The 53,872-nt window shown below is 74.0% G+C and carries 58 protein-coding genes (1 of these 58 cut by a window edge); 21 read left to right on the forward strand and 37 right to left on the reverse strand.

The window, feature by feature from the left end:
- The 4 genes from IH44_RS0103145 to IH44_RS0103160 form a co-directional block, all read right to left on the reverse strand.
- The coding region (locus IH44_RS0103145) for an RNA repair domain-containing protein (RefSeq protein WP_030457813.1) at nt 1-2,352 on the reverse strand (2,352 nt) is incomplete at its 3' end.
- Nucleotides 2,352-4,046 (reverse strand): RNA ligase family protein, encoded by a 1,695-nt coding sequence (locus IH44_RS0103150; RefSeq protein ID WP_030457814.1) that lies wholly within the window; start codon nt 4,044-4,046, stop codon nt 2,352-2,354. The genes IH44_RS0103145 and IH44_RS0103150, both read right to left, overlap by 1 nt.
- A 54-nt stretch (nt 4,047-4,100) precedes the next feature.
- Nucleotides 4,101-5,003: a menaquinone biosynthesis prenyltransferase MqnP gene (mqnP, locus tag IH44_RS0103155; protein WP_030457815.1), complete on the reverse strand. Its 903-nt coding sequence runs from the start codon at nt 5,001-5,003 to the stop codon at nt 4,101-4,103.
- Nucleotides 5,003-6,460, reverse strand: coding sequence for a menaquinone biosynthesis decarboxylase (locus IH44_RS0103160; RefSeq protein WP_030457816.1), 1,458 nt, complete (start codon nt 6,458-6,460; stop codon nt 5,003-5,005). The genes mqnP and IH44_RS0103160 overlap by 1 nt, the downstream gene beginning before the upstream one ends.
- A 93-nt stretch (nt 6,461-6,553) precedes the next feature.
- Here IH44_RS0103160 and IH44_RS0103165 point away from each other — a divergent pair, with 93 nt between their 5' ends.
- The 3 genes from IH44_RS0103165 (at nt 6,554) to IH44_RS0103175 (ending at nt 9,157) form a co-directional block, all read left to right on the forward strand.
- Nucleotides 6,554-6,955 carry a PLD nuclease N-terminal domain-containing protein gene (locus IH44_RS0103165; RefSeq protein WP_369794890.1) on the forward strand — a complete coding sequence of 134 codons (402 nt, stop codon included), beginning with the start codon at nt 6,554-6,556 and terminating at the stop codon, nt 6,953-6,955.
- 351 nt (nt 6,956-7,306) lie between these two features.
- Nucleotides 7,307-8,899 (forward strand): acyl-CoA carboxylase subunit beta, encoded by a 1,593-nt coding sequence (locus IH44_RS0103170; protein WP_030457818.1) that lies wholly within the window; start codon nt 7,307-7,309, stop codon nt 8,897-8,899.
- Between the two features lie 57 nt (nt 8,900-8,956).
- Nucleotides 8,957-9,157 (forward strand): acyl-CoA carboxylase epsilon subunit, encoded by a 201-nt coding sequence (locus tag IH44_RS0103175; RefSeq protein ID WP_030457819.1) that lies wholly within the window; start codon nt 8,957-8,959, stop codon nt 9,155-9,157.
- 65 nt (nt 9,158-9,222) lie between these two features.
- Here IH44_RS0103175 and IH44_RS0103180 read toward each other — a convergent pair whose 3' ends face one another.
- From IH44_RS0103180 to hemL, 7 genes are all read right to left on the reverse strand, one after another.
- Nucleotides 9,223-9,627: a hypothetical protein gene (locus tag IH44_RS0103180; RefSeq protein ID WP_030457820.1), complete on the reverse strand. Its 405-nt coding sequence runs from the start codon at nt 9,625-9,627 to the stop codon at nt 9,223-9,225.
- 55 nt (nt 9,628-9,682) lie between these two features.
- On the reverse strand, nt 9,683-10,804 hold the full coding sequence (gene ccsB, locus IH44_RS0103185; RefSeq protein ID WP_030457821.1) for a c-type cytochrome biogenesis protein CcsB: 1,122 nt from the start codon (nt 10,802-10,804) through the stop codon (nt 9,683-9,685).
- A 3-nt stretch (nt 10,805-10,807) separates the two neighbouring features.
- The gene (locus IH44_RS0103190) at nt 10,808-12,577 is read right to left on the reverse strand and encodes a cytochrome c biogenesis protein ResB (RefSeq protein ID WP_030457822.1); all 1,770 of its coding nucleotides are present in this window, start codon (nt 12,575-12,577) and stop codon (nt 10,808-10,810) included.
- 2 nt (nt 12,578-12,579) lie between these two features.
- Nucleotides 12,580-13,359, reverse strand: coding sequence for a cytochrome c biogenesis CcdA family protein (locus IH44_RS0103195; protein ID WP_030457823.1), 780 nt, complete (start codon nt 13,357-13,359; stop codon nt 12,580-12,582).
- The gene (locus IH44_RS0103200; protein WP_030457824.1) at nt 13,356-13,946 is read right to left on the reverse strand and encodes a TlpA disulfide reductase family protein; all 591 of its coding nucleotides are present in this window, start codon (nt 13,944-13,946) and stop codon (nt 13,356-13,358) included. Before IH44_RS0103200 ends, IH44_RS0103195 begins: the two co-directional genes overlap by 4 nt.
- A 150-nt stretch (nt 13,947-14,096) precedes the next feature.
- On the reverse strand, nt 14,097-14,747 hold the full coding sequence (locus tag IH44_RS0103205) for a histidine phosphatase family protein (protein ID WP_051816524.1): 651 nt from the start codon (nt 14,745-14,747) through the stop codon (nt 14,097-14,099).
- A gap of 95 nt (nt 14,748-14,842) precedes the next feature.
- Entirely contained in the window at nt 14,843-16,186 is a 1,344-nt protein-coding gene (gene hemL / locus IH44_RS0103210; RefSeq protein WP_030457826.1) for a glutamate-1-semialdehyde 2,1-aminomutase, read from the reverse strand.
- A gap of 366 nt (nt 16,187-16,552) precedes the next feature.
- Here hemL and IH44_RS0103215 point away from each other — a divergent pair, with 366 nt between their 5' ends.
- Nucleotides 16,553-17,041: a hypothetical protein gene (locus IH44_RS0103215; RefSeq protein WP_030457827.1), complete on the forward strand. Its 489-nt coding sequence runs from the start codon at nt 16,553-16,555 to the stop codon at nt 17,039-17,041.
- Nucleotides 17,042-17,053: 12 nt separating this feature from the next.
- Here IH44_RS0103215 and IH44_RS0103220 read toward each other — a convergent pair whose 3' ends face one another.
- The gene (locus tag IH44_RS0103220) at nt 17,054-17,722 is read right to left on the reverse strand and encodes a response regulator transcription factor (RefSeq protein WP_030457828.1); all 669 of its coding nucleotides are present in this window, start codon (nt 17,720-17,722) and stop codon (nt 17,054-17,056) included.
- A gap of 101 nt (nt 17,723-17,823) precedes the next feature.
- Between IH44_RS0103220 and IH44_RS0103225 the strand changes: the two genes are divergently transcribed.
- The gene (locus IH44_RS0103225; protein ID WP_051816497.1) at nt 17,824-19,221 is read left to right on the forward strand and encodes a DUF2079 domain-containing protein; all 1,398 of its coding nucleotides are present in this window, start codon (nt 17,824-17,826) and stop codon (nt 19,219-19,221) included.
- Here the strand turns inward: IH44_RS0103225 and IH44_RS0103230 are convergent.
- From IH44_RS0103230 to IH44_RS0103235, 3 genes are read right to left on the reverse strand one after another with little or no spacing between them, the layout of a single operon-like run.
- Nucleotides 19,164-20,435, reverse strand: a complete 1,272-nt coding sequence (locus IH44_RS0103230) for a cell wall metabolism sensor histidine kinase WalK (protein WP_051816498.1) — start codon at nt 20,433-20,435, stop codon at nt 19,164-19,166. The two genes, IH44_RS0103225 and IH44_RS0103230, sit on opposite strands and share 58 nt — an antisense overlap.
- A complete protein-coding gene (locus IH44_RS47110; protein ID WP_198544937.1) occupies nt 20,363-20,722 on the reverse strand; it encodes a hypothetical protein in 360 nt (119 codons plus the stop codon). The genes IH44_RS0103230 and IH44_RS47110 overlap by 73 nt, the downstream gene beginning before the upstream one ends.
- A gap of 31 nt (nt 20,723-20,753) precedes the next feature.
- Complete coding sequence (locus tag IH44_RS0103235) at nt 20,754-21,638, reverse strand: LysR family transcriptional regulator (protein ID WP_232794799.1); 885 nt, start codon at nt 21,636-21,638, stop codon at nt 20,754-20,756.
- 71 nt (nt 21,639-21,709) lie between these two features.
- Between IH44_RS0103235 and IH44_RS0103240 the strand changes: the two genes are divergently transcribed.
- Both IH44_RS0103240 and IH44_RS0103245 read left to right on the forward strand, forming a co-directional pair.
- Complete coding sequence (locus IH44_RS0103240) at nt 21,710-22,489, forward strand: NAD(P)-dependent oxidoreductase (RefSeq protein WP_030457832.1); 780 nt, start codon at nt 21,710-21,712, stop codon at nt 22,487-22,489.
- Nucleotides 22,490-22,641: 152 nt separating this feature from the next.
- Nucleotides 22,642-23,187 carry a YbhB/YbcL family Raf kinase inhibitor-like protein gene (locus IH44_RS0103245; protein WP_030457833.1) on the forward strand — a complete coding sequence of 182 codons (546 nt, stop codon included), beginning with the start codon at nt 22,642-22,644 and terminating at the stop codon, nt 23,185-23,187.
- Between the two features lie 18 nt (nt 23,188-23,205).
- On the opposite strand, the gene IH44_RS0103250 is transcribed toward IH44_RS0103245, so the two are convergent.
- Nucleotides 23,206-25,017 (reverse strand): alkyl/aryl-sulfatase, encoded by a 1,812-nt coding sequence (locus tag IH44_RS0103250; RefSeq protein WP_030457834.1) that lies wholly within the window; start codon nt 25,015-25,017, stop codon nt 23,206-23,208.
- Between the two features lie 208 nt (nt 25,018-25,225).
- Complete coding sequence (locus IH44_RS0103255) at nt 25,226-25,984, reverse strand: GntR family transcriptional regulator (RefSeq protein WP_030457835.1); 759 nt, start codon at nt 25,982-25,984, stop codon at nt 25,226-25,228.
- A gap of 169 nt (nt 25,985-26,153) precedes the next feature.
- Between IH44_RS0103255 and IH44_RS0103260 the strand changes: the two genes are divergently transcribed.
- On the forward strand, nt 26,154-26,642 hold the full coding sequence (locus IH44_RS0103260) for an ATP-binding protein (protein WP_051816499.1): 489 nt from the start codon (nt 26,154-26,156) through the stop codon (nt 26,640-26,642).
- Nucleotides 26,643-26,666: 24 nt separating this feature from the next.
- Here IH44_RS0103260 and IH44_RS0103265 read toward each other — a convergent pair whose 3' ends face one another.
- Entirely contained in the window at nt 26,667-27,590 is a 924-nt protein-coding gene (locus tag IH44_RS0103265; RefSeq protein WP_198544939.1) for an N-acetylglucosamine kinase, read from the reverse strand.
- Between the two features lie 173 nt (nt 27,591-27,763).
- Here IH44_RS0103265 and IH44_RS0103270 point away from each other — a divergent pair, with 173 nt between their 5' ends.
- Nucleotides 27,764-28,222, forward strand: a complete 459-nt coding sequence (locus tag IH44_RS0103270) for a DUF4291 family protein (RefSeq protein WP_081966699.1) — start codon at nt 27,764-27,766, stop codon at nt 28,220-28,222.
- A 7-nt stretch (nt 28,223-28,229) separates the two neighbouring features.
- Here IH44_RS0103270 and IH44_RS0103275 read toward each other — a convergent pair whose 3' ends face one another.
- Together IH44_RS0103275 and IH44_RS0103280 are read right to left on the reverse strand one after the other, a co-directional pair.
- Nucleotides 28,230-29,885 (reverse strand): RICIN domain-containing protein, encoded by a 1,656-nt coding sequence (locus IH44_RS0103275; RefSeq protein ID WP_081966700.1) that lies wholly within the window; start codon nt 29,883-29,885, stop codon nt 28,230-28,232.
- 286 nt (nt 29,886-30,171) lie between these two features.
- Entirely contained in the window at nt 30,172-30,411 is a 240-nt protein-coding gene (locus IH44_RS0103280; protein ID WP_030457840.1) for a chaplin, read from the reverse strand.
- Between the two features lie 461 nt (nt 30,412-30,872).
- Between IH44_RS0103280 and IH44_RS0103285 the strand changes: the two genes are divergently transcribed.
- The 3 genes from IH44_RS0103285 (at nt 30,873) to IH44_RS0103295 (ending at nt 31,992) form a co-directional block, all read left to right on the forward strand.
- Nucleotides 30,873-31,115 (forward strand): chaplin, encoded by a 243-nt coding sequence (locus IH44_RS0103285; RefSeq protein WP_030457841.1) that lies wholly within the window; start codon nt 30,873-30,875, stop codon nt 31,113-31,115.
- Nucleotides 31,116-31,203: 88 nt separating this feature from the next.
- Nucleotides 31,204-31,497, forward strand: coding sequence for a chaplin (locus tag IH44_RS0103290; protein WP_030457842.1), 294 nt, complete (start codon nt 31,204-31,206; stop codon nt 31,495-31,497).
- 111 nt (nt 31,498-31,608) lie between these two features.
- Complete coding sequence (locus tag IH44_RS0103295; protein ID WP_051816501.1) at nt 31,609-31,992, forward strand: hypothetical protein; 384 nt, start codon at nt 31,609-31,611, stop codon at nt 31,990-31,992.
- Between the two features lie 70 nt (nt 31,993-32,062).
- Here the strand turns inward: IH44_RS0103295 and IH44_RS0103305 are convergent, their stop codons facing one another.
- Nucleotides 32,063-32,770 (reverse strand): hypothetical protein, encoded by a 708-nt coding sequence (locus tag IH44_RS0103305; protein WP_030457844.1) that lies wholly within the window; start codon nt 32,768-32,770, stop codon nt 32,063-32,065.
- Nucleotides 32,771-33,047: 277 nt separating this feature from the next.
- On the opposite strand from IH44_RS0103305, the gene IH44_RS0103310 reads away from it, so the two are divergent.
- From IH44_RS0103310 to IH44_RS0103325, 4 genes are all read left to right on the forward strand, one after another.
- Nucleotides 33,048-33,392 carry a hypothetical protein gene (locus tag IH44_RS0103310; protein ID WP_030457845.1) on the forward strand — a complete coding sequence of 115 codons (345 nt, stop codon included), beginning with the start codon at nt 33,048-33,050 and terminating at the stop codon, nt 33,390-33,392.
- Between the two features lie 147 nt (nt 33,393-33,539).
- Nucleotides 33,540-33,884 (forward strand): hypothetical protein, encoded by a 345-nt coding sequence (locus tag IH44_RS40520; RefSeq protein ID WP_035953754.1) that lies wholly within the window; start codon nt 33,540-33,542, stop codon nt 33,882-33,884.
- A gap of 197 nt (nt 33,885-34,081) precedes the next feature.
- Entirely contained in the window at nt 34,082-34,339 is a 258-nt protein-coding gene (locus IH44_RS0103320; RefSeq protein ID WP_030457847.1) for a hypothetical protein, read from the forward strand.
- A 122-nt stretch (nt 34,340-34,461) separates the two neighbouring features.
- Nucleotides 34,462-35,274, forward strand: coding sequence for a hypothetical protein (locus IH44_RS0103325; protein ID WP_081966701.1), 813 nt, complete (start codon nt 34,462-34,464; stop codon nt 35,272-35,274).
- A 40-nt stretch (nt 35,275-35,314) separates the two neighbouring features.
- On the opposite strand, the gene hemB is transcribed toward IH44_RS0103325, so the two are convergent.
- From hemB to IH44_RS0103360, 7 genes are all read right to left on the reverse strand, one after another.
- A complete protein-coding gene (gene hemB, locus IH44_RS0103330; protein WP_030457849.1) occupies nt 35,315-36,295 on the reverse strand; it encodes a porphobilinogen synthase in 981 nt (326 codons plus the stop codon).
- Between the two features lie 68 nt (nt 36,296-36,363).
- Entirely contained in the window at nt 36,364-37,983 is a 1,620-nt protein-coding gene (locus IH44_RS0103335) for a uroporphyrinogen-III synthase (RefSeq protein ID WP_030457850.1), read from the reverse strand.
- The gene (gene hemC / locus IH44_RS0103340) at nt 37,980-38,954 is read right to left on the reverse strand and encodes a hydroxymethylbilane synthase (RefSeq protein WP_030457851.1); all 975 of its coding nucleotides are present in this window, start codon (nt 38,952-38,954) and stop codon (nt 37,980-37,982) included. The genes IH44_RS0103335 and hemC overlap by 4 nt, the downstream gene beginning before the upstream one ends.
- A gap of 41 nt (nt 38,955-38,995) precedes the next feature.
- Complete coding sequence (locus tag IH44_RS0103345; RefSeq protein WP_030457852.1) at nt 38,996-40,402, reverse strand: glutamyl-tRNA reductase; 1,407 nt, start codon at nt 40,400-40,402, stop codon at nt 38,996-38,998.
- Between the two features lie 31 nt (nt 40,403-40,433).
- Nucleotides 40,434-41,294: a redox-sensing transcriptional repressor Rex gene (locus IH44_RS0103350; RefSeq protein WP_051816525.1), complete on the reverse strand. Its 861-nt coding sequence runs from the start codon at nt 41,292-41,294 to the stop codon at nt 40,434-40,436.
- A 107-nt stretch (nt 41,295-41,401) separates the two neighbouring features.
- The gene (locus IH44_RS0103355) at nt 41,402-42,085 is read right to left on the reverse strand and encodes a 3'-5' exonuclease (RefSeq protein ID WP_030457854.1); all 684 of its coding nucleotides are present in this window, start codon (nt 42,083-42,085) and stop codon (nt 41,402-41,404) included.
- Nucleotides 42,086-42,221: 136 nt separating this feature from the next.
- Nucleotides 42,222-42,494: a glutaredoxin family protein gene (locus IH44_RS0103360; RefSeq protein WP_030457855.1), complete on the reverse strand. Its 273-nt coding sequence runs from the start codon at nt 42,492-42,494 to the stop codon at nt 42,222-42,224.
- Nucleotides 42,495-42,577: 83 nt separating this feature from the next.
- On the opposite strand from IH44_RS0103360, the gene IH44_RS0103365 reads away from it, so the two are divergent.
- The 3 genes from IH44_RS0103365 (at nt 42,578) to IH44_RS0103375 (ending at nt 46,330) form a co-directional block, all read left to right on the forward strand.
- A complete protein-coding gene (locus tag IH44_RS0103365) occupies nt 42,578-43,501 on the forward strand; it encodes an HAD family phosphatase (RefSeq protein ID WP_030457856.1) in 924 nt (307 codons plus the stop codon).
- A 447-nt stretch (nt 43,502-43,948) separates the two neighbouring features.
- Nucleotides 43,949-44,815: an ECF subfamily RNA polymerase sigma factor, BldN family gene (locus tag IH44_RS0103370; protein ID WP_051816502.1), complete on the forward strand. Its 867-nt coding sequence runs from the start codon at nt 43,949-43,951 to the stop codon at nt 44,813-44,815.
- A 315-nt stretch (nt 44,816-45,130) separates the two neighbouring features.
- Entirely contained in the window at nt 45,131-46,330 is a 1,200-nt protein-coding gene (locus IH44_RS0103375) for a DUF5667 domain-containing protein (RefSeq protein WP_035953757.1), read from the forward strand.
- Between the two features lie 70 nt (nt 46,331-46,400).
- On the opposite strand, the gene IH44_RS0103380 is transcribed toward IH44_RS0103375, so the two are convergent.
- The 6 genes from IH44_RS0103380 to IH44_RS0103400 form a co-directional block, all read right to left on the reverse strand.
- The gene (locus tag IH44_RS0103380) at nt 46,401-47,405 is read right to left on the reverse strand and encodes a lysophospholipid acyltransferase family protein (protein WP_030457859.1); all 1,005 of its coding nucleotides are present in this window, start codon (nt 47,403-47,405) and stop codon (nt 46,401-46,403) included.
- On the reverse strand, nt 47,402-48,460 hold the full coding sequence (locus IH44_RS0103385) for an NAD-dependent epimerase/dehydratase family protein (protein ID WP_030457860.1): 1,059 nt from the start codon (nt 48,458-48,460) through the stop codon (nt 47,402-47,404). Before IH44_RS0103385 ends, IH44_RS0103380 begins: the two co-directional genes overlap by 4 nt.
- Nucleotides 48,461-48,661: 201 nt before the next feature.
- Nucleotides 48,662-48,760 carry a 30S ribosomal protein bS22 gene (locus IH44_RS43870; protein ID WP_003948845.1) on the reverse strand — a complete coding sequence of 33 codons (99 nt, stop codon included), beginning with the start codon at nt 48,758-48,760 and terminating at the stop codon, nt 48,662-48,664.
- A gap of 122 nt (nt 48,761-48,882) precedes the next feature.
- Nucleotides 48,883-49,092 (reverse strand): helix-turn-helix domain-containing protein, encoded by a 210-nt coding sequence (locus IH44_RS0103390; protein ID WP_014136488.1) that lies wholly within the window; start codon nt 49,090-49,092, stop codon nt 48,883-48,885.
- 118 nt (nt 49,093-49,210) lie between these two features.
- Complete coding sequence (locus tag IH44_RS0103395) at nt 49,211-50,050, reverse strand: phosphatase (protein WP_030457861.1); 840 nt, start codon at nt 50,048-50,050, stop codon at nt 49,211-49,213.
- A complete protein-coding gene (locus IH44_RS0103400) occupies nt 50,047-51,234 on the reverse strand; it encodes an acetoin utilization protein AcuC (RefSeq protein ID WP_030457862.1) in 1,188 nt (395 codons plus the stop codon). Before IH44_RS0103400 ends, IH44_RS0103395 begins: the two co-directional genes overlap by 4 nt.
- A gap of 181 nt (nt 51,235-51,415) precedes the next feature.
- On the opposite strand from IH44_RS0103400, the gene IH44_RS43580 reads away from it, so the two are divergent.
- Nucleotides 51,416-51,709, forward strand: coding sequence for a type II toxin-antitoxin system prevent-host-death family antitoxin (locus IH44_RS43580; RefSeq protein ID WP_063759543.1), 294 nt, complete (start codon nt 51,416-51,418; stop codon nt 51,707-51,709).
- Here the strand turns inward: IH44_RS43580 and IH44_RS0103410 are convergent.
- Nucleotides 51,669-52,004 (reverse strand): helix-turn-helix transcriptional regulator, encoded by a 336-nt coding sequence (locus IH44_RS0103410; RefSeq protein ID WP_030457864.1) that lies wholly within the window; start codon nt 52,002-52,004, stop codon nt 51,669-51,671. The two genes, IH44_RS43580 and IH44_RS0103410, sit on opposite strands and share 41 nt — an antisense overlap.
- An 86-nt stretch (nt 52,005-52,090) precedes the next feature.
- On the opposite strand from IH44_RS0103410, the gene IH44_RS0103415 reads away from it, so the two are divergent.
- A complete protein-coding gene (locus IH44_RS0103415) occupies nt 52,091-52,441 on the forward strand; it encodes a VOC family protein (RefSeq protein WP_030457865.1) in 351 nt (116 codons plus the stop codon).
- On the opposite strand, the gene IH44_RS0103420 is transcribed toward IH44_RS0103415, so the two are convergent.
- On the reverse strand, nt 52,438-53,652 hold the full coding sequence (locus IH44_RS0103420; RefSeq protein WP_030457866.1) for an MFS transporter: 1,215 nt from the start codon (nt 53,650-53,652) through the stop codon (nt 52,438-52,440). The two genes, IH44_RS0103415 and IH44_RS0103420, sit on opposite strands and share 4 nt — an antisense overlap.
- A 95-nt stretch (nt 53,653-53,747) precedes the next feature.
- Nucleotides 53,748-53,872 carry the final stretch of an HAD family phosphatase gene (locus IH44_RS0103425; RefSeq protein ID WP_030457867.1) on the reverse strand. Its footprint extends 541 nt past the window's final position, so 125 of the gene's 666 nt are visible here — the last part of the coding sequence; the start codon falls outside the window, past its right edge — the gene reads right to left on this strand; its stop codon occupies nt 53,748-53,750.

Consider the following 53,872-nt stretch of genomic DNA (forward strand, 5'->3'; position numbering starts at 1 on the left):
GTCGCGGGTGCCGGGGCCGACCTGGGTGGTGCAGCTGCGGACGGGGGCGGTGGGGGTGAGGACGGTGACGGGGTCGGGCTGCGGGGTGGTGGGGCCGCCGTGCAGGGTGACGGGGTGGCGCCAGTCGTGTGCGGCCCAGGTCTCGGCGAAGTGGTGGAACAGTTCGGCCGGGTCCTCGGTGCCGGCCTCGGCGACGGTCCGGGCGGCGAGCACCGTCCAGGCGAGGGACGGGAGTTGGCCGAAGGGCGCGGAGACCAGGCCGCGGGCGGAGGCCCAGCTCTTGACCCGGCAGGTGAGGGCGGCGAAGGCGGCGTGGCGGGGGCCGACGGCGGCCAGGACGGCGTCGGCGTCGGTGACGGCGCTGTACGCGATCGCGGAGTCCTCGGCGGGGGCGAGCACCAGGTCGACGGCGAGGCCGGCGACGTCCAGCCGCAGGCCGGGGACGCGGGCGCCGTGGACTTCCCGGATGTTCCGGGCCTCGGGCAGCGCCTCGGCCAGCTTCCCTGCCAGCAGCGCGGGTCGGACGGCTCCGGGCAGGACGGTGACCAGGTCGAGGTCGGCGCCGTCGAGGTGGCAGCCCATCCGGCGGGAGCCGGCCAGGTGGGTCTCGCCGGGCAGCGCGGCGGCGATCCGGTCGGTCAACTCGCCGATGTCCAAGGCAGGTTCGGTACGGGCAACCGGGGCGGCCGGTTCGGGCAGCTCGCGGATCTCGCCGGTGCCGAGCGCGACGGTCGCGCGCGGCAGCATCGGCCCGTCGCCGCGCCGGGAGAGCACGACGAGTTCGCCGACCGTGGCGGTGCTGGTGCCGAGGGCGGCCTCGGCGTCGGCGGCGTCGTGCGGTTCGTAGGCCAGGCCGACGGTGAGGTGCGGGTGGTAGCCCTCGCCGTGGGTGGTGGAGCGGGGGAAGCGGCGGGCCAGGGCGTGCCGGAGGGCGGCCCAGGGCGCGGCGGCGCCGACGGCGGGGTCGAGCCAGAGCGTGGCGGTGAGCCGGTGGGTGAAGGTGTGGACGCCGGACAGGGTGGTGCGGAACGGGGCGGTTTCGGCGGCGGCTTCGGCCAGCAGCGGGAGGGCCCGGTCGAAGTGGTGCTCGGCGACGAAGCCGTGGAGCAGGTTGACGTGCGGCGGCCAGCGGTCGTACTGCGGGTCGGTGCGGGACCGCAACTCCTGGATGGCGGGCCGGAGTTCGGCGGGCGGGAGCCAGGTGACGGCGGTCCGGACGGTCGGCGGGGCGTCGAGCGCCTCGACGCCGGGGGTGTCGGTGAGGCCGACGACGGCGACGAGGCCGTAGTGGTCGGAGGGGTGCAGGCCGGTGGGGTCGGGGCGGTCGCCGAGCAGGTGGGCGGTGGCGGTGCGGGCCCGGCCGGGGCGGAGCAGGATCCGGTCGAGGCGGCCGGCCCGGCCGGTGCGGGAGCCGACGGCGGCGAGCGGGTTGGCGGTCGGGTCGAAGGTGGGGGTGCGGTCCTCGGGGCCGTACTGCTCGGTCCAGGCGTCGCGCAGGCCGAGTGCGGTGCACGGCTCCCAGCCGCTGTCGTTGAAGTCGCCGAGGACCAGGAGTTCGCCGTCTACGGCCGCGAACCCCTGGGCCAGTTCGGCGAGTTCGGCGGTGCGGCGGGCCGGTCCGTCGGCCGAGTGGTCGCTGCTGAGGTGGACGGCGGCGACGGTGAGCGGTCCGGCGGCGGTGGGCACGGTGATCGCGGTGACGGCCTTGTGCGGCCCCAGTGCGTGCCGGCCGGCCTCCAGGACGGGCAGCCGGGAGAGCAGCAGCAGCCCGTGGCCGTCGATCTCGCGGCCGAACGGGTCGGCGCCGAGGGTGTACTGCCCGCGCACCCAGTCCTGGTTCAACAGGAGCTTGACCAGGGCGGGTTCGACCTCCTGGAGGGCGATCAGGTCGGCGTCGGCGGCTTCGAGTTCGGCGAGCAGCAGCGGGCGGCGGCGGGCGGTGTGGATCCGGTCGGCGTCGTAGCGGTCCCACAGGGTGTTCCAGGTGACGACCTTCAACTCCCCTGCGGGCAGCGCCGGTTCGGCCTCGGCGGGCCGCCAGCCGCGGTCGGGGTGCCAGGCGTGCGGGGTGCTCGGGGTGAAGAACGGCGCGGGCAGGCCGCGCGGGCGCCGGCGCCGTCCGGCGGTGGTGGTGTCGAGCAGGTCGGTGCCGCTCTCGCGGTCCCAGACCACCTGCCCGTCGGCCTCGACCTGCCGGACCCGGTGCCAGGGCACGTCCCCGGCGGCGGTGAAGGTCTCCAGCGGGACGCGTTTGATCCGGTCGTCGCGCTGCCGGACGCCGAGCGTGAACCGGGCCGGGTCGAACCGGTCGTCCCAGCGGATGCGTTGGCAGACCTGCTCGATCGGACGCATCAGTCCTCCTCGTCCAGGGATCCCGCGCCGTCCGCCACGGTGCCGTCGGCGTCGAGGTAGCGGGTGCGGTGGGCCTGCCCGGGGTAGGGCGGGTTCCAGCGGTGCAGTTGGGCGGTGAGCACCTCGGCGGGGACGGGGTGCGGGCGGACGGCGTTGCGGCGGAGCAGTTCGGCCTCGTCGACGACGGTGACCACCTGGGTGAGCAGCGCGCCGCGGCGTTCGGCGACGGCGTGCACGTGGGCGCGCTGGTGGCGGTTGAGCGAGGTGGCGTCCCAGACCGCGGTGCCGCCGTCGGCGAGGGCGGCCTCCAGCGCGGTGAGACCCTCTCGCAGGAGTTCGGGGTTGTCACGCTGTTCGGTGCGGGAGCCGCGGGCGGCCCGCAGGTCGTCCAGCGAGATCCGGGTGCCGGGCAGGGTCGCCGCGTGGGTGGACTTGCCGCTGCCGGAGGGGCCGCACAGGTGGGTCAGCCGGGGGAAGCGGCCGTCCCGCCAGGTCCAGGTGGCGGCGACGGCCTCCTCGACGGTGGAGATCCGGCCGAGTCCGTACGCCTCGCGGGCGTGCGCCCAGCACCGGTCCCGGACGTCCGGGTCGAGGCCGGTCAGGGCCTCGCGCAGGCCGGTGCGCAGCCAGCCGAGCGGGTCGGGGCCGAGCAGCCCGGCCTCCTCGGCGTGCAGGGCGGACCAGGCGACCTCCTGCTCGGCGGCGGGCAGCGCGGCGGCGGCGACGGCGTGCAGCACGCCGAGGTCGGCGGCGGCGGTGAGGCCGGTCAGTCCGGCCCGCCGCTCCTCGTCGGGGAAAGGCTGCCCGAGTCGCGGGTGGAGGCCGACCAGGTCGGCGACCCGGCGGGCCTGCCGGAGGCCGAGCGGCCCGGCCAGCCGGGGCATCAGCTCGGCGCGGCGGGCGGTGCGCAGCCCGTGCGCGAGCACGCCGGCGAGCCGGGCGTCGCCGGTGCGGCCGAGCGCGTCCAACCGGGCGGTGACGTCGTCGAGTTCGGGGTGCAGCGGGAGGCCGAGCGCGGCGCCGAGCCCGGCGGCGTCCGGTTCGCCGCCCGAACGGACGTGCCAGAGCGCGGAGTTCGGCCCGAGGCCGTTCTCCACCACGGCGGCGTGCATCCAGTGCGTGTCGGTCCGGACGTGGTGCGGCCGGACCCACTTGGCGACCCGCCGTCCGAACTCGGCGCGGTCGAACCCGGCGACGGTGCGAACGACGTAGCCCTCCTGGCGCTCGGGGTCGAGCCTGAGCGCGCGGATCGCCCGCTCCTCGTACCGGCCGCGCCAGAGCACCCGGGGCGCCGGGACGCCGAGGCGGCGCAGGAAGCGGACGGTGGCGTCCCAGTCGAGGCAGCGGTCCTCGGCCGTCCAGACTGAGAAGCCGTAGAACCAGCTGTCCAGGTCGGTGTAGGCCAGCGAGTGCCGGGCGAACAGGTTCTCGCCGCAGATCCGCCAGCCCGCCGGGACGCCCGCGCCGATCCGCCCCTGGAGGCCCTTCACCCAGGCCCGGGACGGGTGGTGCCCGGAGTCCAGCGAGCGGGCGTGCAGCCCGTCCGCGTACAGCGTGGTGTTCTCGCCGTCGAGCTTCTCGGTGACGACCACCTCGGCGCCGGCCAGGCCGGAGAGGTCGCCGCTGCGGAGGTCGTCGGCCGCCGCCCCCGGCGACCACGGGAGGTGCGGGGTCCGCGGGTAGGGGACGCGCATGCCCGCCACCCTAGGGACGGGCGGCGGGCACGGGCCAGCGGATTAGCGCGGCCGTCAGACCGTCAGACCGCGGCTGATCAGGTCGATCAGGGCGAAGGCGAACAGCGAGATGCCCACGAACCCGTTGGTGGAGAAGAACGCCCGGTTCAGCCGGGACAGGTCGTTCGGCTTGACGATGGTGTGCTCGTAGACGAACGCCCCGGCCACCACGGCGAGCCCGCACCAGAAGAACGCGCCCGCGTCGGTCAGCACCGCGTACCAGGCGAGCAGCGCGGTGGTGATCGCGTGGCAGACCCGGGCGCCGGTGATCGCGGCCGGGACGCCGAAGCGGGCGGGCACCGAGCGGACACCCGTGCCGCGGTCGGCGGCGACGTCCTGGCAGGCGTAGATCAGGTCGAAGCCGCCGATCCAGATGCCGACCGCGAGGCCGAGCACCACCGCGTCCCAGGACCAGGTGCCGGTGACGGCCAGCCAGGCGCCGATCGGGCCCATCGCCTGGGCCAGGCCGAGGATGGCCTGCGGGAAGTCGGTGAACCGCTTGCCGTAGGGGTAGACCACCATCGGGACGACGGCGACCGGGGCCAGCAGCAGGCAGAGGGTGTTGAGCAGCGCGGCCGAGCCGAGGAAGACCACCAGGGCGATCGCCGAGCCGACGTACGCGGTGCGCACCGAGACGGCGCCGGTGACGAGTTCGCGGCCGGCGGTGCGCGGGTTCCGGGCGTCGATCTCGCGGTCGATGATCCGGTTGGCGGCCATCGCGAAGGTCCGCAGGCCGACCATGCAGACGGTGACCAGCAGCAGTTCGCGCCAGTGCACGGACTTGTCGGCGAGGAACATCGCGGTGAGCGCGGCGGTGTAGGCGAAGGGCAGCGCGAACACCGAGTGCTCGATGGCGACCAGGCGCAGGAAGGCCCGGGTCCGGCTCGGCGGGGCCTCGAACGCGTCGGCGGTGGTCATCAGAGTCCGTACTCCTTCCAGCGGCGGGTGACCCGGGCGGCGGTCTCCGGGTCGGAGGCGACCATCTCGGGCCAGCCGCCGTCGCGGGTGTAGCCCTCCTCGGGGAGCTTGCGGGTGGCGTCGATGCCCGCCTTGCCGCCCCAGAACTGCTGGTAGGAGGCGTGGTCGAGGTGGTCGACCGGGCCCTCGACGACCGAGAGGTCCCGGCTGTAGTCGACGTTGCCCAGGGCCCGCCAGGCGACCTCCTGGTAGTCGTGCACGTCGCAGTCGGCGTCCACCACGACGATCAGCTTGGTCAGCGACATCATGTGGGCGCCCCAGATGGCGTGCATGACCTTCTGGGCGTGCTTGGGGTACTTCTTGTCGATCGAGACGATCACGCAGTTGTGGAAGCCGCCGGCCTCGGGCAGGTCGTAGTCGACGATGTCCGGGATGATCACCTTGAGCAGCGGCAGGAAGAAGCGCTCGGTGAACTTGCCGAGCGGCCCGTCCTCGGTCGGCGGGCGGCCGACCACGATGGACTGCAGGATCGGGCGGCGGCGCATCGTGACGCAGTCGATGGTCAGCGCCGGGAACGGCTCCTGCGGGGTGTAGAAGCCGGTGTGGTCGCCGAACGGGCCCTCGGGCAGCAGTTCGCCGGGCTCCAGCCAGCCCTCCAGCACCACCTCGGCGTCCGCCGGGACCTGCAGCGGGACGGTCTTGCAGTCGACCATCCGGACCCGCTCCCCCGCGACGAAGCCCGCGAACAGGTACTCGTCGATGTCGCCGGGCAGCGGCGCGGTGGCGGCGTAGGTGACGGCGGGCGGGCAGCCGAAGGCGATCGCCACCGGCAGCTTCTCGCCGCGCTTGGCAGCGACCGCGGCGTGGTTGCGGCTGTCCTTGTGGATCTGCCAGTGCATGCCGATGGTGCGCTTGTCGTGCCGCTGCAGCCGGTACAGGCCGAGGTTGCGGACGCCGGAGTCCGGGTCCTTGGTGTGGGTGAGGCCGAGGTTGAAGAAGGAGCCGCCGTCCAGCGGCCAGGTGAACAGCGCGGGCAGCTGCTCCAGGTCGACGTCCTCGCCGGTGAGCACCACCTCGTGGACGGGCGCGTCGCCGGACTTCACGTTCCGCGGCGGGACGTGCGCCATCGTGGCGAGCTTGCCGAACGCCTCCCGGAACCCGGTGAAGCCCTGCGGCAGTTCGGGCTTGAGCAGGCCGCCGATCTTCTCGGCGATGTCGTCGGGCGACTTCAGGCCGAGCGCCTTGGACAGCCGCCGCTCGGTGCCGAAGACGTTCATGGCCAGCGGCATCGCCGAGCCCTTGACGTTCTCGAAGAGCAGCGCGGGGCCCTTGGCCTTCTGCACCCGGTCGACGATCTCGCCGACCTCCAGGTGGGGGTCGACCTCGACCTTGATCCGTTTGAGGTCGCCTTCCCGCTCCAGTGCCCGGAGGAAGGAACGGAGATCGTCGTATGCCATACCTGTCAGTATCCGATACGGGCTACCCTGAGCCCGCCAAGGGTCCTGTCCGAACCTGCTCCGGAGTTCTGCGCTGTGCTGAGAGTCGTGCCCGTGGTCGCGCTGCTGGCCCTGTGGGTGTGGGCGTTCATCGACTGCCTGACCACCCCCGAGGACGAGGTCCGCCACCTGCCGAAGGTGGTGTGGGTGATCATCGTGCTGTTCTTCCCGCTGGTCGGCTCGATCGCCTGGCTGGTGGCCGGGCGCGACCGCACCGGGGCCCGCCGCCGGCAGGTGGCCTGGCCGTCCGGTCCGACCGCCGGGTACCCGGAGTACGAGCGCCCGCGGCGGCCGCTCGCGCCGGACGACGACCCGGAGTTCCTGGCCTCGCTGAAGCGCGGCAACGAGCGGCACGAGGACATGCTCAAGCAGTGGGAGGCGGACCTGCGCCGCCGCGAGGAGGAGCTGCGCCGGGGCGAGGACCGCCCCGAGGAGGGCGACCGCCCCAAGGGCTGATCCCGCCTTTTGGCGCATCCCTACCATCCGGACCTGCTCCGGAGCCCGAGCACCCGGCCGCCGGCCGCCGTGCGCCCCTGTCGGCGCGCGGCGGACCGGCGGCCTCCTTGCTGCCCCGATCTTGCCGCTGACCTGCCAATTCGACCCTCCGGCCGCCCCCGGCCCGACCCCGGCCCGACCACCCGTCCGGACCGACCCGGCAGGAGGCCCGTGCGCCCCCTTCTGTCGAGGCTGTACAGCGATCGGGTCCCGACCTTGTACGGATTCGACGCCGAAAGGCGGGTGCACTGACTCGTACTGTCGTAACAGAAGAGGTGTTCGCTGACCCACGCGAGCTTGGAGTGGTTCGAAATGACGGTCCTGCACGATGCGCCGGTCGGCGGCGAGGCTCCGGCCGACGCCCGTAGTCGGGTCGCCGAACTGCACGAGCTGCGCGAGCAGGTCCGCCGCGGCCCCAGCGAGAAGGCCACCGAGGCCCAGCACGCGAAGGGCAAGCTGACCGCCCGGGAGCGGATCGAGCTGCTGCTGGACGAGGGCTCGTTCCACGAGGTGGAGCCGCTGCGCCGGCACCGCGCGCAGGGCTTCGGCCTGGAGGCGAAGAAGCCGCACACCGACGGCGTGGTCGTCGGCTGGGGCACCGTCCACGGCCGCACCGTCTTCACCTACGCGCACGACTTCCGGATCTTCGGCGGCGCGCTGGGCGAGGCCCACGCGCAGAAGATCCACAAGATCATGGACATGGCCATCGCGGCCGGTGCGCCGCTGGTCTCGCTGAACGACGGCGCCGGCGCCCGGATCCAGGAGGGCGTCACCGCGCTGGCCGGCTACGGCGGCATCTTCCAGCGCAACACCCGGGCCTCCGGCGTGATCCCGCAGATCTCGGTGATGCTCGGCCCGTGCGCGGGCGGCGCGGCCTACAGCCCGGCGCTCACCGACTTCGTGTTCATGGTCCGCGAGACCTCGCAGATGTTCATCACCGGCCCGGACGTCGTCCAGGCCGTCACCGGCGAGAAGATCACCCAGAACGGCCTCGGCGGCGCCGACGTGCACTCCTCGGTGTCGGGCGTGTCGCACTTCGTCTACGACGACGAGCAGTCCTGCATCGAAGAGGTCCGCTACCTGCTCTCGCTGCTGCCGCAGAACAACCGCGAGATGCCGCCGTCCGTCCCCAACGACGACCCGGTCGAGCGCCGCAACGACTCGCTGCTGGACCTCGTCCCGGCCGACGGCAACCGCCCCTACGACATGCGCAAGGTGATCGAGGAGATCGTCGACCACGGCGAGTACCTCGAGGTGCACGAGCGCTGGGCCACCAACGTGATCTGCGCGCTGGCCCGGATCGACGGCCACGTGGTGGGCCTGATCGCCAACCAGCCGCAGTCGCTGGCCGGCGTGCTGGACATCAACGCCAGCGAGAAGTCCGCCCGCTTCGTGCAGATGTGCGACGCCTTCAACATCCCGCTGGTCACCATGCTCGACGTGCCCGGCTTCCTGCCCGGCGTCGACCAGGAGCACGACGGCATCATCCGGCACGGCGCCAAGCTGCTGTACGCGTACTGCAACGCCACCGTGCCGCGGATCCAGCTGATCCTGCGCAAGGCGTACGGCGGCGCGTACATCGTGATGGACTCCCGCTCGATCGGCGCGGACCTGTCGTTCGCCTGGCCGACCAACGAGATCGCCGTGATGGGCGCCGAGGGCGCCGCCAACGTGATCTTCCGCCGCGACATCAACGGCGCGGAGGACCCCGAGGCGATGCGCGCGCAGAAGATCAAGGAATACAAGAGCGAGCTGATGCACCCGTACTACGCGGCCGAGCGCGGCCTCGTAGACGACGTCATCGACCCCGCCGAGACCCGCGAGGTGCTGGCCGCCTCGCTCGCCATGCTCCGCACCAAGCACGCCGACCTGCCCAGCCGGAAGCACGGCAACCCGCCGATGTAACCGGCGGTCGAACGCGCCGAAACCTTTCAGACTCAAGCTTGGGGGAGAACAGGAACCATGAGCGAACCTCTCGTCCGCATCGTCCGCGGCTCGCTGAACGCCGAGGAACTGGCCGCGCTGACCGCGGTCCTCGCCGCCCGGGCCGCGGTGGCCGCCGCCACCGCCGCCGCCCCGGCCGTCGAGCCGATCGCCACCTGGTCGCGGATCGAGCGCCGCCCGGCCTACTTCTCCCCCGTCAGCTGGCAGCAGGCGGCGTAACGGACGACGAGGGGCCCGGGGCCCGGCGGGACGCACCCGCCGGGCCCCGGGCCCCTCGTCGTCGCTCAGGCGGCCGCCAGCGCCGCCGGACGGCCGGCGTGCATGGTGGTGAGGTTGGCCGCCAGCCGCTGCGGGTCCTGGGCCAGCCAGAGCCGGACGGCGGCCCCCAGCATGATGCAGGAGGAGCCGAGCCGGACGCCCGTGGAGTGGGCGATCCGCGCGGCGGCGATGGTGAGCAGGTCGGCCAGCTCGGTGGGGAGCCAGACGGTGAGCGCGCAGGGCGCCGGCGTGGTGATGGCGGCGAGCAGCCGGTAGGCGTCCGCCGCGCAGTGGAGTGTGGGCAGGACGTCCAGCAGCCCGTCGGCGACGACCTCGGACACGTCGCTGTGATGGCCCTGGGCGAGCCGTCGCAGCAGCGTGCGTTCCGCTGCGGTGATTCGGACGGTCATGATGACCTCGTCGCACTCCATGGTGCGGCCCTCCTCGCGGCTTTGTGGTGCGTGGGTGTGGGGTGGTGGAGGGGCGTCAGATGCCGGCGTAGGAGTGCTTGCCGGTGACGAAGATGTTGACGCCGTAGAAGTTGAACAGCCAGCAGGCGAAGGCGAGCAGGGCCAGGTAGGCGGCCTTGCGGCCGCGCCAGCCGGCGGTGGCCCGGGCGTGCAGGTAGGCGGCGTAGGCGACCCAGGTGATGAAGGACCAGGTCTCCTTCGGGTCCCACTCCCAGTACTTGCCCCAGGCGGCCTCGGCCCAGATCGCGCCCGCGATGATGGTGAACGTCCAGAGCGGGAAGACGATCGCGTTGATCCGGTAGGAGAGCTTGTCCAGGGTGCCGGAGGCGGGCAGGCGCTCCATCAGGTTGGCGGCGCGGACGGTGAGGCCGGCCGCGACCCGGTGCTCGTAGCGGTCCTTGAGCAGGTAGGCGCCGGTGGCGACGAACGCCGCGAAGAAGGCGCCGCCGCAGATGGTGGCGGTCGAGACGTGGATGCCCAGCCAGTAGGAGTGCAGGGCGGGGACGAGCTGCTCGGAGTCGGTGTAGAGCACCGAGACGGCCACGCCCAGGATGAGCAGCGCGACCACCGTGACCGGCAGGCCGAGCCAGCGGACGTTCTTCTTGGTGGCGAGCAGGATGACGTACGCGGCGACCATCATCAGGGCGAAGGCGCACGAGAACTCGTACATGTTGCCCCACGGCCAGCGCATCACCGACAGGCCGCGGGTGACCACGCTGGCGGCGTGCAGCAGCAGGCCGAGGACGGTCAGCGAGACCGCCATCCGGCCGACCAGGTCGGCCTTCTCGCTGGTGCCGGCCGGGCCGGCGCCGTCGGCCGGGCCCTCGTCGCCGCGGCCGCTGGTGACCGTGGTGGCGCCGGCGTCGGCCAGCGCGGTGCGGGTGAGGGTGGTGGTGCCACCGCCCTGGGCGGCGACGGTGACGGTGACCTTGCGGACGCCCTTGGCCGCGGCCGCGGAGTCGGCGACCGACTCGGCCAGGGTGCTCTGCTGCGCGGAGCGGACGGCGACGCCGCCCTTGGCGCCGAACGTCCACTCGAAGATCTGGGCGAACATGGCCAGGGTGTAGACCGTCATCGCCGAGTAGATGAGGTAGTTGGAGAAGTTGGCCAACTGGGTGTCGACCTGCGCGAGCAGCACCGTCTACTCCTTGGTTTCCGGGGCGGTGGGAACGGCAGCGGCCGGGGAGTCGGCTGCGGCGGGTGCGTCGTCTTCGGGGCTCTCGGAACCTGGCGGCTCCTCGGTGGCCGGGGGCTCCTCCGCGGCCGGGGGCTCCTCCGCGGCTGGGGCGTCGTCCTGCAGGTCGACGGCGATCTCGGCGAGTTCCTCGGCGGTGCGGGCGGACTCGCTGCGGCCCAGGCCGGCGATCTCGACCAGGGTGCGGCCGTCGGCCCCGGCGGTGGCCCGGACCCAGATCCGGCGGCGCTGGACGAACAGCGAGCCGATCAGGCCGAGGATCGCGGCGACCGCGCCGAGCAGCGCGACCGCGTTGCCGGGGCGGTGCGAGACGGTGAAGTTGGCCCACTGCTGGTAGCCGTCGAAGGTCAGGGTGCCGTAGCCGTCGGGCAGTTCCCAGCCCTCGCCGACCTTGAGGATCGCGGTGGCGGGCGCGTCGTTGACCTTGAGCTGGGTCATCGCCTTGTCGTCGAGCTCGTACACGTTCTGCGGCAGGCCGCTGTCGGTGCGCAGGTCGCCGGCGTAGACGTTGAGCACCAGGCGGGGGTCGGCGGCGGCCGGGAAGACCGAGATCGGGCCGGTGCCGGTGAAGTCGGCCGCCGCGGTGGGCAGGAAGAAGCCCTTGAAGGCGAGCTGGGTCTTGTTGCCCTGGGCGTCGGTGCCGTAGTCGTTGACCTTGATCACGCCGGGCGAGGTGACGTTGCTGTCCCGGGGCAGGAACGGCGTCGGGCCGCGGTAGACGACCTCGTTCTTCGCGTTGCGGACGGTGACCACCGGGGCGAAGCCGTGCGCGGTCAGGAAGACCTTGGAACCGCCCACCTCCAGCGGGTGGTTGACCTCGATCCGGGCGTTCTTCTGCTTGCCGGAGTCGGCGCCGTCCCAGTAGCGGACGTTGGCGACGAACTCCTTGGCGGTGCCGGCCGCCGGGCCCTGGGTCTGGTACTCGGCGGTGAAGCCGTCCAGCTTGAAGCCGAAGGCGTCCAGGTCGTCGACGCCGTAGAACGCCGAGCCGGTGAAGTCGTCGAGCTGGGTGGTGGTGTTGGAGTAGCCCTGGCCCTCCAGCACGATCTTGGTGCCGGAGCCGCTGAACAGGCTGGCCCAGGCGAAGCCGGCCAGCAGGGCGAACAGCGCGAAGTGGAACAGCAGGTTGCCGACCTCGCGCAGGTAGCCCTTCTCGGCGGCCACCGAGCCGGAGCCGGCCGCGGCCCGGAAGCCGCGCTTCTTCAGCAGCCGGTGCGCGGCCGCGTTGACCGCCTCCGGGGCGGCCCCGGTGTGCCAGGCCGCGTAGACCGGCATCCGGGTCAGGTTGCGCGGGGCGGCCGGCGGCTGCGCGCGCAGCACGCCGACGAACTGCCAGGTGCGGGGCAGGATGCAGCCGGCCAGCGAGACGAACAGCAGGATGTAGATCGCGGAGAACCACACCGAGCTGTACACGTCGAAGAGTTGGAGCTTCTCGAAGAGCGGCGCCACGCCCTTGTGGGCGTTCTTCCACTCCGCGACCTTGAACGCGTTGGTGTTCTGCGGCACCAGCGAGCCGGGGATGGCCGCCAGCGAGAGCAGGAACAGCAGCAGCAGGGCGACCCGCATCGAGGTCAGCTGGCGCCAGAACCAGCGCAGCCAGCCGAGCACGCCCATGCCGGCCGGCACCGAGTCGTTCTCCTCCGGCGCGCTGCTGAGCCGCTCGGCGTCCGGCTCCGCGGCGTCGGCCGGCTTGGGGCTGGTCTTGGTGTCGCTCACGGTCAGATTCCGATCGAGAAGTTCTGGGCGAGGTACTGGAGCTGGTTGACCAGCGCGTCCCACACCCCCGTCACCAGGGCCAGGCCGACCGCGACGAGCATGCCGCCGCCGATCCGCATCACCCACTGGTAGTGCTGCTTGACCCAGCCGAAGGCGCCCAGCGCCTTGCGGAACGCCAGGGCGGCCAGGACGAACGGTACGCCGAGGCCGAGGCAGTACACCGTCATCAGCAGTGCGCCGCGCCCCGCGTCGGCCTCGTTGGTGGAGAGCGTGTTGATCGCCGCCATGGTCGGGCCGAGGCAGGGGGTCCAGCCGACGCCGAAGACCAGGCCGAGCAGCGGGGCGCCGTACACGCCGACCGCGGGGCGGCGGTGGGTGCGCAGTTCGCGCGTCGAGAAGCCGGGCAGCAGGCCCATGAAGGCCAGGCCCATCAGCACCGTAACGACGCCCATGACCACCGAGACGATCCGCTTGTGGTCCGCCAGGGACTTCCCGACGTAGCCGAACAGCGCGCCCTCGGAGATGAAGACGGCCGCGAACCCGGCCACGAACAGGGCCGAGCCGAGCAGCATCCGGCCGCGCCGGGTGCCCTTGGCGTCGGAGAGGTCGGCGGCGGAGAAGCCGGTGACGTAGCTGAGGTAGCCGGGCACCAGCGGCAGCACGCACGGCGAGAAGAACGAGACCAGCCCGGCGGCCAGCGCGATCGGCAGGGCGAGCACCAGCGCGCCGCTGCCGACCGTCTCGTTGTACCCGACGTCCGCCGCTGCCAGCAGGGCGCTCACTTCGACTCCGCCAGCACCGGGTCGACCATCTTCTGCAGGTCCTCGGCGGACATCGCGCGCATGGCGCGGGCGGCCAGCCTGCCGTCCTTGTCGATCACGATGGTGGTCGGGATGGACTGCGGGTTGAGGCTGCCCTTGGGGAACTTGAGGATCTCGGCGCCGTCCGGGTCGTAGATGCTCGGGTAGGTGACCCCGAAGTTCTTCTCGAAGGCGACGGCGTTGGCGGGGTCGGTGTCCCGGGTGTTGATGCCGAGGAACTGGACCTGGTCGCCGTACTTCTGGCTGGTCTCCTGCAGGCCCTTGGCCTCGGCCCGGCAGGGGCTGCACCAGGAGCCCCAGATGTTGAGGACGACCACCTTGCCGCGGTAGTCGGAGAGCTTGAGGGCCCCGCCGCCGTCCAGCGAGGTGCCGGTGATCTCGGGGGCGGCGACCCGCTTGGCGGGGGCGGCGGTGGCGACGCCGCCCTTGCCGGTGACGAAGCCGACTCCGCCGCTGCTGCTGCCGGAGCTGGAGCACCCGGCCAGGGCCAGGGCGGAGGCCGCGCCGAGGGCGGCGGTGAGTCGGATGCGGCTGGACGTCCGTGACATGTGAAAAGTTTCGCATGGCTCTTCGGCCCGTTTTAGGGGGGTCCGGCGTTGTCGACCCGACCCCCCGTGACCTGCGGATTCTCCGCTTATGATCGTCTTAATTCGGGCATTTCTCCGCCCGCCGGGCTTACCTGGCGGGCCCGGTGCGGGCTACGCCCCGAAGCTCTTGCCGACCGGCTTGTCGCCCTTCTTGCCCTTGCCCACCAGGTGCGCCGGCAGCAGGTCCCGGGCCGGCTCGCGGTAGCCGATCGAGACGATCCGGTCGCCCTCGTAGGTGAAGCTGGTCAGCGAGGCCAGCGAGCACTGCCGGCGGCGCGGGTCGTGCCAGAGCCGGCGGCGCTCCGCGAACGAGCGCAGGATCCAGATCGGCAGCTGGTGGCTGACGCACACCGCCTCGTGCCCGCGCGCGGCGTCCCGGGCCGCCGCGATGGCACCCATCATCCGCACCACCTGGTCGATGTACGGCTCGCCCCAGGACGGCTTGAACGGGTTGGTCAGGTACTTCCAGTACCCGGGGTTGCGCAGCGAGCCGTCGCCGACGCCGAAGGTCTTGCCCTCGAAGACGTTCTCCGCCTCGATCAGCCGCGGGTCGGCCGCCACCTGCAGGCCGTGCGCCTTGGCGATCGGCTCGGCGGTCTCCTGCGCCCGCTCCAGCGGCGAGGCCACCACGTACGTGATGTCCCGGTCCTTGAGGTGCTCGCCGACCCGCTCGGCCATCTGCCGGCCCAGGTCGGAGAGGTGGTAGCCGGGCAGGCGGCCGTACAGCACGCCCTCCGGGTTGTGCACCTCGCCGTGCCGCATCACGTGGACGACGGTGATGTCCTTGCCGGTCCCGCTGCTGTTCTCGCCGCTGCTCTCGCTGCGGTCGTCGCGGGTGTTCTCGCTGGTGTTCTCGGTCACTTGGCGGTCTCCTCGGTGGCCTCGGCGGCGGCGCGGGCGGCGGCGGGCAGGGCGGCGGCGATCCGCTCGATCGCGCGCTCGTCGTGCGCGGCCGAGACGAACCAGGACTCGAAGGCGGACGGCGGCAGGTAGACGCCCTGGCTCAGCATCGAGTGGAAGAAGGAGTTGAAGCGGAACGCCTGCTGGGTGCGCGCCTCGTCGTAGTTGGTGACCTGCTGCTCGGTGAAGAAGACCGAGAACATGTTGCCCGCGGTCTGCAGCCGGTGCGCCACGCCCTCCTTGGCGAGCGCCGCAGTGACCAGGCCGGAGACCTCGGCGGCGACCCGGTCGACCGTCGCGTACACCTCGTCGGTGCACAGCCGCAGCTGGGCCAGGCCGGCCGCGGTGGCGACCGGGTTCCCGGAGAGGGTGCCGGCCTGGTAGACCGGGCCGGCCGGGGCGAGGTGGGCCATCACGTCGGCGCGGCCGCCGAACGCGGCGGCGGGGAAGCCGCCGCCCATCACCTTGCCGAAGGTCAGCAGGTCCGGCGCCCAGCCCTCGTGGGCGGCCTCCAGCCCGTACCAGCCGGCCCTGGAGACCCGGAAGCCGGTCATCACCTCGTCCGAGACGAACAGCGCGCCGTCGGCCCGGCAGAGTTCGGCCAGGCCGCGGTTGAAGCCGGGCAGCGGCGGGACGACGCCCATGTTGCCGGGCGAGGCCTCGGTGATCACGCAGGCGATCTGGCCGGGGTTGGCGGCGAACGCGGCGCGCACCGCGTCCAGGTCGTTGTACGGCAGCACGATGGTGTCGCCGGCCTGGGCGCCGGTCACGCCGGGGGTGTCGGGCAGGCCGAAGGTGGCGACGCCGGAGCCCGCGGCGGCCAGCAGGGCGTCCACGTGGCCGTGGTAGCAGCCGGCGAACTTGACCACCTTGGCGCGGCCGGTGAAGCCGCGGGCCAGCCGGATCGCGGACATGGTCGCTTCGGTTCCGCTGGAGACCAGCCGGACCTGCTCGACCGGGGCGATCCGGGCGGTGATCTCCTCGGCCAGCTCCACCTCGCCCTGCCCGGGCGTCCCGAACGAGGTGCCCCGGGCCACCGCCCGCTGCACCGCCCCGATCACCTCCGGGTGGGCGTGGCCGAGCAGCATCGGGCCCCAGGAGCAGACCAGGTCCACGTACTCGCGGCCGTCCGCGTCGGTCAGGTACGGGCCGGTGCCGGACACCATGAAGCGGGGCGTGCCGCCGACCGCGCGGAAGGCCCGCACCGGCGAGTTGACGCCGCCGGGGGTGACGGCCAGGGCGCGGTCGAACAGCGACTGGGACTGGGGGGCTTCGTACGGGTAGCTCATCTGCTCGCTCATCCGTTGGGTGCTGGGAGTGGCCGGGAACCGCTCTTACCCGCACATGGTCTCAAATCGTGTCCTGGCGTTCTGCATGTCGGGCCCGATCATCTGGAACGATGATCCGTGTGCTGCTCCCCTCACGGGCTGTGCCGAAGGTAAGGTCGAGTGACGCGCGCTCGTGTAGCACGCCGACAGGCGGGTAAGGGGCATGTTCGGAGGGACACCGAGCGTGCGAGGGTCTGTCGATTCCGGCGAGTTCCGTTGAGGATGGTCCGAGTGTCCGAGAGGCAGGACGGTTTCGACGAGGCGGCGGGGCGCAGCCGCAGCCCCGGAGAGACCGGCGGGGGTACGGGTACGGGCAGGGGAAGGAGGGGCGAGGGCAGAGTGGGGGTCACCTACAAGTACTTCGGCGCTCCGGACCGCGCCACCGCCGCCAGGGTTCCCACCGCCCTCGGCCCCGGCGGGCTCGGGCTCGACGCCGGCGAACTCGGCGCCCTCGGCCGGCTCGGCGACCTGATGGAGACCAGCGGCTCCGCCGGCGGCCACCTCTCCACCAAGATCAAGCCGGAGACCATGAGCGCGATGGTCCTCACCGGCATCCAGGGCGTCCCGCTGCACCACGTCCCGCCGCTCGAACTGGTCGTCCTGCACCCGGACTACGCGGTCGTCCAGCTCCCGCACACCGTGGTCGAGCCGCTCCGCAAGGCCGACGAGACCGAGCTCGGCGCTGCCGCCTTCATCTGGTCCACCGTCCCCGACCGCCGCGGCCCGCGGGACGCCTTCGTCATCTACCAGATGCTGCACGAGTGGCAGGACTTCGCCAACCGCCTGCACGAGGCCGGCCACCAGCTGTACTGCCTGGTCTGGCCCTGAGGCTCCGGCGGTTCAGGGCACCAGGCGGTAGCCGACGCCGCGCACCGTCTCGATGACGCAGCGGGCCCGGGCGGCCGCCAGTTTGCGGCGCAGCGCGGCCACGTACACCTCGACGATGTTGAGGTCGCCGCGGAAGGCGGTGTCCCAGACCGCGTCGAGGATCTCGGTCTTCGGGACGGCCTGGTCCGGCCGCCGGGCCAGGCACTCCAGGACGCCGAACTCCTTGGCGGTCAGCCGCAGTCCGGCCCCGCCGACGGTGCAGCGCCGGGCCGCCGGATCCACCGCCAGGTCGCCGACCGCCAGCACCGCGGCCCGGCCGGCCGCGCCGCGGCGGACCAGGGCGCGCAGCCGGGCGGTCAGCACCACGTAGGAGAAGGGCTTGCGGAGGAAGTCGTCCGCCCCGCAGTCCAGTGCCTCGGCCTCGTCGTACTCGCCGCTCTTCGCGGTGAGGATCAGCACCGGCACCGGGTTCTCGGCCTGCCGCAGGGCCCGGCAGACCCGGTAGCCGTTCAGCCCGGGGAGCATCAGGTCGAGCACCACGGCCGCGTACGGCACCGCCGTCGCCTGCGCCAGGCCGCTCACGCCGTCGCCGGCCACGTCCACGGCGTAGCCGTCGGCACGCAGGCCGTCGGCGAGCGACTCCGCCAGCCGCGCCTCGTCCTCGACCAGTAGGAGTCGCATGCGGCCAGCCTAGACAAGGGCCCGGCGGGGCGGGGCGGGGCTGAAAGGATCTTCAGCTTCGTTCAGAAGTCCCTCAGCGCGGTCTTCCTACGGTCGCGCCCATGCTGTTCCGACGGTGGTTCCAAGTCCTGCTCCCGGTGGCCCTGTTCGGCGCGTACGGGACGGTGGCGGTGGTGCGCCAGCAGCGGATGGAGACCTCCGGGTTCGATCTGGGCATCTTCGAGCAGGGCGTGCGCGGCTACGCCGGGCTCGGCGCGCCGGTCGCCACCCTCAAGGGCACCGGGCTGAACCTGCTCGGCGACTACTTCAGCCCGGTGCTCGCCGTCCTCGCGCCGCTCTACCGGCTGTTCCCGGACGCCCGGACGCTGCTGCTCGCCCAGGCGGCGCTGCTGGCGCTGTCCGCGCTGCCGGTGGCCCGGCTGGCCGTGGACCGGCTCGGCCCGGTGCGCGGGGCGGCTGTCGGCTGCGGGTACGGGCTCTCCTGGGGGCTGTGGTCGGCGGTGGGGTTCGACTTCCACGAGGTGGCGTTCGCCGTCCCGCTGACCGCCTTCGCGGTCGAGGCGCTGGCCCGCGGGCGGTGGCGCGCCGCGGTGGGGTGGGCGCTGCCGCTGCTGCTGGTCAAGGAGGACCAGGGCCTGGTGGTGGCGGCGGTCGGCGTCTACGTGTTCGCCCGCGGTCGGCGGCGGCTGGGCGCGGCGACCGTCCTCGCGGCGGTGGGCGCGACCGTGCTGGCGGTGGGCGTGGTCATCCCCGCGTACAACCCGGGCGGCCTGTACACCTATGCGGCGGGCGGGAGTTGGCGGGGCGGCAATCCGCTGGTCCAGCTGCTGCTGCCGGTCGGGAAGTGGCGGACGGTGCTGGTGCTGCTGCTGCCGACCGGGTTCCTGGCGCTGCGCTCGCCGCTGGTCCTGCTCGCCGTGCCCCCGCTGGCGGCCCGCTTCTGGTCGGACAATCCGGCCTACTGGGGCACCGGCCAGCACTACAACGCCGTCCTGATGCCGGTCCTGTTCCTGGCGCTGGCCGACGGGCTGGGCCGACTGCTGCGCCCGGAGCGCCGGTTGACGGCCCGTCCGCTGCCGGGGCGGGCGGCCGCGCTGCTGCCGGGACGGGCGGCCGCGCTGGTGCCGGTGCTGGTGCCGGTGGTGGCGGTGCTGCTGTTTCCGGCCACCCTGGTCGGCTCCGCTCCCCCGCGACTGGCGGACGCCCGGGCCGTGCTGGCCACCGTCCCGGACGGCGCCCGGGTCGCCGCCGCGAACCGGCTGGCGCCCCAGCTGACCGGGCGCTGCACCGTCTCGCTCTTCCCCTACCTCACCCGCCCCGGCCGGGACGCGCCGTGGGGCCGCCCGACCGCGGAGTGGGTGGCCGTGCTGGACCGGCCGGGCGACTTCCCGCTCCCCGAGGCCGAGATGCTCCGGGCCCGCGCCGAACTGCCGGGCGCGGGCTACCGCGAGGTGGCCGCCGGGGGCGGGGTCACGGTGTACCGGTGGTCGTCCGACTGACCCGGGTCCGACGGGTCGAGGGGCAGCCGGACGACCAGTTCCGCGCCCGCGCCCGCGGACGGCTCGACCGCCTCGGCCGAGCCGCCCAGGCCCTCGACGATGCCCCGGACCAGCGACAGCCCCAGGCCCGCGCCGCCGTCCGTCCTGGACCTGGCCTCGTCCAGCCGGACGAACCGCTCGAAGACCCGCTCCCGGTCGGCGGCCGGGATGCCGGGCCCGTCGTCGGCGACCGTCAGCTCCGCCCGGCCGTCGACCGTGCGGAGCGACACGGTGATCGCGTCGGCGGCGTGCCGGACGGCGTTGTCCAGCAGGTTGCCGACCACCCGGCCGAGCAGCGGCTCGGTGCCGGGGACGGTGGCGGGTTCGAGCGGGCCGGTCCGGATCCGCCGCTCGCCGCCGAAGGCCCGTTCGGCGAGCTGCTCCTCGACCAGGTCGTGCCACTCGACGGTGGCCGGCCCGGCGGGCTGCTCCTCGCTGCGGTGGAGCAGCAGCAGGTCCTCGGTGAGCCGGTGCAGCCGGGTGGTGTCGGTGTGGGCGCGCTCCGCGACCGCCCGCCAGTCGGCCCGGTCGGGGTGGGCCAGCGCCACTTCCAGGGTGCTGAGCAGCACCGCGACCGGGGTGCGCAGTTCGTGGGCGGCGTCGGCGACCAGGCGGCGCTGCTCGTCCAGCGCGTGCTCCAGCCGGTCCAGGGTGAGGTTGGTGGTCACCGCCAGCGCGGCGATCTCGTCCCGGGCCGCCGGTACCGGCACCCGCTGGTGGAAGGCGCCCGCCCCGATCCGGGCCATCCGGCCGCGGATCGCCTCCACCGGCCGCAGCGCCAGCCCGGTGACCGCCCAGGCCACCAGCGCCACGAACAGCGACCCGCCCGGCACCACGTACCAGCCCAGGATGTGGCGGACCCTGGCCCGGGCGGCCTTCGCCTCGATCGGGTTGACCATGACGTAGGTGGTGACCCACTGGCTGGTCAGGTCGGTCCGGCCGGTGAGCGCGTTCAGGTCCTGGCCGCTGTTCGGCTCGGTGCGGCGCAGGAAGGTGACGGTGCGGTCGGTGGGGTTGGGGCCGACAGGCGTGCTGATGTTGTAGCCGACGCCGTCGGGCAGGTGGATCCGCACCAGGTCGGCGTAGCCGTACTCGCGGGTGGTCAGCGGCGGGAGGTACTTGAACTTCCCCGGGTCGATCCGGTCGTGGACGGCCCAGCTGCCGTCCTCCAGCACGAGGGCGTACGCCGATGCTGGTACCCGCCCTCGGTCAGTCGGCCGAGCCAGTCGTTCCAGGGCGGGGCGCCGGGGTGCTGCGGTTCGGCGGGGCGGTCCTCCCGGGGCCTGATCGCATCGTCCAGCAGGGTGGCCTCGCGCAACGCCTTCGCCTCCGCGTTCGGCATCCACTGCTGGTAGGCCGCGTCGCCGGCCCAGACGGTGGCCAGCGACAGGGCGAGCACCGACGCCGCCGCCGCACCGAGCGCGGCCCGCACCCGCACCGACATCCTCCCCCGCAAGCGCATCGCGTCAGGATAGGCGACCGTCCGGCGGCGGTCAGCCGTGGGCCGCGGCCTGCAGGAAGGGCAGGAAGGCGGTGACGGCCGGGGCCGGGTGGTGGCCGCGGCGGGTGGCGGCGTGGACGTGGCGGACGGGGGTGTCGTCCGGGTGCAGCGGGACGAAGGCGAGGTCGGGGCGGCCCGCGCGGGCGGCCAGGGCGGGGATCAGCGTGATGCCCAGTCCGGCGGCGGCCAGGCCGAGTTTGGCCGTCCAGCCGGCCACCTCGTAGGCGATCCGGGGCTGGAAGCCGCTGCGGACGCAGGCCGCCAGCAGGGTGGCCTCGGGGCGGCGGCTGGCGGCGATCCAGGGTTCGTCGGCGAGTTCGGCCAGCCGCAGGCGGCGGCGCCGGGCCAGCCGGTGGGTGCGCGGGAGGGCCACCAGCACCGGGTCGTCGGCCAGCCGGTGCAGGTCGAACCGCTCGGTGTCGTACCGGTGTTCGGGGTACGCGGTGACCACGGCGAGGTCGATCGAGCCGTCCGCGAGCAGGTCGAGCAGGTCGCCGGAGAGCCCCTCGGTGAGGGTCGGGGCGACCGCCGGGTGGGCGGCCCGGAAGGCGGCCAGCGCGGCCGGGACGAGGGCGGCGTTGGCGCTGTCGAAGGCGCCCAGCCGGAGCCGGCCGGCGGTGAGGCCGGTGAGCGCGGCGAGGTCGCGGCGGGTGCCGTCGAGCCGGTCCAGCAGGGCTTCGGCGTGCGGCAGCAGCGTCCGCCCGTACTCGGTGAGCCGGACGCCGCGGGGCAGCCGGTCGAACAGCACCACGCCCAACTCGCCCTCCAGGGTGGCGATCTGGCGCGACACCGCGGACTGCGTCCAGCCCAGCTGCTCGCCCGCGGCGGTGAACGAGCCGAGCCGGGCGGCGGTGCCGAAGACTTCCAGCCAAGCCATGTCCATCCCGCATGGCTACCATGCCGGACATTCGTTTGTCGCCTCCCGGTGCCGCACCTAGCGTGGTCGGCATGGAGATCACGGAGCGGGTGGCAGTGCTGGGGCTGGGCCGGATGGGGCTGCCGCTGGCCCGCCGACTGGACGGCGCGACAAGGGAGTTGGTGGTCTGGAACCGGACCCCGGGCCGGGCGGAGGGCCTCACCCCGGCGGCCTCCCCCGAGGAGGCGGTACGCGGCGCGGGCGTGGTGGTGACGATGCTCGCCGACCCGGCGGCGGTCGCCGCGGTCGCGGACCGGTTCCGCCCCGCGCTGGCCCCCGGCACGCTGTGGATCGACATGTCCTCGATCGGCCCGGCCGCCGTCGCCGAGCAGCGCGGACGGCTCCCGGACGACGTCGACCTGGTGGACGCCCCGGTGCTCGGCAGCGTCGACGCGGCGGCGGTCGGCTCGCTGGTCGTCTACGCGGGCGGCGAGGACCCCGCGCTGGACCGGGCGCAGCCCCTGCTGGAGCGCTTCGGCCGGGTGGTCCGCTGCGGCGGCCCCGGCGCGGGCGCGGCCCTCAAGCTCGTCGTGATGGGCGCCGTCGTCAGCTCCGTGACCGTGGTCGGCGAGGCCCTGGCCGTCGCCGAACGCCTCGGCGTCCCCGCCGCGCAGGCCCGCCGCGCGCTGGCCGCGGGCCCGCTGGCGGGTGTGATGGCCCGGGTCGACAGCACCGACGCGGACTTCCCGATCCGCCTCGCCGCGAAGGACCTCGCCCTCGCCGGGGGCGGCCCCGTCTTCGCCGCCGCCCTCGCCGCCCTGCTCGCCGACCCGGCCCGCGCCGAACTCGACCTCGCGGCGGCGGCGGGATGAGTCGGACGAAGGGGGACGAACCGAGGGACTGGGGGCCGGCGGCGCACGTCCTCGCGCATCAATTCTCCCACGCCGCAAGGGCATTGGGCGAGCCGAAAACTCGCGGCTAGGCTCGCCCGGCACCGACCGTCCTTCCGAGGGGGAACCTGCCGATGACCACGCCCGCCACCAGGCCGCCGCTGCCGTTCGACTTCATGCGGCCCGTCCCGTCCTTCACGCTGCTCAGCGCCGACGTCGCCGACGGCGGCCGGCTCGGTCCGGAGCAGGCGTACGGGGGCGGGAACCGTTCGCCGCAGCTCAGCTGGTCCGGCTTCCCGCCGGAGACGAAGAGCTTCGCGGTGACCTGCTTCGACCCGGACGCGCCGACCGGCTGCGGCTGGTGGCACTGGCAGCTGACCGACCTCCCGGCCGGCACCACCGAGCTGCCCGCCGGGGCGGGCGGCGGCGACTTCCCCGGCCTGCCCGCCGGAGCCGTGCACGGCCGCAACGACTACGGCAGCAACGACTTCGGCGGCGCCGCCCCGCCGCCCGGCCACGGCCCGCACCGCTACGTGTTCGCCGTGCATGCCCTGCCGGTGGAGTCCCTCGGGCTGGCCGCGGACACCCCGGCGGCCGTGGTCAGCGGCACCCTCGGCTTCCTGGCCCTGGCCCGGGCCGTCCTGGTCGCCGAGTACGAGGCCCCGGCCGACCAGGACTGACCTCCCGCCGGGCGGTGGTCAGGGGGTGACCACCGGGAAGGACGGATCGGGTTCGTCCAGGGCGGCGAACAGCCGGTCCAGCACGGTGGCGTCGCCGTCCAGGTCGAGGTCGTCGGCGCCCTTCCCGGCCAGCAGGGCGAACAGCTGCGGCTTGGTGAGGGTGACGGTGAGGTCGGCCGGGCCGCCGTCGCCGGCGGCCTCGTGGTGCACCAGGACGCCGTTGTGCAGGGTGACCCGGTGGACGGTGCCGAGGTCGGTGAACTTCCAGACGGTGCTGAGCCGTTCGTCCCAGGCCCGGGGCCCGTTGACCCGGATCGCCAGCGAGTCGAAGACCTGGTCGACGGAGAGCGCCCCGGCCATGCTGCCGGCCGAGATCGGGGTGGGCCGGACGCCGTGCCGCAGCTCGTGGGCGCCGACCAGGTAGCAGTTGCGCCAGGTGGCGTTCTCGGCGCCGTAGCCGAGCCGCTCGAAGACCTCCGCCAGCTGCTCCTTGGCGTCGGCGCGGTCGGGGGCGGCGAAGACCGCGTGCTTGAGCAGCTGGGCGGCGAACCGCAGGTCGTCCGCGTCGGCGTACTCGCGGGCCTTGGCCAGGGTGGCGTCCAGGCCGCCGAGGCAGTCGACGTAGCGGGTGGCGGTCGCGGTCGGCGGGTGCTCCCAGAGCGAGGCGGGGTGGCCGTCGTACCAGCCCATGTAGCGCTGGTAGACGGCCTTCACGTTGTGGCTGACCGAGCCGTAGTAGCCGCGGGCGTGCCAGGCGGCGGCCAGCGCGGGCGGGAGTTCGAGCTGTTCGGCGATCTCCGGGCCGGTCAGGCCCTGGTTGAGCAGGCGCAGGGTCTGGTCGTGCAGGTAGCCGTACAGGTCGCGCTGCTCGGACAGGAAGCGGGTGAGCCGCTCGGTGCCCCAGGTCGGCCAGTGGTGCGAGGCGAGGACCACGTCGGAGTCGGCGGCGAACAGCTCGATCGCCTCGGTGAGGTAGTGCGACCAGATCCGGGCGTCCCGGACGACCGCGCCGCGCAGGGTCAGGATGTTGTGCAGGTTGTGGGTGGCGTTCTCGGCCATGCACAGGGCGCGGCGCTCGGGCAGGTGGAAGTTGAGCTCGGACGGCGCCTCGGTGCCGGGCGTCAGCTGGAACCGGAACAGCACGCCGTCGAGGCGCTCCTCCTGGCCGGTGCGGGTGACCTCCAGGGTCGCCGGGATCAGCGCGGCGGTGCCCTCCGAGGCGGCGAAGCCCAGGCCCATGCCGACCTTGCCGGTCGGCCCGGCGGGCAGCGCCATGCCCGAGTAGTAGCCGCCGCGCCGGAGCATCGCGGTGCCCGCGTAGACGTTCTCGGCGACCGAGTGCTCCATGAACCCGGCCGGGGCGACGATCGGGACGTCCGCGTCCGGCCCGACCACGCCGAACACGCCGCCGAAGTGGTCGATGTGCGAGTGGGTGAACAGGACGGCGGTGACCGGGCGTTCGCCGCGGTGCGCCCGGTACAGCGCCAGGCCGGCCGCCGCGGTCTCGGCGGACACCAGCGGGTCGACCACCACCACGCCGCGCTCGCCCTCGATCAGCGTCATGTTCGACAGGTCGAAGCCGCGGATCTGGTAGACGCCCTCGGTGACTTCGAACAGCCCGGCGCGGGCGGTCAGTTGGGACTGCCGCCAGAGGCTGGGGTGGACGGTGTCGGGGCGCTCCCCGGCCAGGAAGTCGGTGGCCCGGAAGTCCCAGGCCGTCCGGCCGTCCGGGCCCGCGACGGTGTCGGTGGCGGGGCCGGCGACCAGGCCGCGGTCGGCGTCCTCGAAGTCGGTGCGGTCGGAGTAGTCCAGCTGGTCGTGGTGGGTCACCTCGGCGCCTCCCGGTTCGCGGGGCCGCACCGCGCCGCTCGCGGGCAGACCCCGCTCCCACCCTCCGCCGCCGCGCCCCGCCCCGCCCCGGGCTGCTGCGCCGAACCGGTGAGCGGGGACCGCCCGGACACCGGTGCCGCGGACGCCCCGGACGCCGCGGACGCCGCGGACGCCGCCGGCTCAGGGCTCAGGGCTCAGGGCTCGGGGCTCAGGCGTCGAAGTCGTACTCGAGGATGTACGAGGCCGAGTCGAGGACCATCTCGTTGACCTCCACCGCCTGCCCGTCCTCGGCGAACGCCACCCGGTGGACCAGGAAGACCGGGGTGCCGGGGGCCAGCGCCAGCCGCTCCGCCTCGTCCCCGGCGGGCATCCGGGAGCGGATCTGCTCCTGGAAGTGCACCGGCTTGTGGCCCAGTTCGGCGAGCCGGGCGTAGGTGCCGCCGGGGCCGGTGTCCGGGTCGGTGATCCGGCTGCCCGCGACCAGCACGGCGGGCAGGTAGGAGTCGGAGATCAGCACCGGCTTGCCGTCCAGCACGAAGCGGCGGCTGCGCACGCAGGCCGGCTCGCCGCCCTTGAGGCCCAGCACGGCGGCGATCTGCTCGGGCGCCTCCCGCTCGGTGACGCTCAGCTGGTCCACCGTCAGCTCGCGGGACGCTATGTCGGCCGACCAGACCGAGGCGCCGCCGCCCCAGGTGCGGCCGGACAGCCGCTGGATGCCGCGCCGCCTTATCGGCCGGAACTCCCGCACGAACACGCCGACGCCGCGGCGGGCCTCCGCTATCCCCTCGCCCTGGAGCACGCCGAGCGCCTGCCGGGCCGTCATCCTGGCCACGCCGTACGTCGCCATCAGGTCGTTCTCGCCGGGGAGCCGGTCGCCGGGGCGGTAGCGGCCGGCGTCGATCTCGCGCTTGAGGTCGTCGGCGATCCGCTGGTACTTGGGCTGCGTGACGCGTGGGTGACTGGTCATGGCGGCGGACTTCCTTCCCCTCTTCTCTAGACATCCTACGCAGGGGCGGTCCCTGACGCATTGACATCTCTAGAGATTTCAGCTTGTCTAGAGATGTTGGGATCTGACATACCCTCATATCGGCTGCCGAGTCTCCGCCCATCGGGCGAAACCGCGTGAGGAGCCCGCCATGTCCGTCCACCGTCGATGGTTCTCACTGCCCCGCGAGCCCGCCACCGTCGCCGCCGGACGCCGCCGGGTCCGCGACCTCCTCACCGCCTGGAACACCCCGCTCGACGAGGACACCCGCTTCACCCTCGACCTCGTCACCTCCGAACTCCTCGGCAACGCCGTCCGCCACGCCACCGGGGACGCCGTCACCGTCGGCGTGCACGCCGACCCGCTGCACCACCGCGCCGTCATCGAGGTCTACGACTCCTCCCCCGCCGTCCCCGTCCCCGGCACCCCGGACGGCGACGCGGAGTCCGGCCGCGGCCTGCTGCTGATCGCCGAACTCGCCCTCGCCCACGGCGTGGTGCGCAAGGGCGGCGGCAAGTGGGTCTGGGCCGAGATCGCCCTCCCGGGCGCGGCCGCCCGCAGCACCGGCGACACCGCCGGCGGCGCCCCGCAGCAGGCCCCGCCCGGCAAGGTCGCGCCCTGGGCGATGACCTGCCCGTGAGGACGGCCCGCCGGTGGAGGGGTGTCAGGCCGTCAGCGCGCGGTGCAGCTCCGCCGTCCCGCGGCCCAGCGACCGCGCGGCCAGCCAGGCCGCCGCGCCCGCGCCGTTCCCGGCGGTGCGCAGCGGGGCGTCCGGCCAGCGGGCGGCGAGCCCGGTGCGGAGGCGGGCGGCGAGCGGGGTGCCGGCGGTGAGCAGGCCGCCGGCCAGCACCACCGGGAGGGCGGAGCCGGGCGGGCGGAGCAGGGCGAGGGTGTCGAGCAGGTGGTCGGCGGCCCGGTCGACCAGGGCGAGCGCCGCCGGATCGCCGGCCCCGGCCCGGTCGAGGACGACCGGGGCGAGCCGGGCCAGCCGGGTCGGGGCCTGGGCGTGGACGGCGGCGATCAGCGCCGAACGCGGGTCGTCGCCCGGGCCGTCCGGGCCGGTCAGCTCCGCGGTGACCGCCAGGTCCAGGCCGGTGGGCGGCTCGTCCCGGTCGATGGTGGCGAGGGCCCCGGCGACGGCCTCCCGGCCGAGCCAGACGCCCGAGCCGCGGTCGCCCAGCAGCCAGCCGTGCCCGTCGGCGGTGCGGTGCACCCGGTGGTCGCGGACCTCGGCGGCCATCCCGCCCGTCCCGCTGAGCACCACGTGCCCGCCCGGCGCGGCGGTGCCCGCGGCGTGCGCCAGCAGGACGTCGCTCACCAGCACCGGGTGCGCGCCCAGCCCGAGGCCGTCCCAGAGCGGCCCGAACTCCGGCCGCGCGACCAGCCCGCCCGCGAGTCCCAGCACCCCGGCCGCCACCCGCGCCGGGTCCAGCCCGGCCAGCGCGGCCCGCACGGCGTCCCCGATCTCCCTGGCCGCGGCCGCCGCCCCGTGCGCGACGGGATTGCCCCCGTCCCCGCGCGCCCGCCCGACCACCCGCCCGTCCAACTCGGCGACCAGCACCCGCGTACTGGTCCCCCCGACGTCCAACCCCAGCACCAACCGCCCACCGGCCACCGCGCACCTCCGGCCCCATGCTCCCACCCGCGAAGGGACCCGTCAGGGGCCCGGGGAACGGCGGGGCCGTGGCTGCGAGAGGTTCACTGCCGTTGCGCGCATCGGCTTCGGGTTCTGTTGAAGACACGCAGCAGCACGGACCTTCGATGGGCTCCGGCCACCAGCAGCATCGACCCGCCGTTCCCCGGGCCCCTACGGGGCCTCGCAGCGACTGGGCCCGGAGCGAGGGGCAGGAGCGGGTGCTGGGGGTGGTGATCCGGCGCGAGGGGTTCGACGCCGCGCTGGAGGCGGCGGTGCTGAGCTCGTACGAGCGGGGGGTGCACGCCTCGAAGGCCGCGTGGCAGCGGGAGTTGCGGCGCAGCGAGGCCCGGGTGCAGTGGGATCCGGAGCGGGACCTGGACCTGCGGCCGCTGGGGCACCGTTCGCTGCAGCTGGGGCTGGGCGGCACGCTGGTGGAGCGCTACGCCGGGGAGTGGCTGGTGCGGATCGAGGACCTGACGCCGCTGGCCCGCGCGCTGCACGCGACGCGGGACCCGGCGCTGCTGCCGCCGGAGCGGCCGTACCCGATGCCTCCGGGTGCGGCCGCCCGGCTGGGGGCGTCCTGACGGGGCGTCAGCCGTGCAGGTAGACGATGCCGAGCTTGGTGAGCTGCCAGTGCTGGGCGGCGGAGCCGTTGTCGGCGGCGAGCTGGACCAGGCGGTTGCCCTGGGCGTCGGTCTGGGTGGTGGCGGTGGCGAGCTTGGTCGGGTCCTGGGAGTCGGCGAGCTTGTAGGTGCCGTCGCCGACGGGCTGCAGCAGCCAGTGCTGGTTGCCGCCGCCGGTGCAGCGCCACTGCTGGATCTTGGTGCCGGGGGCGGTGGCGGCGCCGGCCGCGTCGAGGCACATGTCGCGGTTGCCGCTGAAGTCGAGCTCGTAGGAGCCGCCGGCCTTGACCTCGAAGACGAAGGACTGGTTCAGCCCGCCGGTGGGCGCGTAGGTGATGGCGGTGCGGCCGTTGGTGGAGTCGCCGTAGCTGCCGCCGCCGGCCAGGTCGAGGACCTTGCCGTCGGACTGGTTGGCGAGCTGGTACCAGGCGCCGTCCTCGGGGGCGTCGGGGAACGGCTTGCCGGGGGTGAGCGGGGTGATCGAGGTGCCGTCCTGCTGGTTGAGCGAGCAGAACGCCTGGCCGAGCGCGGCCTGCTGGTAGAACTGCCGCAGGCAGGCGGCCTCGGCGGCGTACCCGGCGACCCGCAGGTGGTACGACTGGCGGACGTTGTTCATGCACAGGCCCGGGATGGAGATCGGGCTGTCGCAGCCGTTGCGGGTCTTCTCGGAGAGGTCGATCACGTCGCCGTTGGTGTACTCGTACGGCGAGCTGGTCCACTCGGCGCAGACCTCGTGGCCGAAGGCGACCCGGCGCTGGTCGAGGTAGCGGACGCCGGGGACGCCGGAGGCGGCTTCGCGCAGGGCGTCGCTGAGGGTGGGGACGACCCAGTTGTGGCCCCAGGCGAGGTCCTCGGGGAAGGCGGGGCAGCCGTCGGCGACCTTGCCGGCGTAGTCGTTGCGCCGGATGTCGGGGGTGATCGGGTTGAAGTACGACTGGTAGACCAGCTGGTAGGAGTCGTCCGAGTAGCCGGCCTTCCGCATGGTGTTGCGGATGTTGGTGAGCGCGGCGGTCACCTTGGGCTTGACCCCGGCGGCCCGGCGGGTGATCTCGGCGCTGCCGATGGTGTCCCGGCAGCCCTGGGACTGCGGGATCGGGAAGTACTGGGCGAGGCAGGACATCATGATGCCGGCGAACTCGAAGTCGTCGTTCGCGCCGATCGTGACGACCACCATCTTGACGTCGTACTTGCCCGCGGTGGCGGCGAGTTGGACGTCCTGCTTGGGTTCGCCGAAGTCGCCGCTGCCGGGGCCGGTGATCTTCGCCAGTTCGGGGTCGCTGACCAGGTCGCCGGTCTGGGCGCCGGAGCAGGCCAGGTCGATCGGGGTGACGCCGGGCAGCTGGGTCACGAAGATCTCGGACTTGGTGGAGCGGTGGCAGTAGTTGGTGGGGGTGTCGGTGCCGGGGACGTAGTCGTCGTTGGTGTCGGTGCCGGCGCCTTCGCCGGATATCGCGCTGTCGCCGAGCGCGACGATCGCGGCGGGCTTGCCCGGGCTGCCGGAGGCGGCGTGGGCGTCGGCCGCACCGAGGCCGGTGCCGAGGCCGAGGGCGGCGAGCAGGGCGGCGGTGGCGAGCAGCGCGGGCGGGCGGCGGCGGGCCGCCCGGCCGAGGAGTGACCTGGACACTCATGACTCCTTGCGAGGGTGGGGGATCGCCCGGCGGCTGCCGGGCGGCGCGGAGCACGGGTGCCGGGCCCGGGGCCCGGCGAACATGAGGCAGGCTCACATGCTAGGTACTGACAGGTAACACAACAAGACTCGCGGCAGCATGACGGTCCGTCAGCGCCCCGGCCCGAAAGAACGGAGCCCCGGCCGGGAAAAGCGGAACCGCGGCCCGGGAAAACGGACGAGCCGCCGCCCGCACCCCGCCAGGAGGGTGCGGACGACGGCTCGGCCGACTGGTGGCCGTGCGTCAGCCGACGTTGGCGCAGGAGTTGCCGAACGCCGGGTTCAGGGCGCCGATCACGTCGATCGAGTTGCCGCACAGGTTGACCGGGATGTGCACCGGAACCTGGATCTCGTTGCCGGAGGCGACACCGGGGGAACCGGCGGCGACACCCTCGGCGCCGCTGCTCGCCATGGCGGAGCCCGCACCGGCGGCGACGATGCCCACGACAGCGGCGCCGACGGCGGCGGCCTTCTTGATGCTCATTGAGTCTCCTCGATAAATCAGATCTTCCAATTGCCGCGCCGGGGGCTGCCGGAAGGAAGCACACGGGACGTGCACCAGGCCAACGAAACCGCTCCGGCACAGTTGCGGACGCCCCCGAACAATCACCCACTCGGCCTAATCCGCGCATTCGGGTGACGCCCGGGGGCGTTCGCGGAATCCGCCCGTTTCCCCGGCCGCATCGGCTCGTTCTTCCTCACGAACACCGCTCCACAGGCAGCCCCCGGGCCGCCCTGGACGCGCCGCCAAGCGACCGCCCCCAGCCGTGAGTGGGCAGCCGCCGGCGCACCCCGACGCGGCACGCGTCGCCCGAGCCAAGGGCGACACGAGGCAGTTGGGCCGCGTGAGTGACATTCACGGCGCATCCGGAAAACCGCGGGCGATGATGCGATCGCCCGGCACCCGACCATCCATCAGTCGGGCAGAACGTGAGGAAGAGAGCTATGCGCAACTTCAAGAAGGCCGCGGTCCTGTCCGTCGCCGCCGCCGGTCTGGTCCTCGGCTCGGCCGGCCTGGCCAACGCCTCCTCCGGCGCCGAGGGCGTCGCCGCCGGCTCCCCCGGCGTGCTCTCCGGCAACCTGGTCCAGGTCCCGGTGCACGTCCCGGTCAACGTCTGCGGCAACACCGTCAACGTGATCGGCCTGCTGAACCCGGCGTTCGGCAACTCCTGCGCCAACGTCGGCTGAACTGCCTGACGCAGCGCCCGCGCCGCACCGCACCCCCGGGTGCGGTGCGGCGCACCAACTCCCTGTGTGATCTAGGAGATCAACCCCCATGCAGAACGTGAAGAAGGCCGCCGTCCTGTCGGCCGCCGCGGCCGGCCTGGTCCTCGGCTCGGCCGGTCTGGCCAACGCCTCCGCCGGCGCCGAGGGCGTCGCCGCCAACTCCCCCGGCGTGCTCTCGGGCAACGCGGTGCAGGTCCCGGTGCACGTCCCGGTGAACGTCTGCGGCAACTCGATCAACGTCATCGGCCTGCTGAACCCGGCGTTCGGCAACTCCTGCGCCAACGTGGACGTGCCGGCCGAGCACCACGAGCACCACGAGCCGCCGGTCGGCGACGACTGCTGAACGGCCCCGGCTGATCGGTAACCCCGTGCAGACTGCCCCTCGGCCCCGCGGCCGGGGGGCCGCGCGCGTTCCCCCTGGAGCACCGCTCCACTCACCCCGAAGGATTGGCCGATGACCCGGAAGACCACCGGCGCCGTGGCCGCGCTCGGCGCCGCCGTGCTGCTCGGCGGCGTCACCGCCCAGGCCGCGCACGCCGAGACCGAGACGCTCGGCGGGCTGCCCGTGCCCACCACTCACCTGCAGAACACCGACCCCCAGCAGGCCGTCGGCAGCACCACCGGCGCGCTCGGCTACGCCGTCGCCCCGGTGAAGGACCTGCGGCTCGACCCGTGGGCCGGCTCCGGTGCGGACGTGCTGAACAACGGCGTCGCGGTCGTCCCCGACAACGGCGTCGCCCCGGTCGGCACCGCCCCGCTCACCGCGCCGCTGTCCGGCGGCGGCGGCGCGAAGGACCTCCCGCTGGCCGGCCCGCTGCTCGGCGTGCTGCCGGGCTGAGCGCGGACGCGGAGCGGCCCGGGCTCCCCCCGCGAGGGGCCCGGGCCGCTCCGCCGTGTCCGACCGGCCGTCAGAACTGCGTCCGGTCCAGCCCGCTGGCGAGGATGCCCACCGGGTCGGCCTGGTTCATCATCTCGCCGGTGGTGGCGGTGGTGGTGGCGGCCAGGTTCCGCACCGAGTCGGTGACCGAGATCCGGTCCTGCTGGCCGCCGAGCGAGGCGCTCGCGCCCGGGACGGCCTGCACCGGCGCGGTCACCAGGTGCGGGTCGACCTTGTCCAGGGTCAGTGCGGCGTCGGTGAGTTGGCCGCCCTGCCCCTCCACGAAGGAGACCGGCTGGCCCAGGCCGACCGCCGGGCCGCCCAGGTTGAGCGGGGCGGCCGGGGCGTCCAGGCCGAGGGTGCCGAGCTCGGCGCCGCGGTCGACCTCGGGCAGCGGGAGCACCGCGCCCAGCGAGGGGCCGGCCTTGCCGCCGTTGAGCGCGGGCAGCACGTGGTCCGGGATCGGCCGGGTCGGGCTCTGGTCGGTCCCGGTGGGCGGCATCAGCGGCGAGGTCGGGATCCCGCCGTGCACCTCGCCGCCGTCCGGCAGCAGCGGCAGCGGGGCGGTGGCCGCGCTGAGCGGGATGCTGAACGGCACCTCCTGGGTGGCCAGGCCGTTCTCGATCGCGGCCACCTCGGCCGGGGTCTTCGGAGCGGCCTGGGCCGCGCCCTGCGCCGCCACCACGCCGGCGCCGACCGCCAGCAGCAGGGCGCCGGTCGCCCGCTTGGAGAGCTTCATGCTGTTCGCCGTTCGTTCGGGGAGTTCGGGAAATGGGTTCGAGTGCCTGGTGGGCACCCTGGCGAACGAGTCAGCTCCCTCGCGGATAGCGGGAGTTAACCGGAACGGCTGAATAATCCGATCTCCGCACCGACGAAAATCCGACCGGCGCGCGGGTAAACCGGTGACCGATGACGAATTTCCTCCGGACCCCGTAACTTTCCGTGCCGCCATTCTTTGATCCCGACGACGACGGGGCAGCACCCCTCGAACAGCATTTCAGAGAGGCATCTCCACCATGCTCAAGAAGACTTTCGCTACCGTCGGCCTGGCCGCCGCCGCGCTCGCCGCGGTGTCCACCCCCGCCGTCGCCATCGGCAACGCGGACGGTTCGGCCGGCTCGATCCAGGGCAACGGCGGCACCAACGCCACCGGCACCTGGGGCAACAACAGCCCGAACTTCCACTTCGCCGACAACCCGAACATCTGCCTCCCGGAGATCCACAACATCGGCGTCGGCGTGCTCGGCGTGGCTGTCCCGGTCGAGGTGGACGCGCTCAACAACCAGCCCAAGCAGACCTGCGTGGTCGGCCAGGGCACCCTCGGCAGCGGTGACGGCGGCGTCTCCCACCTGGTCGGCTGACCCACCGCCACTGCCCCCGGCGCGGAGCCCCACGCTCCGCGCGGCACGACCCGCCCGGTCCGCTCCCCCGGCCCGGCGGTCAGGACCGGGCGCGAGCCACGCGTCGGTCCGCTGCTCCACTCCATCAGATCCGAAAAGGAAAACCCAATGATCAAGAAGGCTCTCGCCGCCGCCGGCATCGCCGCCGCCGGTCTCGCCTCGATCGCCTCCCCGGCGATGGCCATCGGCGACGCGGACGGCGCCGCCACCTCGGTTCAGGGCAACGGCGGCACCAACGCCACCGGCACCTCGGGCAACCACAGCCCGAACTTCCACACCCTGGACAACCCGAACCTCTGCCTCCCCGAGGTCCACAACATCGCCGTCGCCGTCATCGGTGTCGCGGTGCCGGTCGAGGCCGGTGTCCTCAACAACCAGCCGTCGCAGACCTGCGTCGTCGGCCAGAACACCGTGGGCAGCGGCGACGGTGGCGTCAGCCACCTGATCGGCTGACCTTCCGGTCGCAACCGACCGCCGGGTCCGGGGGAGCGATCCCGCGGGCCCGGCGGTTCCATGTCTCCGGCCGCTCCCGGAAACCCGTTCGTCTGCGGCGCGATCGGGTGATCGGAGCACCGGTGGGCGCGTGCAGCGCCGATCCAGCCGCACCGCTGTGTTCCCGTAGAACCACCCTGACGCAGAGAGGAACCCCCATGAAGAGCAAGCTGGGCAAGGTCGTCGTCACCTCCGTCGCCGCCCTCGCACTGGCCGGCATCGCCGCCCCCGCCTATGCGCACGTCGCCGTCGGCGGCGGCCAGGAGGGTGTCGCCACCGCCGACGAGCCCTTCGTCGCCGGCCACTGGGCGGGCTTCGCCGAGACCTCCCACATCTTCACCGCGGGCGGCGGCTACGGCTGGGCCACCGACACCGCCGTCGGCGGCGGCGAGGGCGGCATCGTCGACATCGGCTGACCCGACGTCAACCACCCGGGGCGCGACGGCCGTTCACGGCCGCCGCGCCCTTCGCCGTGCCCGCGCCGATTTTCCGTTATGCCAATTGACACCAGGGAAAAGCCGACCTACCGTCGACGCCCGTGGAGGAGAAACGCGGCCGCGGCAGGCCCAGGAAGGACCCGGAGAAGCTGGCCCGCTGGGTGCCGCCGGAGGGCTGGTCCCGGCTGGTGGCCTGGGTGTCGCCGGAGGAGAAGAAGGCGCTGAAGCGGGTCGCCGTGGAGGCGGAGGTGTCGGTCGCGGACCTGGTCCGCGCGCTGGCCGCCGGCCTGGCCGCGGGGACGGTCACGCCCGAGGAGCTCGTCGGTCAGGTACGGAGGGGGATGGCGACCATGGAGAAGATCCCGACGCTGTTCGAGCGGGACGCCGGTTTCCGGGTGGTGGACCGCCCGCGCGCCGAGTGCGCCTGGGTGTTCGCCGGGGAGGGCACGGCGACCGAGAAGCTGGACGGCACGAACGTCCGACTGACCGTCCGCTCGGGGCAGTTGGTGCGGGTGGAGAAGCGCCGCAACCCGAGCGCCGCGCAGAAGAAGCTGGGCATCGTCGACGGCTGGTACGTCGACACCGCCGAGGACGCCGCCGAGGACAGGTGGATCCTGGCCGCCGCCCGCGGCACCGAGGTGGCCGACTGGCCGGACGGGGAGCACCCGTGCGAGGCGCTGGGACCGCGGATCCAGGGCAACCCGCTGGGGCTGGACGCCCACCTGTGCCTGCCGTTCGACCGCGAGGCGCCGGTGTACGAGGAGGTCCCGCGCAGCTACCGGGGCCTGCAGGAGCACCTGGCGGAGCTGGAGAGCCGGTTCGCGCCGGGCGCGCTCGCCGAGGGCATCGTCTTCCACCACCCGGACGGGCGGCGCGCCAAGATCAAGCGGAAGGACTTCCCGAAGTCCGCCTGATCCCGGCGCACCTGACGCACCTGACGAATCCGACGCCCCGTCAGCGCAGCAGGCCCGCGGCCTCGACCGCCCAGTAGGTGAGAATCTGCTCGGCGCCGGCCCGGCGGATCGAGGTGAGGGTCTCCATGATCGTCCGCTCGCGGTCGATCCAGCCGTTGGCCGCGGCGGCCTCGACCATCGCGTACTCGCCGGAGACCTGGTACGCGGAGACCGGCACCGGGGAGGCGTCGGCGACCTGGCGCAGGATGTCCAGGTAGGCCATCGCGGGCTTGACCATCACCAGGTCGGCGCCCTCGGCGAGGTCCTGCTCCAGTTCGCGCAGCGCCTCGCGGGCGTTGGCCGGGTCCTGCTGGTAGGTCTTGCGGTCGCCCTTGAGCGAGGAGCCGACGGCCTCCCGGAACGGGCCGAAGAACGCCGAGGCGTACTTGGCGGTGTAGGCGAGGATGCCGGTGTCCCGGTGCCCGGCCGCGTCCAGCGCCTTGCGGATCACCGCGACCTGACCGTCCATCATCCCGGACGGGCCGACCAGGTGGACGCCCGCGTCGGCCTGGACGACGGCCATCTCGGCGTAGCGCTCCAGGGTGGCGTCGTTGTCGACCGAGCCGTCCTCGGCGAGCACCCCGCAGTGGCCGTGGTCGGTGTACTCGTCCAGGCACAGGTCGGACATCACCACCAGCTGGTCGCCGACCTCGGAGACCACGTCGCGGATGGCGAGCTGCAGGATGCCCTCGGGGTTGGTGCCCTCGGAGCCGACCGCGTCCTGCACCTCGGGGACGCCGAACAGCATGAGGCCGCCGACCCCGGCCTCGGCGGCCTCGACGGCGGCCCGGCGCAGGGTGTCCCGGGTGTGCTGGACCACGCCCGGCATCGAGGTGATCGGCCTCGGCTCGGTGATCCCCTCGCGGACGAACGCGGGCAGGACCAGCTCGGCCGGGTGCAGCCGGGTCTCGGCGACCAGGCGGCGCATCGCCGGGGTGGAGCGCAGCCGGCGCGGGCGGACGGACGGGAATTCGGCGGACACTTCGAAGGCTCCCTGGGTCGCGGAGAATGCGCCGGGGGGAGGCCCGAGGGCCTCCCCCCGACCGAGGGTCAGCGCGCCTTGCGGCGCGAGCCGGGGCGGCGTTCGCTCGGCCGGTAGACCGGCTCGCCCGCCGCGGTGGCGGCGTCCCGGCGGGTGGCCCCGAAGTCGGCGAGCGCCTGGGCGAGCGCGGACGCGGACGGGGCCGGGGCCATCACGTCGACCCGCAGGCCGTGCTCCTCCGCCGTCTTGGCGGTGGCCGGGCCGATGCAGGCGATGACGGTCACGTTGTGCGGCTTGCCGGCGATGCCGACCAGGTTCCGGACGGTCGAGGACGAGGTGAACAGCACCGCGTCGAAGCCGCCGCCCTTGATCGCCTCGCGGGTCTCGGCCGGCGGCGGCGAGGCGCGCACCGTGCGGTACGCGGTCACGTCGTCGACCTCCCAGCCGAGTTCGACCAGGCCGGCCACCAGGGTCTCGGTGGCGATGTCGGCGCGCGGCAGCAGCACCCGGTCGATCGGGTCGAACACCGGGTCGTACGGCGGCCAGTCCTCCAGCAGGCCCGCGGCGGACTGCTCGCCGGAGGGCACCAGGTCGGGCTTGACGCCGAAGTCGACCAGCGCCTGCGCGGTGGTCTCGCCGACCGCGGCGACCTTGATCCCGGCGAACGCCCGGGCGTCCAGGCCGTACTCCTCGAACTTCTCCCGGACGGCCTTGACGGCGTTGACCGAGGTGAAGGCGATCCACTCGTAGCGTCCGGTGACCAGGCCCTTGATGGCCCGCTCCATCTGCTGCGGGGTGCGCGGCGGCTCGACCGCGATGGTCGGCACCTCCTGCGGCACCGCGCCGTACGAGCGCAGCTGGTCGGACAGGCCGTGGGCCTGTTCCTTGGTGCGCGGCACGAGGACGTTCCAGCCGAACAGCGGCTTGGTCTCGAACCACGAGTGCGAGGCCCGGTGGGCGACCTGCTCGCCCACCACGGCTATCACCGAGGTCGCCGGGTCCACCGGGGCGGAGACCGGCGAGGGCAGCACCCGGGCGGCCTTCAGGTCGGCGGCGATGGCGGCCAGCGTGGAGGTGAAGGTGCGCTGCCGGGTGGTGGTGCCCGACAGCGTCGCGGAGAGCGCCGCGTCGGGCTTGCGGCCGTGCGCCACCAGGGAGTTGGCGGTCGCGGGCAGCTGGCCCAGGGTGGTGCGCACCACCAGGGTGGTCTCCGGCGCGCCCAGGTCGACGACCTGGCCGGCCAGCAGCGCCTCGGCGTCCACGAAGCGGACGTCCGCGCCCTGGCCGCCGCGCAGCGGCACGCCCGCGTAGGCGGGCACGCCCACCGACTGGGCGACGCCCGGGACGACCTCGAACGGCACGCCGGCCTGGGCGCAGCGCAGCATCTCCTGGGCGGCGCAGCCGTCCAGGCCGGGGTCGCCGTCGACGGTGCGGACCAGGTGGCGGCCGGCCTTGACCGCGTCGGCGGCCAGGTCGGCGAGCTCCTTGCCGGCGTCGGCCGGGTCGAGGACCTGGACGCCGGTCGGACAGTGCGTGCGGACCGCGGCGGCGGTCAGCGGGTCGGCGATCAGTACGTCGGCGGTGCCGAGCACGTCGACGGCACGCAGGGTGAGCAGTCCGGGGTCGCCGGGGCCGGCGCCGAGGAAGGTGCAGCGCCCTGCGGGCGGGTGGAATCCGGCGGCGGTCATCGGGCGCGCTCCCCCATCAGGTTGGCCGCTCCGGTGTCGAGCAGCCGGGTGGCCAGGGCGCGGCCCAGGGCCGCGGCCTGCTCCTCGGCGGTCTCGTCGGGGACGAGCGGGCCGTTGGCGGACATCTTGAGCAGTTCGGCGCCGTCGGTGGTGCCGACCACGCCGTCCAGGCGCAGTTCGGTGCCGGTCCAGGCGGCCAGGGCGGCGACCGGGGCGGAGCAGCCCGCCTCCAGGGTGGCCAGCAGGGCGCGTTCGGCGACCACGGCGGCCCGGGTGGGGCGGTGGTCGAGCCGGGCCAGCACGGCGGCCAGGGTCGGGTCGACGCACTCGACGGCGAGCGCGCCCTGCCCGGGGGCGGGGAGCATCAGCGCGGGGTCGAGGTGCTCGGTGATCTCCGCGGAGCGGCCGAGCCGGTTGAGTCCGGCGGTGGCCAGCACCACGGCGTCCAGCTCGCCGGAGCGGACGTAGTTGATCCGGGTGTCGACGTTGCCGCGGATCGGCACGGTCTCCAGGTCGGCGCCGCGGGCCCGGGCCCAGGCGTTGAGCTGGGCCATCCGGCGCGGGGAGCCGGTGCCGACCCGGACGGTGCGGCCGGAGCTCTTGCCGACCAGTCCGGCCAGGTCCAGGCCGTCGCGGGCGACCAGCGCGTCCCGGACGTCCTCGCGCTCGGGGACGGCGGCCAGCAGCAGCCCGGCGGGGGCGGCGGTGGGCAGGTCCTTGAGCGAGTGGACGGCCAGGTCGATCCGGCCCTCCAGCAGGGCGTCGCGCAGGGCGGAGACGAACACCCCGGTGCCGCCGATCTGGGCCAGCGACTCGCGGGAGACGTCCCCGTAGGTGGTGATCTCGACCAGCTCCACCCGGCGGCCGGTGATCTCGGCCACCTCCTCCGCGACCATGCCCGACTGGGCCATGGCGAGGGCGCTGCGGCGGGTGCCGAGGCGCAGCGGCGTCACTGTCTCTTGACCATTCATGAGGTGATCGTCCTGGTCGTGCTGGGGGGCTGACGGGGTGTTCATCTGGTGGCTCCGGCGGGCGGGGCGGTGGCTCCGGCGGGCGGGGCGACGGCGGCCTGGGCGGCGGGGATGCCGCCCGGCGGGATCGAGGATCCCGCCTGGGCGCCGATCGGGGTGCCGGAGACAGCGTGCACTGCCGCGGGGTCCAAGTCGAACAGTTCGCGCAGGGCTTCCGCGTAGGAGGCTCCGCCGGGTTCGGCGGCGAGCTGCTTGACCTTGACGGTCGGGGCGTGCAGCAGTTTGTCGACCACCCGGCGCACGGTCTGCGAGATCTCCGCGCTGGAGCGCTCGTCGAGGTCCGGCAGCCGCGAGGTGAGGCGGGCGAGTTCGCTGCGGACCACCTCGGAGGCCATGGCGCGCAGGGCGACCACGGTCGGGGCGATCCGGGCGGCGCGCTGGGCCTGCCCGAAGGCGGTGACCTCGTCCGCGACGATGGTGGAGACGGCGTCCACGTCGCCGGCGCCGGGGGTGGCGGCGTGCGCGTGCGAGAGGCTCTCCAGGTCGACCAGCAGCGCGCCGTCGAGGGCGTGCACGGCGTGGTCGACGTCCCGGGGCATGGCCAGGTCGAGGAAGGCGAGGGGTTGTCCGGCGGTGCGGAGGGCGAGCGCGGCGGCGACCTCGGGGGCGTCGATCACGGTGCCGGCCGCGCCGGTGCAGGAGATCACCAGGTCGACGTCGGCGAGCGCCTGCGGGACCTTGGCGAAGTCCAGGGTGCGGGCGGCGCCGCCGAGGATCTCCACCAGCCGCTCGGCGCGGGCCGGGGTGCGGTTGGCGATCAGCAGGTCGGTGACGCCGGAGCGGACCAGGGTGGCGGCGGCCAGCGAGCTCATCGAGCCCGCGCCGACCACCAGGGCGCGCTTGCCGGCGATCGGGCCGGCCCCGGCGGCGACCTGCTCCAGGCCGAAGGTGACCAGCGACTGGCCGGCCTTGTCGATGCCGGTCTCGCTGTGGGCGCGCTTGCCGACCCGCAGGGCCTGCTGGAACAGCTCGTTCAGGCCGCGGCCCGCGGTGTGCTCCTCCTGGGCCTTGGCCAGCGCGTCGCGCAGCTGGCCGAGGATCTGGCCCTCGCCGACCACCATCGAGTCCAGGCCGCAGGCCACCGAGAACAGGTGGTGGACGGCGCGGTCCTCGTAGTGCACGTACAGGTGGGGGGTGAGCTCGTCCAGGTCGACGCCGCTGTGCCCGGCGAGCAGCTGGGACAGCTCGGCGACGCCCGCGTGGAACTTGTCCACGTCGGCGTACAGCTCGATCCGGTTGCAGGTGTTGACCAGCGCGGCCTCGGCGACGGTCGCCGACGCGGCCGCCTCGTGCAGCACCCGGGTCGGGCTGTCGCCGGTGAGCGCGGCGCGCTCCAGCACGCCGACCGGCGCGGTCCGGTGGCTCAGACCGACTACCAGAAGACTCATGCCCCCACCTCGTCGTGACGGATGTGCGTGCTCACGCCGGCATCACCGCGGACAGGTCGTCGTCCGGGCCCGCCTTGGCGGCGGGCGCGGTCTTCGCCTGCTCGGCCTTGCCGCCACCGGCGGCCCGACGCAGTTTGGCAGCGGCGGCCCGAACCGGGCCGGGGGCGCGGTCGAGCACCGAGTCGCCCGCGGACGGCTCGTCGCCGGCCTTGCGCTGCTCGTGGAAGGCGAGGATCTGCAGCTCTATCGACAGGTCGACCTTGCGCACGTCCACCCCGTCCGGCACGGTCAGCACGGTCGGGGCGAAGTTCAGGATGCTGGTCACGCCGGCCTCCACCAGCCGGTCGCAGACCTGCTGGGCGGCACCGGGCGGGGTGGTGATCACGCCGATGGAGACGTGCTGGGTGGCGACGATCTCCTCCAGCTCGTCCATGTGCCGCACGGGCAGGCCCGCGGCGGTGCTGCCGACCACGTTCGGGTCGGCGTCCAGCAGCGCGGCTACCCGGAAGCCCCGGGAGGCGAAACCGCCGTAGTTGGCGAGGGCGTGGCCGAGGTTGCCGATGCCGACGATGACGACCGGCCAGTCCTGGGTGAGGCCCAGCTCGCGGGAGATCTGGTAGACGAGGTACTCCACGTCGTACCCGACGCCGCGGGTGCCGTAGGAGCCGAGGTAGGAGAAGTCCTTGCGGAGCTTCGCGGAGTTCACCCCGGCGGCGGCGGCCAGCTCCTCGGAGGAGACGGTCGGGACCGAGCGCTCGGAGAGCGCGGTCAGCGCCCGCAGGTAGAGCGGGAGGCGGGCCACGGTCGCCTCGGGGATGCCCCGCGCACGCGAGGACCTGCGCGCGGCGCCCGGGTCGGGCGTCTGCGAACTGCTGGGTGAGGGTCGGCCGATTGCCACGTTGCTCCTGTGGGTGAAGCTGGGCTTGGACCGCCAGGCTATGCGTTTGTGAACGTGTGCACAAAGATGGTGTCCGATTTGTCCCCGAACAGTGACACGCATCACTCGTAACCCGCCGAACCGATCAGCGCCCGCGGGCCCTCCACCCCCGCCGGCCACGGCCCCAGCGGCGCCACCCGGCGCAGCAGCGGGGCCTCCCCGCGCGAGCCGGCCGAGCGGGCCGGGCCCAGCCGCGGCCACGGCACCACCGGTGCGGCGGGCGGCGCGGGCAGCCGGACGTCCGGGCAGCCGGTCCGGCGGCAGTGCCGCAGCAGCTCCACCGTCGCCTGCGCGTCGCCGAGCGCGGTGTGCGCCGGGAACCAGCCCAGCCCGGCCGCCTCCACGCACGCGGACAGCCCGAAGCCGCCGGCCTCCGGCAGCATCCGGCGGGCGATCCGCATCGTGCACAGCAGCGGCACCGGCGGCAGCGCCACCCCGATCCGGGCGAACTCGCGCTCCAGGAACGCCCGGTCGCACGTCACGTGGTGGCCGACCAGCACCCGGCCGGCCAGCAGCTCCAGCAGCCGGGGCGCGATCTGCCGGAACCGCGGCGCGCCCTCGACGTCGTCCTGGGCTATGCCGTGCACGTGCGTCGGCCCGACCGGCCCGGCCGGGTCGACCAGCGTGGTGAACTCCCGCTCGGTGCGCAGCCCGGCGTCCAGCTGCACCACGGCCACCTCGACCACCCGGTGGCGCCAGGGGCTACGACCGGTGGCCTCGACGTCGACGACGGCGTAGCCGTTCATCGCGCCCTCCTCTTGCACAGCCCCCGGCGGACACGGAAACCGTTCGATCGTAAGCCGAGGAGTGAAGGAACTCCTAGGCCGATCTTCATCGAACGTTCACGAAGCACGGGTACCCGGCGGGGGCCGGGGGGCCGGGCTAGGCGCCGAGCGCCTTGCGCAGCCGGGCCTCGTCGACCCGCCAGAAGTCGTGCTGGCGGCCGTCGACCAGGGTGACCGGGATCTGCTCGGCGTACTGCTCGTAGAGGGCCGGGTCCTGGAGGATGTCCTTCTCCTCGAAGGCGGCGCCCAGGTCGCCGGTGACCTTGAGGATCACCGCGCGGGCGTCCTCGCAGAGGTGGCAGCCGGGCTTGCCGATCAGGGTGACGGTGGTCTCGGCGGGGTTCTTCTTCGCGCGTCGCAGCAGGCTCACCGGTTCATTGTGCCGCCGCCCGTTCACTGCGGCGGCACTCCGCGGACACGGGGTCGGTCGGCCGCGCTGACTATGCTCGTCGCATGGCCGCGCTACGAAGGCTCACCCAGTCAAGGCGTTCCACCGGCGACCGGACCGCCCTGGCGGCCGAGGCCGCGGCCGACGCCGCCGAGGCCCAGCTCGCGCCGCAGCCGCCGAAGGCGCCCGCGGGCGACCACACGCCGGAGCCCGGGGACGTCCGGGCGGCCGCGTTCTTCGACTGCGACAACACCATCCTGCGCGGGGCGGCGATCTTCTACCTCGGGGTCGGGCTGTACCGGCGGCGCTTCTTCTCCCGCCGCGACCTGGCCCGGTTCGCCTGGCAGCAGGCGGCGTTCCGGCTGCACGGCGCGGAGAACCCGGAGCACATCGCCGACGCCCGGGACAGCGCGCTCGGGCTGGTGGCCGGCAAGCGCACCGCGGACCTGGAGCGGATCTGCGAGGAGATCTTCGAGCCGGTGCTGGCCGAGAAGGTCTGGCCGGGCACCCGGGCGCTGGTGCAGATGCACCTGGACGCCGGGCAGCGGGTGTGGCTGGTGACCGCCGCGCCGCAGGAGGTGGCCCGGCTGATCGCCCGCCGGCTGGGCATGACCGGCGCGCTCGGCACCGTCGCCGAGACCCGGGACGGCGAGTACACCGGCCGGCTGGTCGGCGGGATGCTGCACGGCCCGGCCAAGGCGGCCGCGGTGCAGGAGCTGGCCCGCCGCGAGCAGTTGGACCTGGCGCGCTGCGCGGCGTTCAGCGACTCCGCCAACGACATCCCGATGCTGAGCCTGGTCGGCCACCCGTACGTGATCAACCCGGACGGGGCGCTGCGCCGGCACGCGCGGGCGATGGGCTGGCGGGTGCGGGACTTCCGGACCGGGCGGAAGGCGGCCCGGATCGGCCTCCCGGCGGCGGCCGGGCTGGGCGTGCTGGCGGGGGCGGCCGCGGCGGCGGTCGCGGTGCACCGCCGGCAGCGGGCCTGATCCGGCGTCAACCCGGTGGCCGCGACACGCCCCTGTGCGGGTGGTCGTGCAGGTCGGAGCGGTGCGGGGGCGCCCGGGGGCGGGCAGTGGTTCGGGAGCGTCCGGCCCTGACCGGAACTGATCGTTCGGCAGTCGGCCAAAGTCGTGGGTTGGGGCGGCGGATAGCGGGGAAACCCGGCCTGCGCACCGGTGTTCGGTCACCTGCTGTGCACAAATGGTCACATTGAGCCGGATGGATGGCGCCAACTCCGGTCACCGGTAGGTGAATATGCGCAAGAAGTGGACCTCAACCGACCACTTCGACCACGCGGTGTAGCTGTCATTGCACAAAGCGTTATTCTCTCCTGGATGCACCCCACCCGAACGTCCCCGTGACGGGTGGCCAGTGCGGCGTGCTCTCCGCACAGGCGGAGGTGATCCGTCCACAGTTCTGCCTCTGGGAGTCCCGTGTACCCACCCGTCCGGAACGACGCGCCAGCCACCTCCCGCCCGTCGACCGCCACTCTGCGCCGCGGTGTGCGCCTGGAACGGCTGTGGGCCGCGATCCGCGAGTTCGAACTGGTCGTGCCGCAGCCCGCGGTGGCCGGCCCCGCGTTCGCCGCGCCCGCCCCGGCCGCGTTCGCCGCACCGCTGCTGCGCTCGACCACGACCGGCTCCGCCGCCTCCGGCAGCGCCCCCGCCGCGGGCCCGCGCGGCCGCACCGTGCCCGCCCCCGGCACCCGCGGCCGCTCCCGCAGCGCGCCCGCCGGGCCCGGCTACGACACCGAGCACAACCCGGTGGTGGAGCTGGTCGAGCGGGCCCAGAACGGCGAGAGCGAGGCCTTCGGGCGGCTCTACGACCACTACGCCGACACCGTGTACCGGTACATCTACTACCGGGTCGGCAGCCGGGCCACCGCCGAGGACCTGACCAGCGAGACCTTCCTGCGCGCGCTGCGCCGGATCGGCACCTTCACCTGGCAGGGCCGGGACTTCGGCGCCTGGCTGGTCACCATCGCCCGCAACCTGGTGGCCGACCACTTCAAGTCCAGCCGGTTCCGGCTGGAGGTCACCACCGGCGAGATGCTCGACTCCAACGAGTGCGAGCGCAGCCCCGAGGAGTCGGTGCTGGAGTCGCTCTCCAACGCCGCCCTGCTGGACGCGGTGCGCCGGCTCAACCCGCAGCAGCAGGAGTGCGTCACGCTGCGCTTCCTGCAGGGCCTGTCGGTCGCCGAGACGGCCCGGATCATGGGCAAGAACGAGGGCGCCATCAAGACGCTGCAGTACCGGGCGGTGCGCACGCTGGCCCGCCTGCTGCCGCCGGACGCCCGGTGATCCGCGGCCCGTGGACGTGACAGCCCACAGACCGGCCCGGCCCCGGCCCGCGCCCGCGCCCGCGCCCGACGGACCGTCAACCCGCCCCGGCCGCAGGCACGTCCGGGTGACGGAGTGGTCATCTGCTCTGCTTAATACGCCAGGGGGGTCGTGCGTAACCGACTCCCGACACCGCTCGTTGGCCAGCGTGCAATCCGCCACCGGGCTCTCAGTCAAGTGGGAACTCGAGCTGTCACCCGATGGTGTGGTTTCGGCCTGTCGGGACAACCAACCGGCGGGCCACGGTGTCGAAAACGACGAAGGGAGGTGTGGCCCGTGACGGCAAACGTGCTGGAGCACCGGCGGGCGAAGTCCTTCGCCGAGGCGCTGGAGGCCCACCAGAGTGACCAGCGGAGCAGCGGCTCGCACCGGGCCGGCTCCGCCGCCATGACCGAGCTCCTCGCCATGGCCGACGCGCTCGGTGCGGTGCCCGCCCCCGAGCTCGCCGCCGAGACGCGGACGGTCCAACGAGCCCGGCTGATGGCCGCGTTCGAGCAGGAGTGGGCCGGTGGCGCCCCCACCGCGGTCCTCCCCGCCCAGCGCGCCCCGCGTACCCGCCGCACCCGCTGGGGCCGCCGCCTGGCCATCGGCGGCCTGGTCGCCGGCGTCGCCGTCGGCGGGTTCGCCGGAGCCGCCGCCGCCTCCACCAACGCCCTCCCGGGCGACGCCCTGTACGGCATGAAGCGCGGCCTCGAAGGGCTGCGCCTCGACTGGGCCGACAGCGACACCGAGCGCGGCGCCCTGCTGCTCCAGCAGGCGTCCACCCGGCTCGACGAGGCGCAGTCGCTGCTCGGCCGCTCCGACAGCCCGACCTCGCTCAGCCCCACCACGGTCGACCAGGTCCGCCGCGCGCTCGACGACATGCACGCCGAGGCGATCCGCGGCCGCGACCTGCTCCGCGCCGTCTACCGCACCAACGGCTCGCTCACCCCGATGCGCCAGCTCGCCGGCTTCGCCGGGGAGGACCAGCGCTGGTCGGCCCTGCAGTCCAAGCTGCCGTCCGGGCTGAGCGCCCAGGCCGGCAAGGTCGACCAGCTCTTCGACGACATAAGCGAGGACGTCGCGCCGCTCCGGCTGGAGCAGGTCCCCGGCCAGGGCGGCAGCGGCGGCAGCGGGAGCACCGCGGGCGGCGGCGCGAGCGGCGGCAGCAGTGCGGGCACCGGCACGGAGCAGCAGCCGCTGCTGCCCGGCACCGGGGCGTCCGGCGGCGCGAGCGGCGGCCGGGCCCCGGCGGCCGTCCCGTCGGTCCGGGTCAGCCCGGCGCCCGGTGCGGGCACCGCGGGCGGTCTCGGCGACCTGCTGGGCGGCCTGACCGGCACCGGCGCCTCGCCCGCCGCGAGCGGCTCCCCGGCCGCGTCCGCCGCCCCCGCCCCGGCCCCCTCGGGCTCCCCGAGCGCCCCCGCCGCGGGCGCGGTCCCGGGCATCACCATCCCGCCGCTGGTCCCGGGCCTGCTCCCGGGCCTGACGCTCAACTAGCGGAGCGCGAGCACCGGCAGGGGCACGGGGAACCGCGCCCCTGCTTTCGCCTGCGGCCCCGCCGTCCGGGTCAGCCGAAGACCGAACGCCGTTGCACCAGCAGCTTGTACAGCGTGTGCTGGATGGTCTCCCGGACCTGGTCGGTGAGGTTGAAGACCAGCATCGGGTCCTCGGCCGCGTCCTTCGGGTAGCTGTCGGTGGGGATCGGCTCGCCGAACTGGATGGTCCACTTGGTGGGGAGCGGGATCGCGCCGAGCGGGCCGAGCCAGGGGAAGGTGGGCGTGATCGGGACGTAGGGCAGGCCGAGCAGCCGGGCCAGGGTCTTGAAGTTGCCGATCATCGGGTAGGTCTCCTCGGCGCCGACGATCGAGCAGGGCACGATCGGCACGCCGGCCCGCAGCGCGGAGGCGACGAAGCCGCCGCGGCCGAAGCGCTGGAGCTTGTAGCGGTCGGCGAAGGGCTTGCCGATGCCCTTGAAGCCCTCGGGCCAGACGCCGACCACCTCGCCGCGTTCCAGCAGGGTCTGGGCGTCCTCGTTGCAGGCCAGGGTGTGTCCGGCCTTGCGGGCCAGCTCGTTGACCACGGGCAGGACGAAGACCAGGTCGGCGGCGAGCATCCGCAGGTGCCGGTCGGCGTGGTCGTGGACGGCGACCTGGGTCATCAGGGCGTCCAGCGGGATGGTGCCGGAGTGGTTGGCGACGATCAGCACGCCGCCCTCGGCCGGGATGTGCTCGGTGCCGCGGACCTCGATCCGGAAGTACTTCTCGGCGAGCGGCCGGAGCAGGGCGAGGAAGACCTCCTCGGTGAGCTCCCGGTCGAAGCCGAAGTCGTCGACCTCGTAGTCGCCGGTGAGCCGGCGGCGCAGGAAGCCGAGGCCGTGGGCGGCGCGTTCCTCCCAGCCCTTGCCGAACACCCGGGTGGCGGTGGCGCCGAGCTGTCCGGCGAGGGCGGTGCCGACGCCGTCGGCGATCCGGTCGGCGAGGCCGGGGCGCGGTTCGGGGCCGTTCCAGCTGGGGGCGGACTCGATCGGGATGACCTTGGCCGCCGGGTCGGCGGACTCCCGGGCGGCTGTCATCGCGGCCTCAACTCCTGGGTGTCGGTGGGGTGGTGGGGGTCGCCGAGCAGTCCGGCCAGCCGGTCGGTGACGGCGGTGAGCCGCTCGGGCGGCAGCGGGCCGGGCGAGCTGTGCGCGACGAAGTCGGCGAAGGTCTCCGGGGTGGTCCAGCGCGGTGCCCAGCCGTACCGGTCGCGCAGCTGGGCGGTGTCCACCACCCGTCCGTGGGTGAGCAGTTGGAGCTGTTCCTGGGAGAACGCCCGGTCCGCGGGGGCGGCCAGCTGCCGGGCCAGCTGGGCGACCAGGCCGAGCGCGGGCCGCAGCAGCGGGACGGTGGGGCGGCCGAGCCGGCGGGCGCACTGGGAGAGCAGCAGGACGCCGTCCCCGGCGACGTTGTAGGTGCCGGTGGGGGCGCCGAGGGCGGCCAGTCGCAGCGCCTCCAGGGCGTCGTCCTCGTGGACGAACTGCAGCCGCGGGTCGTGGCCGAACGCGGTGGGCAGCACCGGGAGGCGGAAGTAGGCGGCGAGCGGGGTGTCGCCGTCCGGACCGAGGATGTTGGCGAAGCGCAGCACGGTGACCGCGACGTCGGGGCGGCGGCGGGCGAAGCCGCGGACGTAGCCCTCGACCTCGGCGGCGTCCCGGGCGAAGCCGCCGGGGGGCAGTGCCTTGGGCTGCATCCGCTCGCCGAACACGGCCGGGTCGCGGGGCGCGGAGCCGTACACCGCGGTGGTGGACTTGACCACCAGCCGGCCCAGCCCGGGCGCCTGTTGGCAGGCGCCGAGCAGCTGCATGGTGCCGATGACGTTGCTCTCCTTCACCGCGGCCCGGCCGCCGTGGCCGAGCGCGGTGACGTTGAGGTGCACGACGGTGTCGACCTCGTGCTCGGCGATCACCCGGGCGATCGCGGGGCGCCGCGGGTCGACCTGGGCGTAGCGGACGCCGGGCGGCAGTCCGGCCGGCGGCGGGGCGGCGTCCACCCCGACCACCCGGTCCACGTCGGGCCGTTCGGCGATCCGCTCGGCGAAGCGCGCGCCGAGCGGGCGCGCCACGCCGGTGACGAGCACGACCTTGCCCACGATGCCCCGACCTCCCTGGATGCCCGCCCTGGCCTGCACCGTACCGCGCGGAGGTTCCGGAGGCTCAAACGCCACTGCCCGCCCCGGGGATTTCTCCCTGGGGCGGGCAGCGGCACACCGTCGGCGCCAGTTCTACCTGCGTAGCTGAACGCGTGTGCGGGGGGATCATCCCCGCGAGAGCGAGGATGGCGCCGAACGGTGTTACTTCTTGTTGCGACGCTGGACGCGAGTCCGCTTCAGAAGCTTGCGGTGCTTCTTCTTGGCCATACGCTTGCGACGCTTCTTGATGACAGAGCCCACGGAATTTCCTCGCTCACTCGGACCCGCGCCCGTGAGAGACGGGAGTCCATACGACTGACGGAGGGCCTAGCCTACCGTCCACGTCGCGTTTGCCGTAATCGGTGCCCCGTCGGGGCCCCGGCCTACGCGCTTTCCAGGCGCACGTAGGACTCCTGGAGGTACTCGTGCACCTTCTGCTCGGGCACCCGGAAGGAGCGTCCGACCCGGATGGCCGGAAGCTCGCCGCTGTGCACGAGGCGGTAGACCGTCATCTTCGACACCCGCATCACCGAGGCGACCTCGGCCACGGTCAGGAAGACGACATCCTGCAGGGGACGTTCGCCGGAACTCATGACCCATCACCCGACCCTTACCCGTGTGCAAGGCACCGGCTTCCCCTCCGGTGACTCCACCGGCACACGTGTATCCCCAGAGTAGTTATGGGTGGTACGGGTGGGAAGAGGGGGGCCCTCACCTGTTGTACGGTGCGAGATCCGCCCGTTGCAGTACGTAGTCGCTCAGCGGAACGTAGCAGCTCGGCGCGGAGCCGTCCTCCAGCGGGACGACCACCTCCACCAGGCCGTCCGCCTCGGCGGCGAACGGGGCGACGTCGTTGCAGTCCGCGATGCCGCCGGCCGGGATGCCCAGGCGGCCCGCGCCGCAGAGCCAGCCGTGGTCGCCCAGCACCAGGTCGGGCGGGCGGTGCCCGGCGTCGGCGAGGGCGGTCAGGGCGAGCCGGACCGGCAGCGGGGAGTGGGTGTGGGCGAGGTCGCCGGGGCCGGGGCGGCCGGGCCCGTCCGGGCCGTCCAGGGCGCGCATCACCAGGACGCCGTCCAGCACGTCGAGGTAGCGGGGGCGCTCGCCCTCCGGGGTGGGCTCGCGGAAGCGCACGCCCCGCGCGGGGGTGTGCACGGTGCAGCCGGCCGCTTCGAGCGCCTCGGCCAGCGCGCGGTGGAAGCCCGCCAGCTTGGTGGGGTGGCCGGTGCCCGCGAGCACGCTGCCGCGCCGCTCGGCGGTGCGGCGCAGCAGGAGGGCGAGGCGGTCCAGGGCGTCCAGGGTGCGGTCGGGGTCGATCGAGTCGGGGCCCTCGGTGTAGCCGGGGTCCGGGTGCACGCCGACGCGTTCGGCCATCAGCCGCAGCACCGCGTCCGGGTCGCGGCGGGGCTCCGGCTCCAGCCCCATCAGGGCCTTGGGGTCGCCCTGGGCGAACAGCCGGTAGTGGCGCAGGTTGTTCTGCCGGGGCGTGGGGACCTCGGGGCCGGCCAGCCGGTGCTTGACCAGGTAGGCGCGCAGCTCCGCGCGGGCGGTCACGGGATCAGCCCGTGCTGCGGCAGGACGGCCCGGCGGGTCGCCAGGACGGCCTGGTCGAGGCGGTCGGCGGGGTCGTAGCCGCCGTCCTGGAAGTCCGCCCAGTGCGGGGTGGCGCCGTCGGTCATCCGCAGCGGGGCGGGGCGGCGGGTCAGCCGGTACACCTCGGCGCGCCACTCCTCGGGGGTCTCGGTGGCCGGGTCGACGGGGTGGCCGGCCGCGGTGGCCACCAGGTGGGTCCAGGTCCGGGGCACCACGTCGACCACCGCGTACCCGCCGCCGCCGGTGGCGATCCAGCGGCCGCCGGCGTGCTCGTGGGCGAGGCGGTGGACGGCCTCGGCGATGATCCGCTGGGCATCGACGGTGACGGCGAGGTGGGCCAGCGGGTCCTCGACGTGGGTGTCGGCGCCGTGCTGACTGACGATCACCTGCGGGCGGAACGCGGCCAGCAGCTCCGGCACCAGGGCGTGGAAGGCGCGCAGCCACCCGGCGTCGCCCGTCCCGGCGGGCAGCGCCAGGTTGGCGGCGCTGCCCGCGGCGTCCGGGCCGCCGGTCTCGGTGGCCCAACCCGTCTGCGGGAACAGCGTGCTGGGGCTCTCGTGCAGCGAGACGGTCAGCACCCGCGGGTCGTTCCAGAACGCCTGCTGCACGCCGTCGCCGTGGTGGACGTCCACGTCCACGTACGCGACCCGCTCGGCGCCGAGTTCGAGCAGCCGGGCGATCGCCAGCGCCGGGTCGTTGTAGATGCAGAAGCCGGACGCCTGCCCGGGCATCGCGTGGTGCAGGCCGCCCGCGAAGTTCACCGCGTGCGGGGTCTCCCCGCGCCACACCGCCTCGGCCGCCGCCACCGACTGCCCGGCGATCAGCGCGGAGGCCGTGTGCAGCCCCGGGAACGCCCAGTTGTCGTCCGTCCCCAGCCCGTGCGCCGCGTCGACCGCGGACGGGTCGGCCGCGGCCCGCTTCACCGCCGCCACGTACTCGGCCGTGTGCACCAGCCGCAGCGTGGAGTCCCCGGCGGGCGGGGCCGAACGCACCGTCACCGATGGCTGCCCGGTCAGCCCGAGCGACTCGACCAGCCGCATCGTCAGCGCGAGCCGGGTCGGGTCCATCGGGTGCCCGGGCCCGAAGTCGTATCCGGTCTCGGCCTCGTCCCAGAACAGGTGCAGTCCGCAGGTGGTGTCCGCCATGACCCACACCGTATCGGGGCCGGCCCCGGCTCCCGGCCCGCCCCGGTTCCGACTCGGCTCCCGGAGCGACCGAGCGCCCGCGCCGTCGCCCGCGCGGCCGTCCGCGCCGCCCGGGAGGCCCGCGCCCACGCCCTCACCCCCGCGGCCCGCTGAGCCGCGCACCACGGAAAGCGCCACCCTCATGCCCGACTTCCTGCCGATCACCGAAGCCCGCGCCCACCTCGGGGGGCTGGTCCGCCACGTCGCCCGCACCCGCCGCGACCGCATCACCATCACCGTCAACGGGCTCCCCGCCGCCGTCCTCGTCAACCCCCGGGAACTGGCCGACCTCGAAGTCACCCTGGCCTGGCATCGCACCCGACGGGCCGTCGGAGCGCCCGCGGCCGCACCGGACGCGCCCGCCTGGGTCCTGCTCCCCGGAGGGGCGGTCGCGGTCAGGCCGGTCCGGCCGGGGCGTTCGCGGCGGGGCGGGTGAACTCGTCCAGCACGGCGTCGAGCAGGCGGGGGAAGCGGGCGTCGAGTTCGTCCCGGCGCAGGGTCACCAGCCGGGTCTTCCCGCTGATCCGGGTGGAGGTGACGCCCGCCTCGCGCAGGATCCGCCAGTGGTTGGACAGCGTGGAGCGCGGGACCGTCAACCCCTCGGGGCTGCAGGTGGTTTCGCCGTCGGCCGCCAGGCGCCGCAGCAGTTCCAGGCGCACGGGGTCGCCGAGGGCGTGCAGCACGGTCGCCAGGTCGAGGTCTTCGGGCTGGGGCTGGGGCAGTGCGCGCATCCGCTTCCTCCTCCTCGGGGTCCGCGTCTAGTATGACGATCGATTCAACAGTTCGGGAAAGTCGAATTGATCTTGGAGGGACGACCGTGAAGATACTGACCACACTGGCCCGGCTGTACGTGGACGACCTCGACCGCGCGCTGCCCGCCCTGCGGGACCTGACCGGCCAGGAGGTCGGGCAGCGCTTCCCCTACCGGGGCGTGGAGGTGGCCGGCATCGGCGGCTTCCTGCTCGTCGCGGGCACCGACGAGGCCCTCGCCCCGTTCCGGGACGTCCAGGGCACCGTGCTCGTCGACGACCTGGACGGGCTGCAGGCGCTCCTGGACGCCCGCGGCGGGGAGATCCTGTCGGGCCCGAACCGGGTGCCGACCGGCCGCAACGCCGTCGTGCGGCACCCCGGCGGCGTCGTCCTCGAGTACGTCGAGCACAGCGCCTAGGCCGGGGCCTTCGCCAGGTCGGGCCGGTCGTCGGCCGGGGCCGGGAGGAAGTGCCGGGCGAGCGGGAGGACGGCGAGGACGAGGAGCATGGGGGCGCAGAAGGCCCAGCGGTAGTCGGAGAGTTCGGCGAGGGAGCCGACGAGGGGGGAGCCGATCAGGAAGCCGACGTAGTTGAAGAGGTTGAGGCGGGCGACGGCGGCGTCGCTGGCGTGCGGGAAGAGGCGGCCGCCGGCGGCGAAGACCTGCGGGATGATCGCGCAGATGCCGAAGCCGAGGACGGTGAAGCCGAGGATTCCGGTCCAGGTGCCGGGGGCGAGGACGGCGATCAGGAAGCCCGCGCCGGCCACCGCGGTGCCGGTGCGGACGACGGGGAGGACGGTGAAGCGCTGGACGGCGCGGTCGCCGACGGCGCGGCCGAGCAGCATGGCGACCATGTAGCCGAGGTAGGAGAACTTGGCGAGGTCGGCGGGGCTGTGCAGGCCGTCGGTGAGGTACTTGACGCTGTAGTTGGAGACGGAGGCGTCGGCGATGTAGGCGAAGGCCATCACGGCGCAGAGCGGGAGCAGTGGCTTCCAGGGGATGCGGCGGGCGGCGAGTTCGGCGGCCTCCCGGACGGCGTCGCCGAGTTCGGCGGGGCCGGCGAAGTGGCGGCCGACGAGCAGGGCGGCGGGGACCAGGACGGTCGCGGCGCCGCCGAACAGCAGGGGCAGGCCGGTGTCCCAGTGCGCGGCGAGGGCCGCGAGCGCGGCGCCGAGGATGCCGCCGAGGCTGAACGCGGCGTGGAAGCCGATCATGATGCTGCGGCCGTAGCGGTGCTGGAGGCCGACGCCGAGCATGTTCATGGAGGCGTCGAGGGCGCCGACCAGGAGGCCGAACAGGCCGAGGGCGATGGCGAGTTGCCACAGCTGCGAGCCGAGGCCGGTGAGGGCGAGGGTGAGGCAGAGGGCGGGCTGGACGACCCGCAGGACGCCGCGGGCGGTGGTGCGCTCGACCAGGGTCTCGGAGGCGATCGAGCCGACGCCGGCCAGGACCGGGACGGCGGCGAGGAAGACCGGCAGCAGTCCGTCGCTGAGGCCGTAACGTTTCTGCAGGTCGGTGATGCAGGTGACCAGCAGGGCGAAGGTGGTGCCCTGCAGGAAGAACGAGACGGCCAGCGCGGCCCGGGCCTGCCGGAGCCGCGGGGTGGGTTCGGTCGGCGCCGCGACCTGCATGGGAACCTCGCTCACCACCGACGCTACCGGCCGGTACGCAACTGTTGGGCAGAGCGTAGGCGGTCGGCGGCGCCGGCGGGAGGGGTGCGACGGGATCAGTTCGGCAGCAGCCGGACCGCCTCGTCCAGTGCGGTGAGCAGCCCGGTGGCCCCGGCCGAGGTGAGCTTGGCCGGGTCGGTGAGCGCGGCGTACCCGTACACGTCCATGCCGGCGGCGCGGG

This window comes from Kitasatospora sp. NRRL B-11411 (assembly GCF_000721345.1).
Lineage (GTDB): Bacteria > Actinomycetota > Actinomycetes > Streptomycetales > Streptomycetaceae > Kitasatospora > Kitasatospora cineracea.

Coding starts and splice junctions, on each gene's coding strand:
- IH44_RS0103150 (WP_030457814.1), bottom strand. CDS start 4,046: ATGCGCGTCCCCTACCCGCGGACCCCGCACCTCCCGTGGTCGCCGGGG.
- mqnP (WP_030457815.1), bottom strand. CDS start 5,003: ATGACCACCGCCGACGCGTTCGAGGCCCCGCCGAGCCGGACCCGGGCC.
- IH44_RS0103160 (WP_030457816.1), bottom strand. CDS start 6,460: ATGGCATACGACGATCTCCGTTCCTTCCTCCGGGCACTGGAGCGGGAA.
- IH44_RS0103170 (WP_030457818.1), top strand. CDS start 7,307: ATGACGGTCCTGCACGATGCGCCGGTCGGCGGCGAGGCTCCGGCCGAC.
- IH44_RS0103175 (WP_030457819.1), top strand. CDS start 8,957: ATGAGCGAACCTCTCGTCCGCATCGTCCGCGGCTCGCTGAACGCCGAG.
- IH44_RS0103180 (WP_030457820.1), bottom strand. CDS start 9,627: ATGGAGTGCGACGAGGTCATCATGACCGTCCGAATCACCGCAGCGGAA.
- IH44_RS0103200 (WP_030457824.1), bottom strand. CDS start 13,946: ATGTCACGGACGTCCAGCCGCATCCGACTCACCGCCGCCCTCGGCGCG.
- IH44_RS0103205 (WP_051816524.1), bottom strand. CDS start 14,747: ATGCGGCACGGCGAGGTGCACAACCCGGAGGGCGTGCTGTACGGCCGC.
- hemL (WP_030457826.1), bottom strand. CDS start 16,186: ATGAGCGAGCAGATGAGCTACCCGTACGAAGCCCCCCAGTCCCAGTCG.
- IH44_RS0103220 (WP_030457828.1), bottom strand. CDS start 17,722: ATGCGACTCCTACTGGTCGAGGACGAGGCGCGGCTGGCGGAGTCGCTC.
- IH44_RS0103225 (WP_051816497.1), top strand. CDS start 17,824: ATGCTGTTCCGACGGTGGTTCCAAGTCCTGCTCCCGGTGGCCCTGTTC.
- IH44_RS47110 (WP_198544937.1), bottom strand. CDS start 20,722: ATGCGCTTGCGGGGGAGGATGTCGGTGCGGGTGCGGGCCGCGCTCGGT.
- IH44_RS0103235 (WP_232794799.1), bottom strand. CDS start 21,638: ATGGCTTGGCTGGAAGTCTTCGGCACCGCCGCCCGGCTCGGCTCGTTC.
- IH44_RS0103240 (WP_030457832.1), top strand. CDS start 21,710: ATGGAGATCACGGAGCGGGTGGCAGTGCTGGGGCTGGGCCGGATGGGG.
- IH44_RS0103245 (WP_030457833.1), top strand. CDS start 22,642: ATGACCACGCCCGCCACCAGGCCGCCGCTGCCGTTCGACTTCATGCGG.
- IH44_RS0103255 (WP_030457835.1), bottom strand. CDS start 25,984: ATGACCAGTCACCCACGCGTCACGCAGCCCAAGTACCAGCGGATCGCC.
- IH44_RS0103260 (WP_051816499.1), top strand. CDS start 26,154: ATGTCCGTCCACCGTCGATGGTTCTCACTGCCCCGCGAGCCCGCCACC.
- IH44_RS0103270 (WP_081966699.1), top strand. CDS start 27,764: ATGGGCTCCGGCCACCAGCAGCATCGACCCGCCGTTCCCCGGGCCCCT.
- IH44_RS0103280 (WP_030457840.1), bottom strand. CDS start 30,411: ATGAGCATCAAGAAGGCCGCCGCCGTCGGCGCCGCTGTCGTGGGCATC.
- IH44_RS0103285 (WP_030457841.1), top strand. CDS start 30,873: ATGCGCAACTTCAAGAAGGCCGCGGTCCTGTCCGTCGCCGCCGCCGGT.
- IH44_RS0103290 (WP_030457842.1), top strand. CDS start 31,204: ATGCAGAACGTGAAGAAGGCCGCCGTCCTGTCGGCCGCCGCGGCCGGC.
- IH44_RS0103295 (WP_051816501.1), top strand. CDS start 31,609: ATGACCCGGAAGACCACCGGCGCCGTGGCCGCGCTCGGCGCCGCCGTG.
- IH44_RS0103305 (WP_030457844.1), bottom strand. CDS start 32,770: ATGAAGCTCTCCAAGCGGGCGACCGGCGCCCTGCTGCTGGCGGTCGGC.
- IH44_RS0103310 (WP_030457845.1), top strand. CDS start 33,048: ATGCTCAAGAAGACTTTCGCTACCGTCGGCCTGGCCGCCGCCGCGCTC.
- IH44_RS40520 (WP_035953754.1), top strand. CDS start 33,540: ATGATCAAGAAGGCTCTCGCCGCCGCCGGCATCGCCGCCGCCGGTCTC.
- IH44_RS0103320 (WP_030457847.1), top strand. CDS start 34,082: ATGAAGAGCAAGCTGGGCAAGGTCGTCGTCACCTCCGTCGCCGCCCTC.
- IH44_RS0103335 (WP_030457850.1), bottom strand. CDS start 37,983: ATGACCGCCGCCGGATTCCACCCGCCCGCAGGGCGCTGCACCTTCCTC.
- hemC (WP_030457851.1), bottom strand. CDS start 38,954: ATGAATGGTCAAGAGACAGTGACGCCGCTGCGCCTCGGCACCCGCCGC.
- IH44_RS0103345 (WP_030457852.1), bottom strand. CDS start 40,402: ATGAGTCTTCTGGTAGTCGGTCTGAGCCACCGGACCGCGCCGGTCGGC.
- IH44_RS0103355 (WP_030457854.1), bottom strand. CDS start 42,085: ATGAACGGCTACGCCGTCGTCGACGTCGAGGCCACCGGTCGTAGCCCC.
- IH44_RS0103365 (WP_030457856.1), top strand. CDS start 42,578: ATGGCCGCGCTACGAAGGCTCACCCAGTCAAGGCGTTCCACCGGCGAC.
- IH44_RS0103380 (WP_030457859.1), bottom strand. CDS start 47,405: ATGACAGCCGCCCGGGAGTCCGCCGACCCGGCGGCCAAGGTCATCCCG.
- IH44_RS0103390 (WP_014136488.1), bottom strand. CDS start 49,092: ATGAGTTCCGGCGAACGTCCCCTGCAGGATGTCGTCTTCCTGACCGTG.
- IH44_RS0103400 (WP_030457862.1), bottom strand. CDS start 51,234: ATGGCGGACACCACCTGCGGACTGCACCTGTTCTGGGACGAGGCCGAG.
- IH44_RS43580 (WP_063759543.1), top strand. CDS start 51,416: ATGCCCGACTTCCTGCCGATCACCGAAGCCCGCGCCCACCTCGGGGGG.
- IH44_RS0103410 (WP_030457864.1), bottom strand. CDS start 52,004: ATGCGCGCACTGCCCCAGCCCCAGCCCGAAGACCTCGACCTGGCGACC.
- IH44_RS0103420 (WP_030457866.1), bottom strand. CDS start 53,652: ATGCAGGTCGCGGCGCCGACCGAACCCACCCCGCGGCTCCGGCAGGCC.